Annotated in this window: 56 protein-coding genes and 1 pseudogene; 29 read left to right on the top strand and 28 right to left on the bottom strand. The window is 63.4% G+C overall.

Going from position 1 to position 55438, the window contains the following annotated elements; genetic code table 11:
- The first annotated feature begins 65 nt into the window (after positions 1-65).
- Positions 66-389 (top strand): UrcA family protein, encoded by a 324-nt coding sequence (locus tag U0988_RS11665; protein ID WP_322292790.1) that lies wholly within the window; start codon positions 66-68, stop codon positions 387-389.
- Between the two features lie 120 nt (positions 390-509).
- Here the strand turns inward: U0988_RS11665 and U0988_RS11660 are convergent, their stop codons facing one another.
- The 3 genes and pseudogenes from U0988_RS11660 to U0988_RS11650 form a co-directional block, all read right to left on the bottom strand.
- Complete coding sequence (locus tag U0988_RS11660; RefSeq protein WP_322292789.1) at positions 510-1262, bottom strand: LytTR family DNA-binding domain-containing protein; 753 nt, start codon at positions 1260-1262, stop codon at positions 510-512.
- Positions 1255-2535 (bottom strand): sensor histidine kinase, encoded by a 1281-nt coding sequence (locus U0988_RS11655; protein WP_322292788.1) that lies wholly within the window; start codon positions 2533-2535, stop codon positions 1255-1257. The genes U0988_RS11660 and U0988_RS11655 overlap by 8 nt, the downstream gene beginning before the upstream one ends.
- 112 nt (positions 2536-2647) lie before the next feature.
- Positions 2648-4161: pseudogene (locus U0988_RS11650) on the bottom strand (fumarate hydratase).
- Between the two features lie 184 nt (positions 4162-4345).
- On the opposite strand from U0988_RS11650, the gene U0988_RS11645 reads away from it, so the two are divergent.
- From U0988_RS11645 to U0988_RS11625, 5 genes are all read left to right on the top strand, one after another.
- Positions 4346-4945, top strand: coding sequence for a protein-L-isoaspartate O-methyltransferase (locus tag U0988_RS11645; protein WP_322292787.1), 600 nt, complete (start codon positions 4346-4348; stop codon positions 4943-4945).
- A 2-nt stretch (positions 4946-4947) separates the two neighbouring features.
- Positions 4948-6414 carry a TolC family outer membrane protein gene (locus U0988_RS11640; RefSeq protein ID WP_322292786.1) on the top strand — a complete coding sequence of 489 codons (1467 nt, stop codon included), beginning with the start codon at positions 4948-4950 and terminating at the stop codon, positions 6412-6414.
- Positions 6415-6469: 55 nt separating this feature from the next.
- Complete coding sequence (locus U0988_RS11635; RefSeq protein ID WP_322292823.1) at positions 6470-7039, top strand: DUF2497 domain-containing protein; 570 nt, start codon at positions 6470-6472, stop codon at positions 7037-7039.
- Positions 7040-7108: 69 nt separating this feature from the next.
- Positions 7109-9274, top strand: coding sequence for a S9 family peptidase (locus tag U0988_RS11630; RefSeq protein ID WP_322292822.1), 2166 nt, complete (start codon positions 7109-7111; stop codon positions 9272-9274).
- Positions 9275-9288: 14 nt separating this feature from the next.
- Entirely contained in the window at positions 9289-9675 is a 387-nt protein-coding gene (locus U0988_RS11625) for a (2Fe-2S) ferredoxin domain-containing protein (protein ID WP_322292821.1), read from the top strand.
- Between the two features lie 9 nt (positions 9676-9684).
- Here the strand turns inward: U0988_RS11625 and U0988_RS11620 are convergent, their stop codons facing one another.
- The gene (locus U0988_RS11620; protein ID WP_322292785.1) at positions 9685-9978 is read right to left on the bottom strand and encodes a hypothetical protein; all 294 of its coding nucleotides are present in this window, start codon (positions 9976-9978) and stop codon (positions 9685-9687) included.
- Between the two features lie 153 nt (positions 9979-10131).
- Between U0988_RS11620 and U0988_RS11615 the strand changes: the two genes are divergently transcribed.
- The 3 genes from U0988_RS11615 (at position 10132) to xth (ending at position 11806) form a co-directional block, all read left to right on the top strand.
- Positions 10132-10563 carry a CBS domain-containing protein gene (locus U0988_RS11615; protein ID WP_322292820.1) on the top strand — a complete coding sequence of 144 codons (432 nt, stop codon included), beginning with the start codon at positions 10132-10134 and terminating at the stop codon, positions 10561-10563.
- 75 nt (positions 10564-10638) lie between these two features.
- Positions 10639-10968 (top strand): HesB/IscA family protein, encoded by a 330-nt coding sequence (locus U0988_RS11610; protein ID WP_322292784.1) that lies wholly within the window; start codon positions 10639-10641, stop codon positions 10966-10968.
- A 52-nt stretch (positions 10969-11020) separates the two neighbouring features.
- A complete protein-coding gene (xth, locus tag U0988_RS11605; RefSeq protein ID WP_322292783.1) occupies positions 11021-11806 on the top strand; it encodes an exodeoxyribonuclease III in 786 nt (261 codons plus the stop codon).
- Between the two features lie 7 nt (positions 11807-11813).
- Here the strand turns inward: xth and U0988_RS11600 are convergent, their stop codons facing one another.
- The 10 genes from U0988_RS11600 to U0988_RS11555 all read right to left on the bottom strand — a co-directional run bounded on the left by U0988_RS11600 (position 11814) and on the right by U0988_RS11555 (position 18459).
- Positions 11814-12455, bottom strand: coding sequence for a cell wall hydrolase (locus U0988_RS11600; RefSeq protein WP_322292782.1), 642 nt, complete (start codon positions 12453-12455; stop codon positions 11814-11816).
- 192 nt (positions 12456-12647) lie between these two features.
- Positions 12648-12983, bottom strand: a complete 336-nt coding sequence (locus U0988_RS11595; RefSeq protein ID WP_322292819.1) for a DUF1491 family protein — start codon at positions 12981-12983, stop codon at positions 12648-12650.
- Positions 12984-12988: 5 nt separating this feature from the next.
- Entirely contained in the window at positions 12989-13480 is a 492-nt protein-coding gene (locus U0988_RS11590; protein WP_322292781.1) for a PaaI family thioesterase, read from the bottom strand.
- Positions 13467-13964, bottom strand: coding sequence for a PTS sugar transporter subunit IIA (locus U0988_RS11585; protein WP_322292780.1), 498 nt, complete (start codon positions 13962-13964; stop codon positions 13467-13469). The genes U0988_RS11590 and U0988_RS11585 overlap by 14 nt, the downstream gene beginning before the upstream one ends.
- Before the next feature lie 193 nt (positions 13965-14157).
- Positions 14158-14724 (bottom strand): ribosome hibernation-promoting factor, HPF/YfiA family, encoded by a 567-nt coding sequence (gene hpf / locus U0988_RS11580; RefSeq protein WP_322292779.1) that lies wholly within the window; start codon positions 14722-14724, stop codon positions 14158-14160.
- Between the two features lie 68 nt (positions 14725-14792).
- Positions 14793-15482 (bottom strand): DNA polymerase III subunit epsilon, encoded by a 690-nt coding sequence (gene dnaQ, locus U0988_RS11575; RefSeq protein WP_322292778.1) that lies wholly within the window; start codon positions 15480-15482, stop codon positions 14793-14795.
- 62 nt (positions 15483-15544) lie between these two features.
- A complete protein-coding gene (gene coaE / locus U0988_RS11570; protein WP_322292777.1) occupies positions 15545-16159 on the bottom strand; it encodes a dephospho-CoA kinase in 615 nt (204 codons plus the stop codon).
- Positions 16156-17022 (bottom strand): shikimate dehydrogenase, encoded by an 867-nt coding sequence (locus U0988_RS11565; protein ID WP_322292776.1) that lies wholly within the window; start codon positions 17020-17022, stop codon positions 16156-16158. Before U0988_RS11565 ends, coaE begins: the two co-directional genes overlap by 4 nt.
- The gene (locus U0988_RS11560; protein ID WP_322292775.1) at positions 17019-17603 is read right to left on the bottom strand and encodes a Maf family protein; all 585 of its coding nucleotides are present in this window, start codon (positions 17601-17603) and stop codon (positions 17019-17021) included. Before U0988_RS11560 ends, U0988_RS11565 begins: the two co-directional genes overlap by 4 nt.
- Before the next feature lie 10 nt (positions 17604-17613).
- On the bottom strand, positions 17614-18459 hold the full coding sequence (locus U0988_RS11555) for a pyruvate, water dikinase regulatory protein (protein WP_322292774.1): 846 nt from the start codon (positions 18457-18459) through the stop codon (positions 17614-17616).
- A gap of 353 nt (positions 18460-18812) precedes the next feature.
- On the opposite strand from U0988_RS11555, the gene hemE reads away from it, so the two are divergent.
- The 3 genes from hemE (at position 18813) to rho (ending at position 21775) form a co-directional block, all read left to right on the top strand.
- The gene (gene hemE / locus U0988_RS11550) at positions 18813-19838 is read left to right on the top strand and encodes a uroporphyrinogen decarboxylase (RefSeq protein ID WP_322292773.1); all 1026 of its coding nucleotides are present in this window, start codon (positions 18813-18815) and stop codon (positions 19836-19838) included.
- Between the two features lie 49 nt (positions 19839-19887).
- Entirely contained in the window at positions 19888-20331 is a 444-nt protein-coding gene (locus tag U0988_RS11545; protein ID WP_322292772.1) for a CopD family protein, read from the top strand.
- A gap of 178 nt (positions 20332-20509) precedes the next feature.
- Positions 20510-21775 (top strand): transcription termination factor Rho, encoded by a 1266-nt coding sequence (gene rho / locus U0988_RS11540; protein ID WP_322292771.1) that lies wholly within the window; start codon positions 20510-20512, stop codon positions 21773-21775.
- 87 nt (positions 21776-21862) lie between these two features.
- Here the strand turns inward: rho and U0988_RS11535 are convergent, their stop codons facing one another.
- On the bottom strand, positions 21863-22570 hold the full coding sequence (locus U0988_RS11535; protein WP_322292770.1) for a dienelactone hydrolase family protein: 708 nt from the start codon (positions 22568-22570) through the stop codon (positions 21863-21865).
- A gap of 183 nt (positions 22571-22753) precedes the next feature.
- Here U0988_RS11535 and U0988_RS11530 point away from each other — a divergent pair, with 183 nt between their 5' ends.
- The 9 genes from U0988_RS11530 (at position 22754) to U0988_RS11490 (ending at position 33376) form a co-directional block, all read left to right on the top strand.
- Positions 22754-23026, top strand: coding sequence for a DUF6489 family protein (locus tag U0988_RS11530; RefSeq protein WP_322292818.1), 273 nt, complete (start codon positions 22754-22756; stop codon positions 23024-23026).
- A 39-nt stretch (positions 23027-23065) separates the two neighbouring features.
- Positions 23066-24343 (top strand): tRNA uridine-5-carboxymethylaminomethyl(34) synthesis GTPase MnmE, encoded by a 1278-nt coding sequence (gene mnmE / locus U0988_RS11525; RefSeq protein WP_322292817.1) that lies wholly within the window; start codon positions 23066-23068, stop codon positions 24341-24343.
- 101 nt (positions 24344-24444) lie between these two features.
- Complete coding sequence (mnmG, locus tag U0988_RS11520) at positions 24445-26301, top strand: tRNA uridine-5-carboxymethylaminomethyl(34) synthesis enzyme MnmG (RefSeq protein WP_322292769.1); 1857 nt, start codon at positions 24445-24447, stop codon at positions 26299-26301.
- 56 nt (positions 26302-26357) lie between these two features.
- Positions 26358-26912: a 16S rRNA (guanine(527)-N(7))-methyltransferase RsmG gene (rsmG, locus tag U0988_RS11515; protein WP_322292768.1), complete on the top strand. Its 555-nt coding sequence runs from the start codon at positions 26358-26360 to the stop codon at positions 26910-26912.
- Between the two features lie 18 nt (positions 26913-26930).
- Positions 26931-27707, top strand: coding sequence for an AAA family ATPase (locus tag U0988_RS11510; protein WP_322292767.1), 777 nt, complete (start codon positions 26931-26933; stop codon positions 27705-27707).
- Positions 27704-28711, top strand: a complete 1008-nt coding sequence (locus U0988_RS11505; protein WP_322292766.1) for a ParB/RepB/Spo0J family partition protein — start codon at positions 27704-27706, stop codon at positions 28709-28711. The genes U0988_RS11510 and U0988_RS11505 overlap by 4 nt, the downstream gene beginning before the upstream one ends.
- 220 nt (positions 28712-28931) lie before the next feature.
- On the top strand, positions 28932-29498 hold the full coding sequence (locus U0988_RS11500; RefSeq protein WP_322292765.1) for a DUF4402 domain-containing protein: 567 nt from the start codon (positions 28932-28934) through the stop codon (positions 29496-29498).
- 218 nt (positions 29499-29716) lie between these two features.
- Positions 29717-30565: a molecular chaperone gene (locus tag U0988_RS11495; protein ID WP_322292764.1), complete on the top strand. Its 849-nt coding sequence runs from the start codon at positions 29717-29719 to the stop codon at positions 30563-30565.
- 30 nt (positions 30566-30595) lie between these two features.
- The gene (locus U0988_RS11490) at positions 30596-33376 is read left to right on the top strand and encodes a carboxypeptidase-like regulatory domain-containing protein (protein ID WP_322292763.1); all 2781 of its coding nucleotides are present in this window, start codon (positions 30596-30598) and stop codon (positions 33374-33376) included.
- A 31-nt stretch (positions 33377-33407) separates the two neighbouring features.
- Here U0988_RS11490 and U0988_RS11485 read toward each other — a convergent pair whose 3' ends face one another.
- Positions 33408-34031 carry a hypothetical protein gene (locus tag U0988_RS11485; RefSeq protein ID WP_322292762.1) on the bottom strand — a complete coding sequence of 208 codons (624 nt, stop codon included), beginning with the start codon at positions 34029-34031 and terminating at the stop codon, positions 33408-33410.
- Positions 34032-34155: 124 nt separating this feature from the next.
- Positions 34156-34638, bottom strand: coding sequence for a GAF domain-containing protein (locus U0988_RS11480; RefSeq protein ID WP_322292761.1), 483 nt, complete (start codon positions 34636-34638; stop codon positions 34156-34158).
- Between the two features lie 102 nt (positions 34639-34740).
- Between U0988_RS11480 and U0988_RS11475 the strand changes: the two genes are divergently transcribed.
- Positions 34741-36198 (top strand): sorbosone dehydrogenase family protein, encoded by a 1458-nt coding sequence (locus U0988_RS11475; protein WP_322292760.1) that lies wholly within the window; start codon positions 34741-34743, stop codon positions 36196-36198.
- 21 nt (positions 36199-36219) lie between these two features.
- Here U0988_RS11475 and U0988_RS11470 read toward each other — a convergent pair whose 3' ends face one another.
- Positions 36220-37959, bottom strand: coding sequence for an acyl-CoA dehydrogenase (locus tag U0988_RS11470; RefSeq protein ID WP_322292816.1), 1740 nt, complete (start codon positions 37957-37959; stop codon positions 36220-36222).
- Between the two features lie 85 nt (positions 37960-38044).
- Here U0988_RS11470 and U0988_RS11465 point away from each other — a divergent pair, with 85 nt between their 5' ends.
- On the top strand, positions 38045-38992 hold the full coding sequence (locus tag U0988_RS11465) for an L-threonylcarbamoyladenylate synthase (protein ID WP_322292759.1): 948 nt from the start codon (positions 38045-38047) through the stop codon (positions 38990-38992).
- A 3-nt stretch (positions 38993-38995) separates the two neighbouring features.
- Here U0988_RS11465 and U0988_RS11460 read toward each other — a convergent pair whose 3' ends face one another.
- The 6 genes from U0988_RS11460 to U0988_RS11435 form a co-directional block, all read right to left on the bottom strand.
- Positions 38996-39328 (bottom strand): hypothetical protein, encoded by a 333-nt coding sequence (locus U0988_RS11460; protein WP_322292758.1) that lies wholly within the window; start codon positions 39326-39328, stop codon positions 38996-38998.
- A 48-nt stretch (positions 39329-39376) separates the two neighbouring features.
- Positions 39377-40129, bottom strand: coding sequence for a head GIN domain-containing protein (locus tag U0988_RS11455; RefSeq protein ID WP_322292757.1), 753 nt, complete (start codon positions 40127-40129; stop codon positions 39377-39379).
- Between the two features lie 158 nt (positions 40130-40287).
- Positions 40288-40821, bottom strand: a complete 534-nt coding sequence (locus tag U0988_RS11450) for a CarD family transcriptional regulator (protein WP_322292756.1) — start codon at positions 40819-40821, stop codon at positions 40288-40290.
- 301 nt (positions 40822-41122) lie between these two features.
- A complete protein-coding gene (fdxA, locus tag U0988_RS11445) occupies positions 41123-41461 on the bottom strand; it encodes a ferredoxin FdxA (protein ID WP_322292755.1) in 339 nt (112 codons plus the stop codon).
- Between the two features lie 15 nt (positions 41462-41476).
- Positions 41477-41785 carry an RNA-binding S4 domain-containing protein gene (locus U0988_RS11440; protein ID WP_322292754.1) on the bottom strand — a complete coding sequence of 103 codons (309 nt, stop codon included), beginning with the start codon at positions 41783-41785 and terminating at the stop codon, positions 41477-41479.
- Positions 41785-44421 (bottom strand): helicase-related protein, encoded by a 2637-nt coding sequence (locus U0988_RS11435; RefSeq protein ID WP_416172392.1) that lies wholly within the window; start codon positions 44419-44421, stop codon positions 41785-41787. The genes U0988_RS11440 and U0988_RS11435 overlap by 1 nt, the downstream gene beginning before the upstream one ends.
- A 182-nt stretch (positions 44422-44603) precedes the next feature.
- On the opposite strand from U0988_RS11435, the gene U0988_RS11430 reads away from it, so the two are divergent.
- Genes U0988_RS11430 through U0988_RS11410 form a run of 5 tightly spaced genes read left to right on the top strand, consistent with a single transcriptional unit; the run spans position 44604 to position 48772 of the window.
- The gene (locus U0988_RS11430) at positions 44604-46295 is read left to right on the top strand and encodes a M23 family metallopeptidase (RefSeq protein ID WP_322292753.1); all 1692 of its coding nucleotides are present in this window, start codon (positions 44604-44606) and stop codon (positions 46293-46295) included.
- A 58-nt stretch (positions 46296-46353) separates the two neighbouring features.
- Positions 46354-47364 carry a porphobilinogen synthase gene (gene hemB / locus U0988_RS11425; protein ID WP_322292752.1) on the top strand — a complete coding sequence of 337 codons (1011 nt, stop codon included), beginning with the start codon at positions 46354-46356 and terminating at the stop codon, positions 47362-47364.
- Positions 47357-47932, top strand: a complete 576-nt coding sequence (locus U0988_RS11420; protein ID WP_322292814.1) for a GNAT family N-acetyltransferase — start codon at positions 47357-47359, stop codon at positions 47930-47932. The genes hemB and U0988_RS11420 overlap by 8 nt, the downstream gene beginning before the upstream one ends.
- Positions 47929-48510 (top strand): gamma carbonic anhydrase family protein, encoded by a 582-nt coding sequence (locus U0988_RS11415; RefSeq protein WP_322292751.1) that lies wholly within the window; start codon positions 47929-47931, stop codon positions 48508-48510. The genes U0988_RS11420 and U0988_RS11415 overlap by 4 nt, the downstream gene beginning before the upstream one ends.
- On the top strand, positions 48491-48772 hold the full coding sequence (locus U0988_RS11410; protein ID WP_322292750.1) for a DUF167 domain-containing protein: 282 nt from the start codon (positions 48491-48493) through the stop codon (positions 48770-48772). Before U0988_RS11415 ends, U0988_RS11410 begins: the two co-directional genes overlap by 20 nt.
- Before the next feature lie 20 nt (positions 48773-48792).
- On the opposite strand, the gene U0988_RS11405 is transcribed toward U0988_RS11410, so the two are convergent.
- Both U0988_RS11405 and U0988_RS11400 read right to left on the bottom strand, forming a co-directional pair.
- Positions 48793-50055: a SulP family inorganic anion transporter gene (locus U0988_RS11405; RefSeq protein ID WP_322292749.1), complete on the bottom strand. Its 1263-nt coding sequence runs from the start codon at positions 50053-50055 to the stop codon at positions 48793-48795.
- Positions 50056-50093: 38 nt separating this feature from the next.
- On the bottom strand, positions 50094-51689 hold the full coding sequence (locus U0988_RS11400) for a cisplatin damage response ATP-dependent DNA ligase (protein WP_322292748.1): 1596 nt from the start codon (positions 51687-51689) through the stop codon (positions 50094-50096).
- A 100-nt stretch (positions 51690-51789) separates the two neighbouring features.
- Here U0988_RS11400 and U0988_RS11395 point away from each other — a divergent pair, with 100 nt between their 5' ends.
- The gene (locus U0988_RS11395) at positions 51790-52098 is read left to right on the top strand and encodes a hypothetical protein (protein WP_322292747.1); all 309 of its coding nucleotides are present in this window, start codon (positions 51790-51792) and stop codon (positions 52096-52098) included.
- A 10-nt stretch (positions 52099-52108) separates the two neighbouring features.
- Here the strand turns inward: U0988_RS11395 and U0988_RS11390 are convergent, their stop codons facing one another.
- Both U0988_RS11390 and clpA read right to left on the bottom strand, forming a co-directional pair.
- Positions 52109-53113: a ligase-associated DNA damage response exonuclease gene (locus U0988_RS11390; protein ID WP_322292746.1), complete on the bottom strand. Its 1005-nt coding sequence runs from the start codon at positions 53111-53113 to the stop codon at positions 52109-52111.
- A 70-nt stretch (positions 53114-53183) separates the two neighbouring features.
- Positions 53184-55438 (bottom strand): ATP-dependent Clp protease ATP-binding subunit ClpA (clpA, locus tag U0988_RS11385; protein WP_322292745.1); only part of this gene is annotated, 2255 nt, incomplete at its 5' end.

The raw sequence follows: 55438 nt of genomic DNA, 5'->3' as shown, positions 1-55438 counted from the left end.
ACCAAGAATGCGAATGGCCTCCACCCCCCCCCTTGAACGGATGGCCCGCAGCTGGAGGAAATATCATGAAAAGCGCACTTATTGCCCTTGCCGCGGCAGGCTCCGCCCTCACCCTGATGGGCACTGCCGCACCCGCACTGGCCGCCCAGTCGAATGACGATCTGGTCATCGCCTATTCCGACCTCAACTTGGAAACCGCCGCGGGTCAGAAGGCCCTGACCCACCGGATTGACAAGGCGGCAAAGGATTTTTGTGGCTTGAACAACACGGTGACCGGTTCACGGATCAGCCGCCGGAGCAACGAGGCCAAGGAATGCTACCGTCAGGCGAAGGCTCTTGCCACGAAGCAAATGGCCAGGCTCCTCGACGACAAACGACTTGGCGGCTGATCACCCTCAGCTGTCGAAGCCCGGATCGGACCAGTCCCCCGGTCCGGGCTTCAATTTTCTCCGGTCATAAACTGGTCATCCGGGGCAATTACGCATTATCCGCCCGCGCGGCTTCCCCGCTCAGCGTCCGGCCATGGCCTTGACCCGGCCGAGATAGGTTCGCCCGATCCGCAGGGCTTCCCCATCATCGAGTTCTGCCGACCACACACCCAGCCCATCATGACGCAATCCGCGAATATTCTCGCGGCGCAGGATGGTGGAGCGATGAATGCGAATGAATTCCGCCGGGTTGAGGCGTCCCTCCAGCCCGGCGATGGTTTGCAGCAGCAGGTAAGTGGCCCCGCCGACATGCAGGCGGACGTAGTCGCGCTCGGCATCGATCCGCGAAACCTGCGCCATTTCGATGCGCACCAGTTCCGAACGATGCGGCACCCACAATTCGGTCAGCCATTCGCCTTCTTTGGGCGCGGCTTCGCTACGCCGGGTCAGGGCGCGTTCGATGGCGCGGCCGAGACGTTCGGGCGCGACCGGCTTGAGGACATAATCGACCGCGTCGAGATCGAAGGCTTCGACCGCAAAATTGTCGTGCGCGGTGACAAAGATGATCGCCGGTCGCTTTTGCCTGGCCGGGTCCATTGCGGCCACCTTGCGCGCCACCGACAGGCCGTCGGCTTCGGGCATGGTCATGTCGAGCAGGACCAGGTCCGGCCCCAGCGCCTCGATCAGCCGCAGCGCCGCAGCGCCGTCGCTTGCCGTCCCGACAACCTGAAGATCGTTCAGCCTGGCGCAGATTACCTGCATCCGTTCGACCGCCAGCGGTTCGTCGTCCACGATCAGGGTACGCAATGGTGCGTTTTCGTTATGATCAGCCATGTGTCACCAGGGGCAGCCTCAGTTCGGTAAGATATCCCTGCGGAGTCGCGGTGGAGGTAACGCTCGCTTCCTTGCCGAAGCGTGCTTCGAGCCGGTCCCGCACATTGGCGAGCCCGATGCCGAATCCCGATGTGCCGTTCCTGCCCGCATCGCCCGGCGCGGACCTGCCATTGTGGCCGGGTCCATCATCGCTCACCGAAAGCACCAGCCGGCCATATTCGAGGCGCGCCGCCAGCGTTATGGTCACCGGCTGGTTGAACGGGGCGACCGCATACTTCACCGAATTTTCTATGAGTGGCTGCAGGATCATGCCCGGAACGCGCGCCTGCGCCAGATCGGGCGGTAGATCGAACCGGGTTTGCAGACGCTCGGGGAACCGGACCTGTTCAATCTGCAGATAATGCCGCTGCAATTCGAATTCTTCCGCCAGTTCCACATCCGAAGTCGGATCGTCGGCCAGACTGTAACGATAGAAATTGGAGATCGACTGGATCATCTCTTCGGCCTTCTCGGCCTTGCCCGTCATGACCATCGCCGACAGCGAATTGAGCGTGTTGAACAGGAAGTGCGGATTGACCTGATAGCGCAGCGACCGCAATTCTGCGGCCTTGGCCGCGCGCCGGAATTCCCCTTCGCGCCGTTCCGACGATTTGGCCTGCGCGCCGGCGAGTAGGGCAAGATAGAGCGAGGCCCACGCCAGCAGCAGGAAATAGCGGCCGAGCGCAATGTCCGACAATTGCCGCCACCGGTCGAGCCCCGTCGGGGCCGGTGCCAGCGTTACCGTGGCCGCTACCGAGGGTTCGGGCGCGTCCGGCCCTTGTGTCCCGGCGGCACCGGGTGTGTCGTATTGCCCCGGCAATCCGGGCACATCGACGAGCACATTGCCCGCTTCGTCGCGCCGGATGCGGATGCCCTGACGCTCACCCATTTTCTCGATCACCCGGGTTTCGACATCGGCGAAGATCATCTGGTTTGCCTGGGCGATCAACACGGCGGCGGGCAGGGCGAGGACCAGCGCCGCCGCAATCTTGGCCCACAGCGCGCGTTCGTCGAACAGCCGCAGGACCAGCCACATGATAAAGGTGATGGCGACTCCGGCCAGGCTCACCAGCGCACGCCGCCACATCAGCTCATAGGGCATTTCCAGCCCGACAATCGAACCGCGCAGCGTTGTCAGCAGGAAGTAGCACAGCCAAAGTCCGACCATCGAGGCCAGCACGGCGCGGACAGGCAGGCGTACCGGTGCAGCCCGGGCCGATTCGGAAAAATTCATCACCCCGTCACCTAGGCCGGATGCGGCAGTGCAGGCCAGCGCCGTCGTCGAGTAGGCAGCGCCCTTCGTCGAGCATGTGTCCCTTCCCCCTGCTTAAACCCGACAATGACCATCAACCGACCGGAAGCAAGCCTTCCCGCGCGATCTTTTCCTTCCAATAGGCGGGGGCAAGCGTGTGGACATTGTTGCCTTCGCTATCGACCGCCACCGTCACCGGCATGTTTTCGACCGTGAATTCATAAATCGCTTCCATCCCGAGGTCCTCGAAAGCGACGACCCTGGCTTCCTTGATCGCGCGGGCCACCAGATAGGCCGCGCCGCCGGTGGCCATCAGATAGGCGACCTTGTTCGCCGCAATGGCATCAACCGCACCCTGCCCGCGTTCGGCCTTGCCGATCATCAGCAGCAGCCCGAGATCGAGCATCATCTTGGTGAACTTGTCCATCCGGGTTGCGGTTGTGGGTCCCGCCGGGCCGACCGCTTCGCCCATGATCGGATCAACCGGACCGACATAATAGATCGCCCTTCCGGCAAAGCTGACCGGCAGTTCCTCGCCCGCAGCCATCATGTCCGCAATCCGCTTGTGCGCCGCGTCGCGTCCGGTCAGCATTTTGCCCGACAGCAGCAAGCGGTCGCCGTTCTTCCAGCTGCGCACCTGCTCAGGCGTTACGGTATCAAGATCGACCCTCAGCGCCGCCGCGTCGGGCTGCCAGTCCACATCCGGCCATTCGTCCAGCCTGGGCACTTCGAGAAACGAGGGGCCGGAGCCGTCGAGCATGAAATGCGCGTGGCGGGTCGCGGCGCAATTGGGGATCATCGCCACTGGCTTGCCCGCCGCATGACACGGCGCGTCGTAGATCTTGACGTCGAGCACGGTCGACAGCCCGCCCAGCCCCTGCGCCCCGATACCGAGCGCGTTGACCTTGTCGAAAATTTCGATCCGCAGCCGTTCGATGTCGTTCTGCGCCCCGCGCGCCTTCAACTGCCCCATGTCGATCGGGTCCATCAGGCTCTGTTTCGCCAGCTTCATGCAATGTTCCGCAGTGCCGCCGATGCCGATGCCGAGCATTCCCGGCGGGCACCAGCCCGCGCCCATCTGCGGCAGCATTTCAAGCACCCAGTCGGTAATGCTGTCCGACGGGTTCATCATCTTGAACTTGGACTTGTTCTCGCTGCCGCCTTGGCCGCGACATCGATCGTGACCGTGTTGCCCGGCACCATCTCCACCGACAGGACACAGGGGGTGTTGTCGCGGGTGTTGCGGCGGGTGAAGGCCGGATCCGCCAGGATCGAGGCACGCAGCTTGTTGTCCGAATTGGTATAGGCGCGGCGCACCCCTTCATCGACCACATCCTGCAGGCTCATGTCCGAACCGAGGCGGCAACTCTGGCCCCACTTCACGAACACGTTCACGATGCCGGTGTCCTGGCAGATCGGGCGGTGGCCTTCGGCGCACATCCGGCTGTTGGTCAGGATCTGGGCGATCGCGTCCTTCGCCGCCGGACCCTGCTCCGCCTCATAGGCCTCGCCCAGCGCGCGGATGTAATCCATCGGGTGATAATAGGAGATATATTGCAGCGCATCGGCGACACTTTCGACCAGGTCCGCTTCGCGGATGGTTACCATTTCGCTCATCGGATCGTATCTCCATTCGGTCGATTGGACCGCTTCATAGTCGCAGGCAGCGGCTAGCGTCAAAGGGCTTGGCGAGGGATTGCTTGCACCGTAAAGCCGCCGCTGATCCGGAGAGGGCGACCGTCCCTCTCCGACACCGATTGACCAACTGTGTTGTTGGTGTAATACAGTAGAGATGTCCATGACGAAAACCCTTGCCAGCACCGAAGCCGCACGCCGCGCGATGATCGACAGCCAGCTGCGTACCAGCGGCGTCAACGAACCCTTCGTGCTCGCCCGCATGGCCGCCGTGCCGCGGGAGGACTTCGTGCCTGCCGCTGCGCGCGACACCGCCTATATCGACCGCTCCATTCCGCTGGAAAACGGCCGCCGCCTGGCCGCCCCGCTGTTCTACGGCATGATGCTGGCCGAAGCCCAGCCGCTCGCCACCGAAGCCGCTTTGGTAGTGGACAGTGGCAGCGGCTATCTGCCCGAATTGCTGCGCCCGCTGGTAAAATCGGTGGATGTCATCACGCCGGAGGACGCGCTGGTCAAAAGCCGCAAGTCCGCGGCCTATTCGCTGCTGCTGATCGACGGCGCGGTGGAGGAACTGCCCGACAGCCTGACCCGGCGGCTGGAAGATGGCGGCCGAGTTCTGACCGGTCTGGTGGTCAAGGGTGTGACCCGGCTGGCCGTGGGCCGCAAGACCGCGGGCGGCGTGGCCTTGCTGCCGCTGGCCGAAATCGGCATTCCGCGCCTGTCCGAATTCGACAAAGCCGCCGGTTGGAGCTTCTGATCATGCGCCGCAGCGTGAACCGCCTCGCGCTGCTCGCCGCGGCGTCCAGTCTGATTGCCAGCCCGGCCGCGGCGGATACCTTGCGCGAGGCGCTGAGCGAAGCCTATCGCACCAATCCGACATTGCAGGCAGCGCGCGCCAACCAGCGCGCGACCGATGAATTCGTTCCGCTGGAAAAATCCGCCGGACGCCCGAACATCGGTGCCACCGCAACCCATGTGGAATTTCTGAAGCGTTCCTCAAACAGCTTCACCGCGCCGGAACGGACCCTGAGCGTGAGCGCCGATCTCGGCGTTCCGATCTATTCCGGCGGTGCGGTGAAAAACGGCGTCCGCGCCGCAAAGGTGCGGGTCGACGCCGGGCAGGCCAATCTCAGGGCGACCGAATCGGCCATATTCAGCCAGGTCGTCGCCGCCTATATGGATGTAATCCGCAACCAGGCGATCGTCGGGCTGACCGCAAATCAGGTCAATGTCCTGTCGGTCAACCTCCAGGCGACCAGCGACCGGTTCGAAATCGGGGACCTGACGCGGACGGACATTGCCCAGTCACAGTCGCGTCTGGCGCTGGCCGAAAGCGATCTGCGCACCGCCCAGTCCAATCTGATCGGGGCGCGGGAATTCTATATCCAGCTGGTCGGGGAGGCACCCGACAATCTGCAGCCGCCGCCGCCCCTGCCCGCTCTGCCGGCAACGGCTGCCGAAGCGGTCGATACGGCCCTGGAATACAATCCGGACCTGATCGCGGCGCGTGAAAACGCCAAGGCCGCGGACATCGATATCAAGGTCACCAGGGCGAACCGCCTGCCCACCGTCTCGCTGTTTGCCGGAACCGACTATAACAATTTTTACGGAACGCTTGGCGGACCTTCGGCCGTGCAATTCTCGCAAAGCGAGACGACCGGCAGCGCGGGCGTCCAGATCAGCATTCCCATCTTCCAGGGCGGCCGCCCCGCCGCGCTGGAGCGGCAGGCGCAAGCCATCGCCAGCGCGGCGCTGGAACAGGAAATCGCGGCCGAGCGCGACGCCATTGCGCAGGTCCGCGCCGCCTATGCCAGTTGGCAGGCCTCCAGCGCGATCATCGAATCCTCGCAGTCCGCCGTGGCCGCCGCCGAACTCAGTCTCGAGGGGACGCGCGCGGAAAATACTGTCGGCAGCCGCACGATCCTGGATATCCTGAACGCAGAGCAGGAATTGCTCAACGCCCGGGTCCAACTGGTCACCGCACGGCGCAACGCCTATGTCGCTGGCTTCAGCCTGCTGGCTGCAATGGGCCGCGCGGAGGCCCGTGACCTCGGCCTGGGCGACGAGACCTTGCTGTACGACCCACAGGTCAATTTCGACCGCGTCAAAGGCAAATGGTCCGATTGGGACAACGATCCGGCACCCGTCGCCGTCTCGACACGCACGATCGACGTGCCTGCTCCCGATGCGGCGATTGAGCAAACAGAGGACTCGCCAAACCGGTGAATTCCGGTAATCTGGCACTCTGACGTCGGTTCACGAATACGGGGATGATTGCATGATGCGCCAGCAAGGCGAAGCTTCGGTCGAGGAGATCCTCGCCTCCATCAAGCAGGTCATCGCGCGCGACAACCGCGCCGGGGCTCTCGAAGTCCGCCGTCGCCGCGAATCGGAAGGTTTGAAAGATGTTTTCGATGACGGTGCCGATGCGGCAGCGTCCGGGCCGCCCGACGAGCAGCCGGGTGATCCGCAGGAAAGCCTGGCGGACGAGCCGGCGGAAAGCGAAGCCCTCGAAAGCGATACTATCCTCGACCTCAGCGAGGCCGACTTCGTCGAACAGGACGATGATTTCAACGATAGTGAGCCAGACAGCACCGACGACGATGGCGACACACCGCTGACCGCCGACCCGCTGCGCGAATCGATCCGCGAGAATTTCGCAGCGCTGGCGATGCTGTCCAAACCGGGTGCCCAGCCGCAAATCGTGCGGTCGGGCGAAACTTCTCTCGAGGGGCTGGTGCGCGAATTGCTTCGCCCGATGCTGTCCGAATGGATCGAAAGGAACTTGCCGGGCATGGTTGAAAAGATGGTTCAGGCCGAAATCGCCCGCATTGCCGGAAAGCGCGGATAACGCGGACAGCGCGTGCGCGAAATCCGCTTGCACGCATTGGCAGAGCGTCTAACTCTCTCCCGCATGACAATGAAATCCGGGCTGAAGCCCCTGTTCGCACCCATTGCCCTGGCACTTTCGCTTGCGGCTGCGCCGACCTCCGCTACCGGCCAGGCCGCCGGTATGAGCGCGCAGGATCTGGTGACCATGCCGCGTGTTGGCGGCCCTTCGACCAGCCCCGATGGCCGGTTCGCGGTCTATCCGGTGACCCTGACCGATCCGGATACCTACGAACGCAGCACCAGCCATTTCATCCTGGACCTGGCAGACCCTGCGGCCAGTCCGATGCCGCTCGACCTTGGCGGCGAGGCCTCCGATGTCCGTTTCGGCGCGGGCGGGTATCTCTATTTCCTCTCCTCCCGCGCAGCGCCGGGCAGCGCCGCGGATGCCGGGGACAGCAAAAGCCAGATCTGGCGCGTTGCGGTGCAAAACGGACGGCCCACGGGCGCGCCGTCTCAGGTCAGCACCTTGGAAGCGGACATCGCCGGCTATTCGGTTTCCCCCGATGGCACCAAACTGTTGGTGTTCGGCGATGTGCTGCGCAGCTGCCCGACATTCGGCTGCGCCGATGCGAAGGGAAGCCATTTGCCCGGACCCGGCACTGGCCGGCTGTATGAAGGCGATGTCGGCTTTGTCCGCCACTGGGACCAATGGGAGACGCCCGGCATCTACAGCCGCGCCTTCGTATTTCCGATCGTCGAGGGGCGGCTCTACGGTGACGGCGCTGCCGTGGACGGCCCGGCGGGCGAAGGTGCGCTGATTGGCGACACCCCGACCAAACCGTTCGGCGGGACGGAGGATCTGGCCTGGGCACCGGACAGTTCCGCCGTCTATTTCGCCGCACGCAAAGCGAATGCGGACGAGCCGGTATCGACCAATGTCGATATCTACCGCTCCGACCTGTCAGGACAGGCGCCGGTCAATTTGACCGCAGCCAACACCGCGTTCGACACCTTGCCTGCGCCGTCTCCGGACGGGAAATATCTCGCCTATGCCGCGATGGAACGGCCCGGTTACGAAGCGGACCGGCTGGTGGTCCAGCTGCGCGATCTCGATACCGGCGAGACACGTGCGGTGACCTCCGCATGGGACCGCTCGGCCGGTTCGATCGCCTGGACCCCCGATTCGCGCTATCTGGTGGTGACGGCGCAGGATGTGCTCGACACGCCCGCCTTCCGGATTGATCCGCGTGACGGCACCGTCACCCGCCTGACCCTGTCGCCGGGCCGCGAAGGGCATATCGGCAATGTCGCGCCGCTGCCGGACGGCGCTTTGCTGTTCACCCGCGACACGATTGAAAGTCCCGCCGAGATCTATCTTGCGCCAGACGATGCGCCGGGCCGTCAACTGACCAGCCATACCGCAGTTGCGCTGGCGGAATTGCAGCCGGTGACCACCCGCCGGTTCAGTTTTGCGGGTGCGAATGGCGATACGGTCTGGGGCCAGATCACCAAGCCTGCCGGAACGGACGAAAAACTTCCCGCGATCCTTTACGTCCACGGCGGGCCGCAGGGCAGTTTCAACGACAGCTGGTCCAGCCGGTGGAACCCGCGCGTGGTCGCCAGCCAGGGCTACGCGGTGGTGTCGGTCGATTTCCACGGCAGCACCGGATACGGCCAGGCCTTCACCGGTGCGATCACCCGCGACTGGGGCGGCAAGCCGCTGGAGGACCTGCAGAAAGGCCTCGCCGCGGCGGTGGAACTCGACCGCCAGATCGACGGCGGCAACGCCTGCGCGATGGGGGCATCCTATGGCGGATACATGATGAACTGGATCGCCGGGAAGTGGCCCGACCGGTTCAAATGCCTGATCCAGCACGACGGCGTGTTCGATCAGCGGGCGATGTATTACGAGACCGAGGAATTGTGGTTCATCGAATGGGAGCACGGCGGCAAGGCCTATTTCGAAGCGCCCGAGGAATTCGAGAAATGGAACCCGGTCAATTACGTGAACAATTGGCAGACCCCGATGCTGGTCATCACCGGCGAGAAGGATTTCCGCATTCCCTATACCCAGGGCATTGCGTCCTTCACGGCCCTGCAGCGCAAAGGCATACCTTCACAACTGCTGGTGTTTCCGGACGAAAACCACTGGGTGCTGAAACCGAAGAACTCGCTCCAATGGCATAGCACCGTTTTCGGCTGGCTGGACCGCTGGCTGAAGGACGATGCGGCCCCCGGCGCTGCGATTCCGTAAGCGCAGAGAAGGAACTGCTCAAGGCGCGCCAGGCGCTGACCAAGATCGGCGGCGAAAGCATCGAGCGGCAGATTTTCCTGTGCGCGATGTCGGAGAAGCAGAAATGCTGCAGCCTGGACGAAGGCAAGGCGGCGTGGCATTACCTCAAGAAACGGCTGAAAGAGCTGGATCTGGTTGGTCCCAAACGAACGGGCAAGGACGGCGCCACCATCGGCGGGGTCCAGCGGGCCAAGGCCGACTGCCTGCAGATTTGCGCCGCCGGGCCGATCGCGGTCGTCTGGCCTGACCGCGTGTGGTATCATTCGTGCAACGAGGAGGTGCTGGAACAAATCATCCAGCGCCATCTGATCGGCGGCGAAGTGGTCGAGGAATTCCGCCTGACCGGCGCTCCGCCCGCCTGAACGCCGGGATCAATCGCGATTGCGGGGTTCGCTCAGATCTTCGACTGATTCGTCGTGCCCTGTCCCGCTGGACAGGAACACCAGCCCCATCAACGCCGACATCAGCAGCATCGCAAAACCGATGCCGAGCGCGGTCGCGATGTAGAAATGCACCGACACCATGCCGTTGAATTTATACAGCACTGCGATGGCGATGATCACCGTGCCGGTGGTCAGCAGGAACATGAACCGCATGAGCCGCCGGTAACGATCCCACGCAAAGGCAGCTTTTTCGGGATCGTCGAGGGGGGATTTCTTGGTCATGGTCCAACAGTAAGGCGCGCAAGGCGTGCTTTCAACGCCTGCTTTGACCTCCGCGCCGCCATCATCACGCGCGGATTCGCCATGAACGGCTTTTCGTGGCATATTTCCTCCGGGCCGGAAAACATGCCGGCCGCTGCGGAAAGGGGAGTTGCGATGCAGATTGCCACATTGATTGCGAGCCGCGATCCGGCAGACATTATCCATTGCACGATCGACATGCCGGTGCGCGAAGTCGTCGCCCTGCTCGCCGGAAAGCGGATCGGCGCGCTGCCGGTGATGAACGGATCGATGGTCGCCGGGATCTTTTCCGAGCGCGACCTGATCTACCGGGTCGCGGAAATGGGCGAAAAATGCCTCGATTGCGCGGTTGGCGAAGTGATGACCGCGCCTGCGATTACGGTCGGTGCGCAGGAAACGGTGCTCGATGCCCTCGCCCTGATGACCCGGCGAAGGATTCGCCATTTGCCGGTGCTGGAAAACGGGGCGCTGCGCGGCTTCATTTCCATCGGCGACCTGGTGAAATCGCGGCTTGATGAGGTGCGCCATGAAGCCGAAGCTTTGCGGACTTATATCCAGACCGCATGACCCGCCCGGCCGGTTGCTGGCGAATCTTGGCTGCCGCGCCTTGAGCGGGCGGCCTGCGCGTCCTACATAAGGCCCATGTCCGACACTCTCACCCTGACACCTTCTGCCGCCAAACGGGTGGCGTGGATCGCTGAAAAGCAGGCCAAGCCAGCGATCCTGCGGCTGTCGGTCGAGGGCGGAGGCTGTTCCGGCTTCCAGTATAAATTCGACCTGGCCGACGGCGCGGACGCCGATGATATGGTGAGCGAAACCGAAGGCGTGAAGCTGATCGTCGATCCGGTCAGCCTCGACCTGGTTTCGGGCAGCGTGGTCGATTTCGTCGAATCGCTGGGCGGTGCGGCTTTCAAGGTCGAAAATCCGCAAGCGGCGGCGGGCTGCGGATGCGGGTCCAGCTTCGGCATCTGAGATTTTATCCGGCAATGGACGGGACCCGGAATTTCGGGCTAATGCCGGACCCATGAAAATCGCCAGCTTCAACATCAACGGCGTCAAGGCGCGCCTGCCCCGCCTGCTCGAATGGCTTGAGGAAACCCGGCCGAGCGTGGCTTGCCTGCAGGAGGTCAAGAGCCAGGACGAGGGCTTTCCCGCCGAGGAATTCGAGAAGATCGGCTATCAGGCGATCTGGCACGGCCAGAAAAGCTTCAACGGTGTCGCCATCCTGGCGGACGGGGTGAAACCGGTCGAAACCCTGCGCGGCCTGCCGCATCTGTCGCCGGCCGATACAGAGGACGATCACGCCCGCTATCTCGAGGCCGAGGTCGGCGGGGTCCGGATTGCGTGCATCTATCTGCCCAACGGCAATCCGCAGCCGGGGCCCAAATTCGATTACAAGCTGGCGTGGATGAAACGGCTGCGCGCGCGGATGCAGGATCTGTGGGCGCTGGAAATACCCTGCGCGGTGATCGGCGATTTCAACGTCATTCCGCATGACGACGATGTCTGGTCACCCAAGGCGATGGAAGATGACGCGCTGATGCAGCCTCAATCCCGCGACGCCTATGCGCAGCTGCTGGGCGACGGCTGGACCGACGCGCTGCGCACCCTAAACCCGCGGGGCGGGGTGTGGACCTATTGGGATTATCAGGCGGGCGCGTGGCAGCGCGATCACGGATTCCGGATCGACCACATGCTGCTGTCGCCCGAACTGGCGGACCGGCTGGTCGCCGCAGGCGTGGACAAGGACCACCGCGGGCGCGAAAAGGCCAGCGATCACGCCCCGGTGTGGTTCGAAATCCGGTCCTGATCCGCGATCAGCGGTAAAAGATATGGCTGTCGATCGTCGCGCGGGCGATTTTCGTGCGGCTCCATTTCGGCCGCACGTAGTTCGCATGGAAATAGAGCGAATCGCCGACCTCGCTGTCCCACATCCCCTCGTGGGCAATGCGGGCAATGGTCTTGGCGCGGGTCCATGCGGCCGAACTGCGCTTGATGTGCGGCATGGCGCCGCCCTTGATGAAGGAAAACTGCGAGCGCTGGTACACTACGCCGCAATAGCTCGAAGGGAACTGGCGGGATTCGGCCCGGTTCACTACCACCTGGGCCACGGCTAGCTGCCCGTCCACGGGTTCGCCGCGCGATTCGAAATAGACGGCCCCGGCGAGGCATTCCATTTCGGGAGACAGCGCATCCGGTGCGTGAACGGCGGAAATAAGCTGCTTCAACGACGATGCCTGCGGCGCGCCCTCGGACGCTGGTTCTGCCGGAAGCGGTTGGACCACTTCCTCGGACACGAACACCGGCACGGTTTCGTCGGTAAGAGGGAGTGCGGAAATTTCCGCGGATTCGCCCTGTTGGGCAATAGCGCTTGAACTCGCGGCGCTGGCGCTGGCAAAAACTACGGTCCCGGTCGCGGCAATCGCGATCAGGCCGGCAAACTGGGCCTTACGACTCATCTACTCATTCGTTAGGGCGGTTGACGCGCTCAGACGCAGGCTGGGACCGTGGGAAGAAATTCGTAGTACGGTCCGCTATTGGCCTGCCGGCCGCCACCCGTCTGCGTGCAAACCAGATAACCGGGTGTTATCGTGGCCGCCCTCGCTTTCGGAAGCTCGGCGCCAAATAGGTTCATTTGAAACTAAGTCAACTCAGGGATTGAGGGCTGCGATGAACCGTTCTGGATTTGCGATGTCTACTTCCACAATCCAGAGATCGCCGTCCTGCCGCTTGCGACGGGCCAGATATTCATCGAATTCCTCCACATTATCCATATCGTGCTCTTTGACCGGCACGAACTTGCGGGACCCATCGAGCTGCGGCATACGTTCGTACAGCACCCGGTTCCGGCCCTTTTCCATGGTCAGGACCAGTATGGTTCCCGCATCGCGCTCCCCTTTGGCGAGCACTGCCGCAAAGCCGCCATCTGCTTCCGCCATCCGGAGCAGACCGGAAACTTCGAGGTGAGCCGGGAGCCGGGCATCCATCCCGGTCATTCCCGCGCCGCGCTGTAGCCGGGCAAGCTGGAGAGCAAGATGCGCGAACGCATGAAGGTGCCGGTACCGCGTCCGATTTCGTCCCCTTCTTCGTCGATCAACCGCGATTCGGCGACATAGACACGGCGGCGGCCGCTGATCCAGCGGCCTTCGGCGATTACCTGGCCGTTCCGGACGGGCTTGGTGAAGTGAAGGTTGAACGAGGTGGTCAGCAGAAAACGATCGGTAACGAGAGTGTTGGCGGCATAGAAGGCGGCATCGTCGAGCATCTTGAAATAGATCGTGCCATGCGCAGCGCCTGCGGCATGATAGCAGCTTTCGGTGACCTGGAAGATCAACCGCGCGCTGCCCTCGCCTTCGATATGGAGGCTGGAATCGAACAGGGCATTGACCGGGGCAGACCGGTACAGCCGTTCCAGCGCCCGGTAATGCAGGTCCGCACCGGAACCGGCTGCGGGGTCAGAAACGGGTGCGTCAGGCGCTTTCACGGGCCGCTCCGCCTGGATTATCGTTCGCAATGACGCTGTCGGGCAGATTGGTGAGAGTGGCAAACAGCGCATCCGCATCCTCGGCGCGCTGCAGAGCATCGTAGATTTTCTCATCGCGGATCATGCGGGAGATCGCGGCGAGCGCGTGCAGATGGCCCGCACCGGCGTTAGGCGGGGACAACAGACCGAAGACCAAATCGACCGGTATGCCGTCAGCGGCTTTGAAATCCACCGGGGCATCGAGCTTGATCAAGGCAACGACCGGGAATTCGATACCACCGACCCGCGCGTGCGGAATGGCGACCCGGCGGCCGAATCCGGTACTCCCGAGGCGCTCGCGTTCCTCCAGCCCTTCCAGAACCGTTGCCCGGTCCAGGTCGTAGGCATCGGCAAAACAGGCAGACAGCGCCGCCAGGACAGCCGCCTTGCTGTCGGCACCGCAGGTCGCCACGGCAGCTCGCGAAAGTTTCAGGTTTGCGTACATGGTTCCGATCTTTGCAGGGGAGGGGGGGATCCATCCTCTAGGGCTATGCCACAACTGGGCGCGACGATTCGCGTTCCGCGCATAGCTATCTCCGAAGCACTACCGGGTTTCGCACGTTCGATCTGCGAAACCATCCAGCGAATTCAGGGCAGCGTGCCCTAATCGCGGACTGTCTGGATCCCGATGTCAGACATCAGTGCGGTTCGACCCAGCCGATCGATCCATCGTTGCGGCGATACACCATATTATGGCGTCCGGTTCCAGCATTTTTGAAGAACATGGCGTTGGTGTGCCGCAAATCGAGCATCATGACCGCGTCGGCCACGCTGGATTCGGGAATATCGACCTTGGTTTCCGCCACGATCAGCGGTGCATCGGCCATTTCTTCGAATTCATCGGGCTCGGGAGCCGCAAAGATGCGGTAAGCCGCTTCTTCTTCCTGGACCGAATGGGCGGCCTGTTCGTGGCGATCGTTCAGCCGCCGCTTGTACCGCCGCAGCTGGGTATCGATCTTGTTAACCGCCTGATCCAGCGCCTGGTGGGCATCCTGCGCCACGCCGTGGCTCTTCACGATCATCCCCTGCATTACGTGGGTAACGATGTCGCAGCTGAACGCCCCGGCAGGCGCCTTGCCGAAGGTAACCTGGGAGGACAGCGCCCGGTTGAAATATTTCTCGACGATGGCGTTCAAGCGGTCCGCCGCATGATCCTGGAGCGCGGCTCCGGTATCCAACTGGTGGCCTGAAACACGAATATCCATCGCTACTACCCTTTCGTTATCGCGCGCCGCCAAGCAAAATGATGGCGGCTCGCGGGTTGAGGATCGCTTCATCGCCCCCAAAGCGGGGACTGAATTTTCTGGAGAAATTCCAGATGTCGGCCGAGTTCTGCCGCGCTCGCCGCATGGGCCCGCGGCGCACGGCGGTCGGACCGCGGCGGCGCGTCGGACAGCACGCCGGCGGGGACCTCGATCTGCACCGTCTCGGCGGCCAGCTCCAGCCCGATCTGGCGGCCGCCGGTCAGTTCGACATAGACCTGGGCGAGCAATTCGGCATCGAGCAGAGCGCCGTGCTTGACCCGGTGGCTGCGATCGACCCCGTAGCGGCTGCACAGCGCATCGAGCGACAGCTTTGCCCCCGGATGCTTCTTGCGCGCAATCGCAACGGTATCGACCATCCGGCTGGTGCACACCGGTTCCCGCGACACGATGGTCAGCTCCGCATTGAGAAATCCGAAATCGAATCCGGCATTATGCGCGACGAGCGGCGCGTCCTCGAGGAAATCCAGCAATTCCTCGACCGTGTGGGAAAAAAGCGGCTTGTCCGACAGGAAGGCCGACGAGAGGCCGTGGACCGCCTCGGCCCCGGCGGGCATATCCCGCTCAGGATTGAAATAGGCGTGGTAAGTGCGCCCGGTGGCGACCTTGTTGATCATTTCGACGCAGCCGATTTCGACCATGCGGTCCCCGCTACGGGGGTCGAGACCGGTGGTTTCTGTATCGAAGACTATCTCGCGCATCAGCTATAGTATCGGCGCGCGGGTGGCGGTGCGCAAGGGTCAATCGATCCAAAATACGCCGGTCAGTCGGCGGCGCGGGACCGTTTGAGCTGCGCGACAAGTTCGCGCACCGCCTGGCGCGTCTCGTCGAGGCTGCCCGAAGTATCGATCACATGATCGGCGCGGGCGCGCTTGTCCGCATCGGGCACCTGCAGGCTGAGGATATGGGCGAATTTTTCGGCCGTCATGCCGGGGCGGCCAAGCACCCGCTGGCGTTGGATTTCAGCCGGGGCCGAAACGACCACAATTTGGTCCACCCGCTTTTCGCCGCCCTTTTCGAACAGCAGCGGGATGTCGAACAGCAGGATCGGCGCACCGGCGTGTTCGAGCAGGAATTCCGAGCGCAGTTCGGCGACCGCGGGATGCACGATCCCCTCCAGCCGGGCGAGCGCCTCGGGATCCTTGAACACCTGTTCCCCCAATCTCACCCGGTCGACCCCGCCGGGACCGGTCGATTCGGGGAATTCTGCTTCGATCGCATCGAGCAAGGCGCCGCCAGGCCCTTGCAGAACATGGACCGCGGCGTCGGCATCGAACACGGGAACGCCTTCATCCTCGAACATCCGCGCCACGGTCGATTTGCCCATGCCGATGGATCCGGTAAGCCCCAGAATCAGATGATGGCCGAATGTGCTCATTGCATCAGCGCCGCGCGCAGTTCGGCATCGCATTCTCGCGGCGGTGCAACGCCGAAAAACAGTTCAAACGCTGCCGCGGCCTGCCCGATCAGCATCGACAATCCGTCCACCGTGCGAAAACCGGCGGCCCTGGCTCCAATCAGAAACTCAGTTTCCACCGGGTCTGTCACTATATCATAGACGATACTGCCCGGCGGGGCATGGCTGAAGTCGAATCGCAAGGGCGGCGATCCGTGCATTCCCAATGGGCTGGCATTGATCACCAGATCGCAGCATCCCTCGCGGGCATCGAAGGCAAAGTCGGTGGGATTGGCAAAATGGGACAGGCTGGCGGCATGGTGATCGCTTCCGGCGGCAAGCTCGTCCAGCAGGGCGCGCGCCTTGGCGGGATCACGTGCGGCCACCACCAGCGTGAAGCCCCGGCTGCCAAGCGCGGAAACGATCGCGCGCGCCGCGCCGCCCGCTCCGATGATCCGCGCCATGCGGAAATAATGGCTGTCCCCCAGCTCCGCCGCCAGCGGCTCCAGAAATCCGGCGGCGTCGGTGTTGGTGCCGGCCAGCAGGCGGCCCAAGCCCGGGTAAATTGTGTTCACCGCGCCGATTGTACGCGCGGCCTCGTCGAGAGAGTCCAGCAGCGGCATGACGGCAAGCTTGAGCGGCATGGTCACATTGCAGCCGCGCCAGGCGGGATCGTTTCGCCGCTCGGCGAGATAATCTGCAAGTCCGTCTGCGGTTACCCGCACCGCGCGGTATTCCGCCTCGATACCAAGCCTTTCGAGCCAGAAATTATGGATCGCGGGCGATTTCGACTGGGCGATCGGATCGCCGATCACTTCGGCATAGGGGATACCGGCACGGCTCATGACGGCAGCTCCCCCAGATCGCGCAGCGCCGCAAGCAGCGGCAACAGCGGCATACCCAGGACGGTAAACTGGTCGCCGACAATCGATTCGAACAATTGCACGCCGCGCGCCTCGATCCGGAATACGCCGACGCAGTGCGACACTTCGGGCCATTCGGCGGCGAGATAGAGCTCGATGAATTCGTCCGACAAAGCGCGCACCTTCAGCTGCGCCCGGTCTGCATGATGCCACAGGATCTCGCCGTCGCGGACGAGCGCCGCCGCGCTGTGAAGATCCATCGTCTTGCCCGAGAAATACCGCAGATGCTGCGCCGCCGCGGCGCGGTCCGCGGGCTTGTCGAACCGTTTGCCCTCTACTGAGACCAGCGAATCGCTGCCGAGGATGATCCGGCCCGGATATTGGCCCGACAGCGCAGCCGCCTTGGCGCGGGCCAGAGCGAGGGCAATTTCCGCCGATGGCTGGCCGTCCAGCTCCGCCTCCAGCGCGCGCTCGTCCAGATCGGCGGTCACGGCTTCATAGGCTACCCCGGCCGCGTTCAGCATCGCCCTGCGCGAAGAGCTTTTGGAAGCAAGGACGATCATCGCTTCCCGCTCATATCGGTTTCGGCCCGCGGTGCGAAGGGGTCTCCAGCTTGCCGCGTTCGTTGAGCAGCTTGATGACTGCGGCGGCGGTTTCCTCGATCGAGCGGCGGGTCACGTCGATCACCGGCCAGCCATTGTCGGCAAACATCCGCCGGGCGTACTGGATTTCCTCGCGCACCCGGTCGCTGTCGACATAGGAGGTTTCGGCGGTTTCGTTCATGCTGAGGAGCCGGTTACGGCGGATCTGGACCAGCCGGTCCGGCGCGGTGGTCAGACCTACCACCAAGGGGTGCTGCAACCCGAACAGCGCGGCGGGCGGGGGGCTTTCGATCACCAGCGGAATATTGGCGGTCTTGTATCCGCGGTTAGCGAGATAAATGCTGGTCGGCGTCTTGGAACACCGCGAAACCCCGGCGAGCACGATATCGGCATCTTCCCAATCCTCCGATCCCACCCCGTCATCATGCGCGATGGTAAAGTGGATCGCGTCGACCCGGCCGAAATAGGCGGCGTCCATGATATGCTGACGGCCCGGACGTCCGTGCGCTTCCTGGCCGAGCTGGGTTTCCAGGGCGGCGGTGACCGCGTCGAGAGCCGGAACCGCCGGCAGCCCGAGCTGGCGGCAATGTTCCTCCAGCCGGTCGCGGGTCTCGGGATTGACGAGCGTGAACAGCACCAGACCGGGATTATCCGCCAAATCGGGGACGATGCGGTCGAGATGCTGGCGCGAACGCACCATCGGCCAGAAATGGCGGACAATCTTGGCATTCTCGAATTGCGCGAGGGCGGCATTGGCGACCATTTCCAGCGTTTCCCCGGTTGAATCGGACACCAGATGCAAGTGCAATTGACTCATGTTCGGCCTGCTGCTGGAGGACGCGCCTATCGGCTCCTCGCGGGGAAAGGGGCGTGTGGACAAGTTCCGGCATAAACCACGGGACAAGTGCGGCGACAAGTTCCGACGGGAATTCGCTCCCCGCTGACAGGTCATTGGACCCGGACTTGCGGCCGGGATAAGTCTGTTATCGACAGGCTGGGGACAGTGGGGACAGCTATCGCTTGACGCGCAACCGTGCGGATTCGACAAGGGCCGCGATATCGCCAGGCAGGGACAAGTCGGGCAAAGCCGGCTTGTCCCCGAAATCCACAGGACCAACAGACTCCTACAATCCTTATTATATACTTTATTATTTTGATTGGACTCACTCGATGCCTGGTCTTTTGCTGGAAACCTTGCGCGGACATCGCGGCACGCAGACGCCCATGTGGCTGATGCGTCAGGCCGGACGCTACCTGCCCGAATACCGCGCATTGCGCAGCGAAAAGGGCGGATTTCTGGACCTGGTCTACGATGCCGATGCCGCGGCGGAAGTAACGATCCAGCCAGTGCGCCGGTTCGGCTTCGACGGCGCAATCCTGTTTTCCGACATCCTCATCGTACCACACGCCATGGGCCAGAAGCTCGAATTCCTGGCCGGTGAAGGTCCGCGCCTGTCGCCCCGGCTGCTGGATGCCGCGCTGGAGGGCCTGGAAGCGGCACCACAGCACCTCGAAGCGATTTACCGGACCGTGGCCAGGGTCAAGGCGCAATTGGGGCCTGAGACCACCTTGCTGGGCTTTGCCGGAAGTCCGTGGACTGTCGCGACCTATATGGTGGCCGGTGAAGGCAGCCGCGATCAGCATGAAACGCGCGCCCTGGCCTACCGCGATCCGCAGGCGTTCCAGGCGATCATCGATGCGATCGTGTCGGTTACTGTGGAATATCTCGCCGGACAGATCGAAGCCGGCGCGGAAGCGGTGCAATTGTTCGACAGCTGGGCGGGCAGCCTGGCTCCGGCCGAATTCGAACGTTGGGTAATCGCGCCCAACGCCGCCATCACAGCGGCGGTAAAGGCGCGGTATCCCGATGTGCCTATCATCGGGTTTCCCAAGGGGGCGGGTGAGAAACTGCCGGCCTATGCGCGGGAAACCGGCGTCGACGCGCTCGGGATCGACGAAACCATCGACCCGGTCTGGGCAGCGCGGGTATTGCCCGCGGGAATGCCGGTCCAGGGCAATATCGATCCGCTGCTGCTGCTCGCCGGGGGGGAAGCGCTGGACGAGGAAGCAGTGCGCATCCTCGAATGTTTTGCGGACCGCCCGCATGTGTTCAACCTCGGCCACGGAATCGGCCAGTTCACCCCGATCACCCATGTCGAGCAGCTGATTTCCACCGTGCGCGGCTGGCGCGGCTAAATTCATTACGAGGGGTGCTTTTGACGGCACCCTTCGCTACATCCCTCCCATGCAGGACGTGCTTTCGATGGTCTATCTCTGGCTCAAGGCTGGCCATGTCATTTTCGTGATTTTCTGGATGGCGGGGCTGTTCATGTTGCCGCGGTTCTTCGTCTATCATCAGGAAGCCGAAGCGGGTTCGCCCGAAGAAGCGCGCTGGGTGGACCGCGAACAAAAGCTGCTGAAGATCATCCTTCGGCCCTCGATGATCCTCGTGTGGCTGTTCGGGCTGGCACTGGCGGGATCGATCGGCGCCTTTGCGCAGGGCTGGTTCCACGCCAAGCTGCTGCTGGTGCTTTTGCTGTCGGGTTATCATGGCTATCTGTCCGCCTATGCCCGCAAGCTGGCCCGCGGCGAGCGTCCGCTGACCGGCAGAAAACTGCGCCTGCTCAACGAAGTGCCCGGTGTGGCCGCCGCGATCATTGTCGTGCTGGTGATCGTCAAGCCGTTCTGAAGAGGCCAATTGACGCGCGCGCCGTGTCGGCGTATTTGCAAGGCCTGTTCGGCTGAGGCTTCGCCGTTAATCGAAGCCGGGTCTGCTTTCTCCAAGCCCTGACGACCTGCCGCCTATCTTGAAAATTCCCGGGTTTCCGCGTGCGGATATTCGGGCCAGACTTATCGGATTTACTCCCATGCATCTCAGAGAACTCAAAGCCAAGCCCCCCGCCGAACTGGTCAGTATGGCGGAAGAACTGGGGGTCGAAGGCGCGTCCACCATGCGCCGCCAGGACCTGATGTTCTGCATCCTGCGCGAATTGGCCGAGGACGAGGAATATACCGACCAGATCATGGGTATCGGCACGATCGAAGTGCTGCAGGACGGCTTCGGCTTCCTGCGCAGCCCCGAAGCGAATTACCTCGCCGGGCCGGACGATATCTATGTTTCGCCCAACCAGATCCGCAAATGGGGCCTGCGCACCGGCGATACGGTGGAAGGCGAAATCCGGGCGCCCAAGGATGGCGAACGCTATTTCGCGATGACCAGCCTGGCGAGCGTTAATTTCGAAGATCCCGACCAAGTTCGGCTGCGGACCAATTTCGACAACCTCACCCCACTCTATCCCGACGAAAAGCTCAATCTCGATACGCTCGATCCCACCGTGGTCGACAAATCCGCGCGGGTGATCGACATCATCTCGCCGCAGGGCAAGGGCCAGCGCGCGCTGATCGTGGCCCCGCCCCGCACCGGCAAGACCGTGCTGCTGCAGAACATCGCCAAGGCGATCACGGACAATCACCCCGAGGTGTTCCTGCTGGTGCTGCTGGTGGATGAGCGGCCCGAAGAAGTCACCGACATGCAGCGCAGCGTGAAGGGCGAGGTAATCTCCTCCACCTTCGACGAACCCGCGACACGCCATGTGCAGGTTGCCGAAATGGTTATCGAGAAGGCCAAGCGCCTGGTCGAGCACAAGCGCGACGTGGTGATCCTGCTCGATTCCATCACCCGTCTGGGCCGCGCTTACAACACGGTGGTTCCCAGCAGCGGCAAGGTACTGACCGGCGGCGTCGACGCCAACGCCTTGCAGCGTCCCAAGCGGTTCTTCGGCGCGGCGCGGAATATCGAGGAAGGCGGGTCGCTGTCGATCATTGCCACCGCACTGATCGATACCGGCAGCCGGATGGACGAAGTTATCTTCGAGGAATTCAAGGGCACCGGCAATTCGGAAATCGTCCTCGACCGGAAAGTCGCCGACAAGCGCATCTTCCCTGCGCTGGATGTCGGAAAATCCGGCACCCGCAAGGAAGAATTGCTGGTCGAGAAGGACAAGCTCTCCAAAATGTGGGTCCTGCGCCGCATCCTGATGCAGATGGGCACAATCGATTCCATGGAATTCCTGCTCGACAAGATGAAGGATTCCAAGACCAACGAAGATTTCTTCGCGACGATGAACCAGTAATCCCGCGGGAGAGAAGAAGCCCTGATTGGCACCTTCTCTCAGGTTTCCAGCTTCGGGTTCGCTGCCGCCGCCGCGCGGGCGCGCAGATCAGCCCTGCTGCAACAGGTGTCTCGCGAAAAACTCCGCCGTCCGGCTATCGGCGAGCTGCGCGCCTGCCTCGTCCCGGCGCTGACCGCTTTCGGTGGCGAAGCCGTGATCGAGCCCTTCGTAATCGTGCAGCGTCACCTTGGGATGGCTATCCAGCCCGCCGTGCATCGCCTTTTGTGCCTCGGCGCTGACGAAGTGATCGGCGGTGGGGATGTGCAGCATCAGCGGATGGGCGATGGCCTTCGCCTCGTGCAGCATCTGGTCGATCATCACCCCGTAATATCCGACGCTCGCATCCACATCTGTCCGAGTCGCCGCCATATAGGCGAGTTTCCCTCCCAGGCAGTAGCCGACGCAGCCCACCTTGGGCACGCCCGCTTCGCGCCGGATCCAGTGGATGGTCGCCTCGATGTCCTTCACCCCGTCGTCTGGGTCGTATTTGCCAAACAGGCTTAGCGCGCGGTTGAATTCTTCCTCGACGTCGGGATCGAGCTGGATGTTCGGTTCCATCCGCCAGAACAGGTCGGGGGCAACCGCGAGATAGCCGGCCTCGGCCCATTTATCGCACTTTGCCCGGATACCCGGATTCACGCCGAAGATTTCCTGGATCACCAGGATGGCCGCTTTCGGACTGCCGGCCGGCCGCGCAACATAGGCTTCGAAGCTGGATTCGCCGGAGAGGGTGGGAATGGTGGCGGTATCGTTCATGGTGGATCCTCGTTGTTTCGCGGAGATGCTTCGGGTTGATCGGCTTCGGACAATTATAGCCAGCCTCTTGCGTGCAGGCTTTACCAAACTCACCTAATGGTCAACACTCTGCACCGTGAAGTGCGCCGTGAAGTGCAGTGCGGGACAGGGCTGCCATTATACAAGCCCAACGGAGGAAACGCGATGAAGGTCCATGTGGAAATTGAATGCACACCGGAGGAGGCGCGGACCTTCATGGGGCTGCCCGATGTGGGTAAGGCCAACGACATCTATGTCGACACCATCACCAAGGCGATGAAGGGCGTCTCCAATCCCGAGCAGCTGCAGGATTACGCCAAGCAACTCGCTCCGATGGGCCAGGTTGGACTCAAACTGTTCCAGAACTTCGTCGAGGGCGGCCTGAACGCAGCCAGCGGCGGGATGATGGGCAAGGGTACCGCCAAGAAGGGTGACTGATCTGCAATTGCGTGCGCAGTTCGCTCGTATGATACTGTAATCATGGACACTATTTTCGCCCTTTCCAGCGGATCTGCGCCCGCCGGGATCGGGGTGATCCGGATCAGCGGTCCCGGCGCGGCGGACGCGTTACAGCGTCTCGCGGGCAAACTACCTCCGCCCCGGCGGGCCGTGGCGCGGTATCTGAAGGATAGCGACGGCGGTGTGCTGGACCATGCGTTGGTGCTGTTCCTGCCTGGGCCGCACAATGCCACCGGGGAAGATACCGCAGAGCTTCACCTCCACGGGGGCCGGGCGGTTATCGCTGCGGTGGAAGGCGTGCTGGCGGGCATGGATGGCCTCCGCCGCGCGGAGCCCGGCGAATTTACCCGCCGCGCATTTATCAACGGCAGGCTCGATCTGGCCGAATCGGAAGGTCTCGCCGATCTGCTTGAGGCGGAAACCGAACTGCAGCGCCGGTCGGCAATGGCGCTGCTGGGAGGGGGGCTGTCGCGGGTGGTCGAGGAATGGCGAGGCCAGGTCCTGACGCTGTCCGCGCAAATTGAGGCAGTCCTCGATTTCTCCGACGAGGAAGACTCTGCCGATCTTCCTCCGTCCTTCGCCGAAGGGCTCGGCGCGCTTCAGTCCGTTATTGGTGAGTGGCTGGCGCGGCCCCGGGCTCGGGCCTTGAAAGAAGGCTTCCGGGTCGTCCTCGCAGGGCCGCCAAATTCAGGGAAATCAACTCTATTCAATGCGTTAGTCGAGGATGAGGCCGCCATTACCGCGCCCACGGCCGGCACTACGCGCGATGTCTTGCAGCGAACCTGCGCGATTGCGGGCATACCCTTCACCTTTCTCGATACCGCAGGCCTGCACGAAGTCAGCACGGACCCCATCGAGCTCATCGGGATCGAACGCGCCAGAGCCGCGCTCGGCAAGGCAGACCTCGTCCTGTGGCTGGGAGACGAAGGGCAGGGACCGCCCGATGCCTGGGAGATCGAGACCAAGATCGACCTTGGCAACCGAAATCGCACATCATCACCCGAAATGCGGATTTCCGCAGCTACCGGGGAGGGAATGGATGAGTTGCGCCGCCGCCTGATCGCCCATGCGGCAGCTGCTCTGCCGAATCCTGGGCAGGTCGCGCTGAGTGACCGGCAGCACACGCTGCTTGCCGAAGCTCTCGCAAGCCTGAGCGAGATCTCGCCCGCCGGGGATCTGTTGCTGATCGGCGAAAGCCTGCGCAGCGCGCGGTCGGCCTTCGACCGGTTGATTGGCCGCAGCGCGACCGAGGATATGCTTAATACGCTGTTCAGCAGGTTCTGCATCGGCAAGTAGCGTTTCAGCGCGGAACGACGGGCGGGTGTTTCACGTGAAACACAGGGCAGTCCGCCGCGAGACCCTTTGACCGGCGGGGGCGGCTCGACTATCGGGCGATCATGCATAATTTCCAGATCCTGATTGTCGGCGGCGGGCACGCCGGGGTCGAGGCCGCTGCCGTGGCCGCGCGGATGGGTATGCGCACCGGGCTGGTGAACTTCGAACTGGACACGATTGGCGCAATGAGCTGCAATCCGGCCATTGGCGGGTTGGGCAAGGGCCATCTGGTCCGCGAGGTCGACGCTCTTGATGGGGTGATCGGCAAGGCCGCTGATGCCGCGGCGATCCATTACCGGATGCTCAACCGGTCGAAGGGCAGTGCCGTCTGGGGTCCGCGTGTCCAGGCGGACCGGAGGCTGTTCAAGGCCTCTGTTCAGCGCCAGATACGGATGCAGGGCAATCTGCAGCTGATCGCGGGCGAGGCGGCCGAATTGCTGTTCCGTTCGGGCAAGGTGGCTGGTCTGATCCTCGCCGATGGCACGGTCCTGATGGCCGAAACGGTTGTCCTGTGCACCGGTACTTTCCTTGGTGGAACGCTTTTTCGCGGAGAGGAGCGGCTGACTGGCGGGCGGATCGGAGAGGCTTCGGCCAGCAAGCTTGCGGCACAGATGCGCGAAGCGAAGCTGCCGATGGCGCGGCTCAAGACGGGCACTCCGCCGCGCATCGACGGCCGCACGATCGATTGGGCGCGGCTCGCGGAGCAAACTTCCGACAGCGAACCATGGACGATGTCGCCGATGACGCCGCGGCGCCTGAACCCGCAGGTGTTTTGCGCGATCACCCGCACCAACGCGCGAAGCCACGATATCATTCGCGCCAATCTTGACCGCTCGCCGCTGTTTTCGGGCGCGATCGGTGCGGAAGGGCCGCGCTATTGCCCTTCGATCGAAGACAAGATCCACCGCTTCGGTGATCGGGACGGGCACCAGGTCTTTCTCGAACCGGAAGGGTTGTCGACGCATCTGGTCTATCCCAACGGGATCAGCACCTCGCTGCCGACCGATGTCCAGATCGCCATGGTGCAAAGCATGGAAGGGCTGGAACGGGCCGAGATCGCCGTGCCCGGTTACGCGGTTGAATATGATCACATCGATCCGCGCTGCCTCACCAGCGGGCTGGAAGTGGCCGATATTCCTGGTCTCTATTGCGCCGGACAGATCAACGGCACCACCGGCTACGAGGAAGCAGCCGCGCAGGGACTGGTCGCAGGCATGAACGCGGCTGCTGCGGTTTCCGGGCGTGAGCCGGCGAAGCTCGACCGGGCAAATTCCTATATCGCCGTCATGGTCGATGATCTGACGTTGCACGGCGTGACCGAACCCTATCGGATGCTGACCTCGCGCGCCGAGTACCGCCTCAGATTGCGGGCAAATAACGCCGTCACCCGCCTCACACCGCTCGGTCTGGAGGCGGGATGTATCGGTCCGGAACGCCAGGCCTGGTTTGCCGCGCGGTGTGAGCGCAGCGACGCCTGGGCTGCGGCCATGACCACAGTGGTTTCTGCAGCCGAGCTCGAATCGGCGGGTCTTCCTGTGCGCCGTGACAATGGGACCAAGCCGCTTAGTGACTGGCTGCGGTTCGGCGGGATCAGCCTGAAGACTGTATCGCCTTGGCTTCCTGCCGGACTGGAACCCGACGACGAGGTGGGGCAGGAAATTGCCGAGGACGCCGCTTACGCACCCTATCTGGCGCGGCAGGAAAGCGAGCTGCGCGAATTGCGCGCCAGTGAAGCAGTCCTCCTCGGTGCCGACTTCCCGTATGGTTCGGTTCCAGGGCTCTCGAATGAGATGACCGAGCGGCTGGCCAAGGCACGGCCTGAAAACCTGGCGGCAGCCGGCAGAGTCGCCGGGATCACGCCCGCCGCGCTGTCGGCGGTTCTGGTGTTCGCGCGCCGCCGCGAGCGGCAGGCGGCGTGATTACGGGGGAATCCTCAGCCCGAGCCTACGTTGCCAGGCTATGCGATGCCGCAGCGATGGAAAAGCTGGACCGCTTCGTGGCGATGTTGACAGCGGAGAGCGCACTGCAGAATCTGGTGGCGAAGCCGTCGCTGGAAGTTGTCTGGCAGCGGCATATTGCGGACAGCGCGCAGCTTCTGGAGTATTTTCCACGTGAAACAGGGCGGTGGCTTGATCTGGGCACCGGAGCAGGGCTCCCCGGCGTTATCATTGCCATCATGCGGCCTGAATGGCCGGTCATGCTCGTGGAATCCCGCAGGCGCAGGATCGAGTGGTTGCTACGCGTGACGGGCGAGCTGGAACTTCCCTATTGCCAGGTAATCGGAAAGCGGCTCGAGCAGGTGGAAACTGTCCCGGTTTCGGTCATATCGGCTCGAGCCTTTGCGCCGCTGGCTACGATTCTCGATTTGTCCGCTCGATTTTCCACAAGCGAAACCGTCTGGCTGTTGCCGAAAGGGCGGTCTGCGGCGCAAGAATTGAATGCACTGGATACGAAGCAAAAACAGCTGTTCCACGTGAAACAGTCGGTCACCGACCGGGAATCGGGCATAATTGTCGGAAAATTAAGCTAAATCAACAAGGTATATTCCATGATAACCATCGCGATAGCCAATCAGAAGGGCGGAGTGGGCAAGACCACCACTGCCATCAACATTGCAACCGCGATGGCCGCAACGGGATGGAAGACGCTGCTGCTCGACCTCGATCCCCAAGGTAACGCGTCCACCGGACTGGGTATCGAGGTCGAGGCCCGCGTCCGCTCGAGCTACGACATACTGGTCGATCAGGTCGCCCTGCACGAGTGCATTCTGCCGACCAATATTCCCAATCTCGACATTATTCCCGCAACGGTCGATCTCAGCGGTGCCGAGGTGGAGTTGGTCAGCGTCGAAGACCGCACGGCGCGCCTGCGCGATGCGCTCGCCGGACATACGGCGCATGATATCTGTTTCATCGATTGCCCGCCATCGCTCGGCTTGCTGACCCTGAATGCGCTTGGGGCCGCCGATACATTGATGGTTCCGCTGCAATGCGAATTCTTCGCGCTGGAGGGTCTGAGCCAATTGTTGCTGACGGTCGAACGGGTCCAGCAGCGCTTCAATCCGGATCTCGGCATTATCGGGATTGTCCTGACAATGTTCGACCGGCGCAACCGGCTGACCGACCAGGTGGCGGACGATGTGCGTGACTGCCTCGCCGGACTGGTCTTCGAATCGGTCATTCCGCGCAATGTCCGGCTGTCGGAAGCGCCCAGTCACGGCCTGCCCGCGCTGGTTTACGACCATTCCTGCGCGGGCAGCCGCGCCTATATCGCTCTCGCCCGCGAATTGATCGGACGTTTGCCCGAACAGAGGAAAGCCGCATGAGCAACCCCCACGCCGATCCGATTCGCTTTTCCGTACCGGCCCGCGCGGCTGCGGAAGGAAAAAAGAAGCTGGGCAAGGGATTGAGCGCCCTGATGGGCGAAACCCGCCGCGAGGAACCGCTGGTGCGCGGTGCTGTCACCGATCAGGATGTGCCGTCGGGCAGTGCCCAGTCCGGGGCTGCAGGCGGCGCGGCCCGGTCCGGACTGGCATCGCTCGCAATCGCCTCGATCGAACCCCTGCCAGGTCAACCGCGCCGCCATTTCGACGAAGCCGCGCTGGCCGAGCTGTCGGCCTCGATTGCCGCGCGCGGGGTAATCCAGCCGATCATCGTTCGCCCGCTCGCCGGCGGGCGCTATCAACTTGTGGCTGGCGAAAGGCGGTGGCGGGCGGCGCAGAAGGCGCAATTGCACGAAATACCGGCGCTGGTGCGCGATCTCGACCCGCGCGAGGTGATGGCGCTGGCGCTGATCGAGAACATCCAGCGGGAAGACCTCAATCCCGTCGAGGAAGCGCGCGCCTACCAGCAGCTGGCCGACGAGGAAGGGATGAGCCAGGGCGAGATCGCCAAACTGGTCGACAAATCGCGTAGCCATGTCGCCAATCTCCAGCGGTTACTGGGCCTGCCGGTTGAGATCCTGACCTTGGTGGAACAAGGCGCGCTGTCCATGGGCCATGCACGGGCGCTGATCGGCTATGATAACGCCGCCGCGCTTGCACGGCAGGCGGTGGACCAGAAACTGTCGGTGCGGGATGTCGAACGGCTGGTAAAGGCCGGCACCTCACCCGCGCATTCCGAATCGGAACGTCGCAAGGCAAGGACTTCCCGCGACCCGGCAAAGGATGCCGATATTGCGGCGGTGCAAGGGCATCTCGAAGAGTTTCTCGGGCTGGCCGTGAAGATCAAGACGGATGTCGATCCGAGGTCCGGAACGGTCACGATCCGCTATCGTACCCTCGACCAGCTGGACCTGGTCTGCCAGCGTCTGACGGGCGGCGATATCTGATAAATAACTGATTTACAGCCAGATACTCTTTCGGAGAGCCAGGCTGGTTGCCCGTAAAGGTTAACCGCAAAGGGTTTATCCGTTAACCATAACCAGAAGCAAAGATTGAACGCAGTGGTTCTACTTAGGGCTTCTCGGATGGACAGGGGCGTTCATTCGGCGGGGAGCCGGAATGGTCTTCCCCGACGGGATCGAAGACCATCAATAAGGACCACATCATATGAAGAAGTTTCTCCGTTTCGGCGCTGCAAGCGCAGTCGTCGCCGCATCGCTCGGCATGTCTACTGTCGCGCACGCTCAGGATAGCGCTCAGGCTGACGCATTTGCCGAAATCCTGACCGCGCTTACCTTGGAACTCGACACCGGCAGTTCGCTTGATTTCGGTGCGATGGTCATAACCGGCGCGGGCACCGTATCGCTCGATGCCGCGACCGGCACTCTCGATTGCTCCGCTGCCGCCATCGTGTGCAGCGGAACCACCGAACTGGCGGCCTTCAGCATCACTACAGGCACCGCTCTGAAGAACGTCACTATCGTGTTCGATACGCCGACAGCCACTCTGCTGCGCGCTGGCGGGACCATTGGCGACGCCGCTGACGAACTCGAGCTCAGCAACCTCAATTCCGATGCGGCCCTGGTGGCCGACCCTCTGGGCGATTTCTATCAGGTCGCGCTTGACGGCGTAGGTACCGCAGGCTTCCTGGTTGGCGGCGACCTGGCGTTCGACGGCTCCGAAGTTGCCGGCGTTTACCAAGGCACCTTCACGGTATCCGTCGAATACACGTAAGATAACAAACGCTTCAGGTATGCCGAACGACGGCATTCCCCGCGCGTAATGAATTGGGAGGGCCGTGTCCGCAAGGACGCGGCCCTCGCTGTTTTGGATCTCGAATATCCGGCGCTTCTCATGTTTAACCGATCTTAACCCTATTCGACTACTCCCTCAGGATAAGTACTGAGCCGCCGTGTAACGCGGCCGATATCCTCCAGGGATCGACACCGAATATGACACCGAATATAACCAACAAAGTTTCCCGTTCACTCGGCTCGGCGGTTGCCGCAATTGCCGCGTTCGGCAGCCTCCTGTCCGCCGCGCCGGTCTCCGCGCAAGGCGATCTGCTGGTGGCTCCGACACGGATCATCCTCGACGGACGCCGCGGCACCGAAGTCATTCTCAGCAATATCGGGTCCGAAGAAGCGACCTACCGCATCGGGCTGGAACTGCGCCGGATGACAGCGACCGGGCAATTGGTCGAGGTTGAAACCGAAGCCGCCAACGAGCTCGAACAAGCCGCGCTGTCGATGGTTCGCTATGCTCCGCGCCGGATTACCCTGCCGCCGGGCCAGCCGCAGGCTGTCCGTATATCCGCGCGGCCGGGGGCGGAGCTGCCCGACGGCGAATACCGCGTCCATATGTCGTTCCGCGCTATTCCGCAGCAGCGCCCGATCACCGCAACACCCGAAGAAAGCCAGGGAATCAGTATCAAGCTGATCCCGATGTACGGCGTTACCATTCCGGTCATCATCCGTCACGGCCGGTTGGAATCCACGGTGGCGATCAGCAACCCGCAAGTCGCCGAGGGTCCGCGAGGGCCTGAACTGCGTCTCGCCATAACCCGCAGCGGAGCCAAATCCACTTACGGAGAGCTGCGGGTAACCCGGCCCGGCAGTGACGATCCGATATTCCTTGCGCGCGGCATCGCTATCTACAGCGAAGTGTCCGAACGAATTATGCAGTTCGAGCTTACCCCGGAACAGACCGCGGCGATGAAGGGCCAGTTGCGCTTCGAATACCGCGAAATGCCCGAAGCGGGCGGGGCCGTGATCGCCGTGGTCGACACGGTTCTCGGCTGAGCAGGCCGGATCAGGCCGAAAGTCCTTACGGTGTCACCGCATTACCCCTGGGCCCTTGCCGCCGCCGCAGTTGCGGCGGCGCTCGGCGTTGCGGGTCCGGTGAATGCGCAGACCCAGACAAGCCAACAGACCTGGCAGCCCAGCGAAGACGATCTCCTTCTGCTGCAAATGAATGTCGGCTCCTACAAGCTGGCGAACGAAATCCGCGGTTATCAGACGGATAGAGGCGTGTGCCTGGATCTCGCTGACGTCATTCAGGCACTCGACCTGCCCATCCGGCTCGACAAGAAGTCGCGCCGCGCAACTGGCTGGTTGTTCTCGGAGGACCAGACATTCACACTCGATCGTGCCGCTAATAGGGTACAAAACGTGAACAATGGTTCGGTACCCGTCAATGGAGATATTTTCGACACACCCGAAGGCTGGTGTGTTGACACCAAGGCGCTGTCACGGTGGTTTGGCGTCACCCTCAAGCCGGACCTGTTCAATTCGGCAATCCGGCTCGAAAGCGACACGAAATTGCCGTTCATCGAAGCGATCGAGCGCCGAAGTCGCGCCGCGCGACTTCGGCCCAAGCGCGAAGCGTTCGATCTGTCCGCCTATCCGCACGCCAGGAACGAATACAAGATGTGGCGGACACCCTCGGTCGATGCGGTCGTTCGGGTGGGATACGATTCGTCCGCCGCCTCGAAGACCTCAGGCCGGTTCGAGTTTTACGCGGCCGGCGAAGTCGCCGGTGCCAGTGTCGATGCGCGGCTCAGTTCAGACAACCAGTTCAAGCCCAATTCGCTGCGGGTCAGCGCGTTTCGCAACGATGCTGCGGGCGGAATGCTCGGCCCGCTGGCCGCAACCCAGATCGCGGTTGGTGACGTCGAGACGCAAAGCAGTCAATTGACCGCGCAGAGCGCCGTGGGCCGGGGTGCCTATATCAGCAATCAGCCGCTTGGCCGGCAGTCACGCTTCTCCAGCACGACAATTCGCGGAACGATGCCCTCGGGCTGGGATGCCGAACTTTATCGCAACGGTCAGCTGATCGCGTCCCAGACGGATAGCGACGACGGCCGCTACGAATTTCTCGATGTCGATCTCTTCTACGGCCAGAACGACCTCGAGGTCGTACTCTACGGGCCCCAAGGCCAGGTCCGCAGGGAGCGGTTCGCACAGCCCGTGGGCGTGAACAATGTCGAACCGGGCAAGACCTTTTACTGGGCCGGCATCCTCCAGGATGACCGGGACCTGATCGACCTGCGCAAGACCAATGTGGGTACGGTCCATGCCTGGCGGGGCGGGGTCGGGGTGGAGCGCGGGCTGGACAAACGGACCAGCGCCGCGCTTGGCCTGCAAAGCCTGGTGGTCAACACAAGGCGGCGAAATTATCTCGAGGGTAGCCTATACCGTACGCTCGGCTCCATGCAGTTGGAGCTGGCGGCGGCGCATCAGCTGGGCGCGGGCGCTGTGCTGCAGACCAGCGCGCTGGGCCGGCTCGGGACCTTCAACCTCGGCGCCAATGTCACATGGGTCGAGGGCGATTTCGCGAGCGAATTCGTCAGTGAGGGCCTGGAGCACCGCTATGGGTTCAATTTCGACACCTCGCTGCGCCTCGGCAAATTCATTCTGCCTGTCCAGGGCGTAATCGACCGCTCCGTACTGCGCGACGGTTCGAAGGTTACCAAAGCGTCTCTGCAGACGGCGGTCGGGCTGAGGGGCATTGCGCTGACGGCGCAGCTCCAGCACGAGCGGATCGAGGACCGTACGCCCGGCGCGAACAGCTCCACCACGCGCCTGCGCCTGCTGGCGAACACGCGGCAATTCGGGCTGCGCCTGCGCGGCGCGGCCAGTTTCGATCTGTCAGGCAAGAATAACCAATTGGAAACAATACGAATTTCAGCCGACAAGTCGATCGACGATCGGCGCGACATCACTGCCGAAGTCGAATATGAAGGCACCCGGCGCGATACCACTTTTGGACTGGGCTACACGCACCGGTTCGATCGATTCGCCCTGCGAACCAACGCCAATTATTCGACCAGCGGTTCGGTTGGTGCCAATCTCGCATTGTCCTTCAGCTTCGGACCGGACCCGGTAAACGGCGGTATCCGCTTCTCGGAGAAGAAACTTGCCCGCAGCGGCCAGGCCGCCGTCACCGTCTTCCGCGACGAGGATGGCGACGGACGCCGCGGTCCCGGCGAAGACCTGCTCAAGGACGTCTATGTGGAAGCGGGCCTGCGCACGACCGATGCGATCACCGACGAGACCGGGCGGACGATCGTGGACGGGCTGCGACCCTACATTCCGATCCTGGTCGGAGTGGACGAATCCTCGCTCGGCGATCCCTTTCTTGCTCCGGCCACCAAGGGTATCGTCGTGGTGCCCCGGCCGGGGGTCGCGGCAATCATCGAATTGCCGGTAGCTCCTTCCGGCGAAGTCGAAGGTACGCTCCAGACGCCCTCGGGCACCGATTTGGCAGGAGTCGTGCTCGAGCTGCTGAACGCCCGCGGCGCTGTGGTGGCGGCGACCATGAGCGAATACGACGGCTTCTTCCTGTTCGAGCGTGTTCCTTACGGTAAATACCGGCTGCGCGTGGCCGTCGAGTCTGCTCGTGCCCTGCCGATACCCGCCGGGATCGATGTCCCTGTCGAATTGGCCCGGGGCAAGGACATAGCCCGGATGGGCATCGTCCGTCTGGTTTACGGGAAATCCACCGTCGCGCAGAATTCGGACGGTAATGCGGCGGTGACGATAGCCGCAGCAGCGCCGATCGCTGGCCCGGGTACCGGATCGAGTGGCGGAATGGGCGGAACCACTCCCTGACGGTGACTATCGAGGGCCGCTCAGGCGGGTTCTAACGCCCGTGGGTGGTTCTGTCTCGTCTGGGCTTTACCGGAGGGATCTTTCCCCGCTTTGGGGCAGCCGCGGTGCCAGACACTGACTTTCCGACTATCACCTCTTCCTCGATCCATTCCTCGGTCACATACTCCCGGACCACCGCCCGCTGTTCGACCGGGATCATGATCGGCACGAGCATGACCGGACCGTAGCAGCAGCCCATGTGCCGCCACGGCGCTGCGTGCTGCGGCAGATAGGCTTCGCACCCGTCGCGCTCTTCGCGGCAATCGGACGTTTCGCCCGGCCAACCGCCCGCATGCCCGGGGTAAGCGAAATAGACCGGCACGCCCAGCGGGTCGCCGCGATATTCCAGAGGTGGGTGGCCGACCGCGTGATGCATCGGTGCAAGGGCATGTTCGCGCCTGTATTCGACGCGGCGCTCCAGCTCTTCGAATTCCGGCTCCGCTTCCCGCTCGATCGAGACGGGCGCGGATCCTGGCAGTGGCTGTATCACCGCCTCTTCCTCGTAGATAATTTCCGGATCGCCGGTCTCGGCCCATGCGGGTCCTGCGGCGGCCAACGCGGCAGATAATAAAGCAACCCGGGCAACCGGGCGCACAATCATTTTGCGGGTTCGCATCGCTGTTCCCCTTACTGCCTGCGGGGCGATTCCCGGACATTACCGGAATTCTAGCAGCAGTTTGCGCCGAGAACGACGTCTTCATGCCCCATGTCCCGAATCGGACCATTAGCTCCCGGCGCGATCAGATACGGTCGGCGAGCAAATCCGCGAGCCGTTCGATACCGGCCGCATCCTGCGCGTCGAACCGGGCGAGGTCGGGGCTGTCGAGGTCGATCACTGCCACCACCTGGCCCCCGCGGATCACGGGAACCACCAGTTCGGACCGGCTGACCGCGTCGCAGGCGATATGCCCGGGAAAGGCGTGCACGTCCTCGACCAGTTGGGTCTGCGCGTCGCCCGCCGCGGTTCCGCAGACGCCCTGGCCCAGCGGAATACGGATACAGGCGGGGCGGCCAACGAAGGGGCCGAGAACCAGTTCGCCGCCGACCAGACGGTAGAACCCCGCCCAGTTCAGCGCCGGCAGAAACTCCGCCATCAGCGCGGCAACATTGGCCATGTTCGCCACCGCGTCGGGCTCGCCGCCGGTGATCGCGTCGCAGGCATCGACCAGCTGGCGATAGAGTTCGGGCTTGGGCAGATCCGCATCGGGGGTAAAATCGAACATGGCGCAATCCAATAGGCCCGCTGCGCCCAGATGCAAGGCCGCGAAGGGGCATACGCTACCACCCCATTGCCGCGGGCCGCCGCCTGTCTTATCGGGGAAGCCATGAGCACAAAACGCAAGATATTCGCCTGGATCATCGGTCTGATAGTCCTGATCCTGCTGGTCTTCTGGTGGCTGTCCCGCGGCGACTGGGCGGGCCTTTCGGTGGACGAGGTGTCGGGGGAAGGGCCGACCCTGGAAGAACCCAAGGCGGAAACGATCCCGACGATCAACATCGCCGAACCGGTCGGCTGGCCCGCCGGAGAGGCTCCTGACGCCGCGGACGGGCTGGTGGTGAACCGTTTTGCCGAGGGACTCGATCATCCCCGGGTCATTCACACACTGCCCAATGGCGATGTTCTGGTGACGCTGACCCGCGCGCCTGCCTCTGGCGACGGCGGCGGGATTACGGCATGGATCGAGGACCTGCTCATGACGCGCGCCGGAGCCAAGGGCGAATCGGCCAACGAACTCGTCCTGCTGCGCGACCAGGATGGTGACGGCCGTTCCGACCAGCGGCTGACAGTGCTTGACGATCTCGACTCGCCCTCCGGCATCGCATGGCGCGATAACCGGCTGTATATCGCGAACCACGACGAGCTGCTGGCCTATGATTACGAGCTGGGCGCTGCCACCACCACGGGCGATCCTGAAAAGCTGATGGATCTGCCGCCAGCGGGAAACCACTGGATGCGCAACATCGCTCTCAGCCCTGATGGAGAGAAGATCTTTGTCGCCGTCGGTTCCGCTTCGAACATCGGCGAGAACGGCATGGACGTGGAAAAAGGCCGGGCGGCGATCTGGGAATATGATCTGGAGGCAGGGCGCCAGCGTCTGTTCGCGACCGGTCTGCGCAATCCCAACGGCCTCGATTTCAGCCCGTGGAGCGGCGAATTATGGACCACGGTCAACGAACGCGACATGCTCGGCTCGGATCTCGTGCCCGATTATTTGACCAATGTGCCGGTGGGCGCGAATTACGGCTGGCCCTGGGTCTATTACAAGGACACGATCGATCTGCGCGTCGAGGCACCGATGCCCGCCTTTACCACCGAATATGCCCGCTATCCCGAATTCGCTCTGGGGCCGCATGTCGCCGCGCTGGGCCTGGTCTTCAGCGAGGAAGGCAGCACCATGGGCGAGAAATTCGGCAACGGTGCGTTCATTGCGCGCCACGGTTCGTGGAATCGCAAGCCCGCCTCCGGATATGACGTGGTCTATGTCGCGTTCGACGATCGGGGCAATCCGCTGGGCAAGCCGGTCCCGGTACTGACCGGATTTCTCAACGACAACGGCACGACCAAGGGGCGGCCTACATGGGTCGATTTTGCGGGCGATGGGTCACTGCTGGTCAGCGACGATACGGCAGGGATCATCTGGCGGGTCACCGCGCCGGGAGCAGAGCCGCGGGCGGCAATCGTACAGCCGGTTCGCCGGTCGCTTCCCCCGCAGCGCCAGCTGCAGGGTGACCCGCGGGCCCGCTTCATCGAGGATTACGCGCGCGAACAGATTGCCGAATAGCCCGCGCCCGTTGCTGCGGTGCTATCCGACGAGCTGCGCGGCGCTGAGTTCGTAAAGCCCGCTCGCGCCCGCGACAGCCGAGGCTTTCAGCCCGGCGGCTTCCGGCACGATGTGGTCGAGGAAGAAGCGCGCCGTAGCCGGTTTGATTGCAGCAAGCGGCGCCGCCGCACCCGCTTCGACCGCGCGTTTCTGGCGGAGCATTTGCCACCCGGCAACTGCGACCGCGCACATTTCGCAGAACGGCACGCTGCCGGCGAGCCGGTCATCGAGGCTGGCCTCCTCGCGCATCCAGACGCCGATGGCGGCGCAGTCGCTCGCCAAGGCGAACAGCGCGGGCTCGTCCGCTGAATCGCGCGCGATGTCCGCCATTAGCGAGGCGAACACGTCGCCGTTCTCGAAGCCGAGTTTCCGCGTCACCAGATCGGCCGCCTGGATGCCGTTGGTGCCTTCGTAGATAGGCGCGATCCGGGCGTCGCGATAATGTTGGGCCGCGCCGGTCTCCTCGACGAAACCCATCCCTCCATGCACCTGCACACCGATACTGGCGACTTCGACCCCGGTGTCGGTGCCCCAGGCCTTGATCAGCGGGACCAGCACTTCGGCCCGCAGCGCGGCGGCTTCGTGCCCCAGCGTGCCCCGGTCGACCTGTCCGGCCGTATAATAAAGCAGCGCCCGCATCCCTTCGGTGAGCGCCTTCATCCGCATCAGCATCCGGCGCACGTCCGGGTGTTCGATAATCGCTACCGCAGTGCGGTCCGGCGAACCGGCGCGCGCGGATTGCACCCGGTCGGCGGCATAGTGGACGGCCTGCTGCAGGGCGCGTTCGGCAATCTGCACGCCCTGGCTGCCGACGTTGATGCGCGCCGAATTCATCATCGTGAACATCGCCGCCAGCCCCCGGTTCTCCGCCCCGACCAGCTCCCCGACACATTCGCCATTGTCGCCATAGGACATGACGCAGGTGGGCGAGGCGTTGATGCCCAGCTTGTGCTCCAGACTGACGCAGCGAAGATCGTTCCTTTGCCCGAGCGACCCGTCGGCATTGACCAGATATTTCGGTACGACAAACAGGGAAATGCCGCGCGATCCTTCGGGCGCGCCCGGGGTCCGGGCCAGCACCAGATGGATGATGTTCTTCGCCAGTTCGTGTTCGCCCCAGGTGATGTAGATCTTCTGCCCGGTGATGCGGTATTTTCCGGCGTGCTCCCCGTCCTCGATCGGAATGGCGGTGGTGCGCAGGGCCCCGACATCGCTGCCTGCCTGCGGTTCAGTCAAATTCATCGTGCCCGACCATTCCCCGCTCACCAGCCTTGGCAGATAAAGCGCCTTCTGGGCCGCGCTGCCGTGATGCTCCAGCGCTTCGACCGCGCCGATCGACAGCATCGGCAGCAGGTTGAAGGCGAAATTGGCGGTGCCGAGGTTTTCCAGCACGTTGCAGCCCAGCACGCTCGGCAAGCCCTGCCCGCCGAATTCCGGCGCCGCGGAAATCGCGTTCCAGCCCTGTTCGACATAGGCTTCGTAAGCCTCCGCAAACCCATCCGGCAGGTGTACGACCCCGTTCTGCAGCTGCGCGCCTTCGGTATCGCCAATCCGGTTGAGCGGAGCCCATTCACCTGCCGCAAACGCTCCGATGCCCTCGACGATCGCTTCGACCATGTCCGGCTCCGCCGCGGCAAACCTATCCGATGCGGCAAGCTCCTCGATCCCGCCGCAAATCCTGATGGCGAGCAGCTGGTCCTGGGTGGCGGCGGTGTAAGGGATCACGGGTCTATCCTTGCGGTCTCGGTCAGCCAAAACGGCACGGGAACTTCTTGGCTTTTCAGCGCCCCCACTATAGCGGACCGGCATGACGGGCAAGAACGCTACGGAAATGCTGCAGGCGGACCGCGCCGGGATCGCCCGTGCTGCGCGAATCCTGCAGTCCGGGGGCCTCGTCGCCGTCCCGACCGAGACGGTTTACGGGCTGGCGGCGCGAGCGGACGATGCTTCGGCAGTGGCCGGTATTTACGCCGCCAAGGGCCGTCCCGGCTTCAACCCGCTGATTGTCCACGTCGATACGCTGGAACAGGCGGAGGCGCTGGCCGAGTTTTCCCCGCAGGCGCGCCGGATTGCGCAGGCGGTCTGGCCCGGGCCGGTAACGCTGGTCCTGCCGCGGCGGGACGGGGCTCCGCTCGCGGCAGGGGTTTCCGCGGGACTGCCGACAATTGCCCTGCGGATGCCGGCGCATCCGGTGATGCGGGCGCTGATCCGAGAAAGCGGCTGCGTTCTCGCGGCTCCCTCGGCAAATCCGAGCAACGCCGTCAGCCCGACAACGGCGGCGCATGTCGCCGCTTCGCTCGGCGGCCGAATCGACGCGATACTCGACGGGGGCGCGTGCGAAGCGGGTCTCGAATCGACGATTCTTGCGATACGTCATGACGCCAGCCTGGAAGTTCTGCGTCCGGGGCCGTTTGATCTTCGCCGATTGAGCGAGTTCGGGCCGGTGGGCGCGAATATTGCGGCGGGGATCGAGGCGCCCGGCCAACTCAGGTCGCATTATTCTCCGGGCAAACCGGTGCGGCTCGCTGCCGGAATGCCGGAGGCCGACGAATTCATGATCGGCTTCGGCGGGATTGCTGGCGATGTCACCTTGTCGGCAGGCGGTGATCTGACCGAGGCGGCCGCAAATCTCTACGCGGCGCTGCACAGCGGAGGAGCTTCATCGCAGCCGCGGATTGCCGTCGCCCCGATCCCCGAAACAGGCGTGGGCGCGGCGATCAACGATCGCCTTCGCCGCGCATCGGCGTCCCGCTAGGCCTCACCTGCGGCCGGGTTCGGCAGGGATCCCGGGACTGATCGCGCGCATTTCGGCCTCGACTTCCTGGAGTTCGCGGCAGGCGGCACCATCGCCATCGTCGCATTCCTCGGCCAGCTTCTCGCGCTTGCGGTCGAGCTTACCCAGACGTTCCTCGCGCTTGCGAATCTCTCGCCCGCGCTTTTCATCCGATTCCGACTGGCTGGTGGTGGCAAGATCGGCGGCCTTGCCGACCACTTTGACCGGCGCAGTGACCACATCCAGCGCCGTCCGCGCAATGCAGCCGGGAAGCAGTATCAGTGAACCCAGAGCCAAACCGGAGAGCAGCGCGCGCATGGAAATTCCTTTCCTGCGCCCCATAGCTATCGGCGGCGAGCCCGTCGATTACTTGTCGGCCTGTTGCACCGAATTGCAGGTGAGCTTGCCGGAACCCAGCGAACTCAGCGTACAGGTCGCGCGGCCATTCACCGTGACGTCGCCGGATCCCATGATGTTGGCGGCAACTTTTCCGTCGGAGGCGAATTCGGTGCTGCCCGATCCCATGATCGAGACTTCGGCTTGGTCGGCTTTCAACGCGGGCATGGCAGCACTGCCCGATCCGGCCATCGACACTTCCAGCCTCTCCGCTGTGCCCGTAGCTTCGTAACTGCCCGAACCGGCAATGTTGACTTTCAGCACGTCGGCTGTGACCCGGGCGGCGGTGACCTTCCCCGATCCGAGGAGCTGCACCGAGGCATCTCCGGACAGGGACGCCGCTTCGATGGTCCCGGAGGCAAGCAGAGTCAGGCTGTTCGGCGGCGGCATGGTGACCTTCACCTCCGCCTTGCCGGTGTTCTTCCAGCTGCCATCCATACGCGTAATTGCCAGGGTGCCGTTCTCGAGCGAGAAACGGAGCGCATCGATCGCCGCCTGGTCGCCTTCCACCGAAATCGCCAGCGTTTCACCGTCGCTGATCCGGACGCTGTCCGGCCCGGCCAGCACCACTTCAGTGGGCGGAGCGCCCGTCAGGTCGAGATCGGCGAGGGGCACGCCTTCCTTCCCGTTGATCTTGATATCCGGCCCGTCGCAAGCGGCCAAGCCCGCGGCCAAGACCACCGCGGCCAAAGGGCCCCACATCCGTGAAATTCCGCGCAGCATCCGATTCTCCTGCCACAAACTGCCTCTATCTGTATTGCTAGACTAATACAGTAAAGGGGCAATGGCAAGCATACCTTATGCAGGAATGAAAAAGGGCCGCCCTTGGGGGCAGCCCTTTTTCATGGATTCGGCGCGTTGGCCGAACAGTGGCGGCGCGCTTACGCCTGCTCGGCATTCTCGTAATATTGCGGTGCGTGTTCGCGCAACACGTCGAGAATCTTCAGAAGAGCGGCGGGTTCGTCGGTCTTTTCCATGGCCGCGAGTTCGCGGGCAAGGCGGCTCGACGCCGCTTCGAAAATCTGCCGTTCGGAATAGCTCTGTTCGGGCTGGTCTTCCGGGCGGAACAGATCGCGCGTAACCTCGGCGATCGAAACCAGGTCGCCGGAATTGATTTTCGCTTCGTATTCCTGCGCCCGGCGCGACCACATGGTCCGCTTGACCTTGGGTTTGCCCTTGAGCGTTTCCATCGCTTCCTTCAGCGTCTTGTCGCTCGACAATTTGCGCATCCCGATCGCGTCGACCTTGTTGGTCGGCACGCGCAGGGTCATGCGTTCCTTTTCAAACCGCAGGACATACAGTTCGAGCTGCATCCCGGCGATTTCTTCATTCTGAAGCTCGATCACCCGGCCTACCCCGTGCTTGGGATACACCACGTAATCGCCGACATCGAAGGCGTTTGCCTTGGTTGCCATATAAAATCCTTTCGTGTGGGCAATACCCCGAACGCCAGTCAAATGTCCTGCGGACCGCGCGCTTGCACGGCCAAATTTGGAATTACTGCTGAGGTTGGGTGGTCTGCGCCTTTCCAGATACTACGCCTGCCGGACCGCGGCCGAAATGCGGCTGGCCCTTACAGTTGCGCATTATATAACATATGTAGCGGCGAATTTCCAGCCCGCATGCAAATTGCCGCCGCGGCGCGACCCAAGGGCCGATTCGCAGCGGCCGAACTACAAAATTTACCTCGGCGCCGATGGCGGCGCGGCAGGTTCTCTAGTCGCCTTCACCCGGTTCGGGGGTGAAGTATTTGTCGAACTTGTCCTCTTCGCCCTTGTGCTCGTCCGCATCGGCAGGCGGCTGTTTCTGGCTGGTTATATTGGGCCATTCCGCGGAGAACTTGGTGTTGAGCTCAAGCCATTTTTCGAGATTGTCTTCGGTATCGGGCAGGATTGCTTCGGCCGGACATTCCGGTTCGCACACACCGCAGTCGATGCATTCGCTGGGATTGATCACCAGCATATTCTCGCCTTCGTAGAAACAGTCCACCGGACAGACTTCGACGCAGTCGGTGTATTTGCATTTGATGCACGCCTCGGTGACGACATAGGTCATGGCTGCGCGTTCCCCTTAGGTCCGGTGGTTTGAAAACGAGTGGTCGGCGGATTTCGCTATGGCGGATTGGTCTTGCGGGTCAAGCGGCAGATAACACATTTGCGCCTCCGCAGGGGGCCCTCGCCGCTTAGGCAGGGCGCGAATCTGGGCTACCATTACCCGCGAGCCAAGTGGGAGTGTCAGGACATCGCCCTGCCCGACGGGCTGGCTCGCACGGCACACCCGCTGACCGTTGCGGCGGACGTGCCCTTCACCGATCAACCGCTGCGCGCCGCCCCGCGTTTTCACGAAGCGCAAATAGCACAGCAGCCGATCGATTCGCATTACCGCAGCAGATCCGCAAGGCCGGCGAAGGCGCTGTTGGGGTTGACCGCTGGACGGGTGACCGCCGGTTTGGCTGGCTTTCTGGGTGGGGGTCCGGTCCTCTCATGTGGTTTCGCGGGGGCGCTTCGAGGCTTCTTGTTCCGGGGGTTTGAACTTTCTTGCGGACGACGCGCAACCTGGCCGCGCGAGGGGTGCCATTCCCACTGATCCGGTGCCGGTGGTCCCATCGCGCCCTCTGCCAGCGCCCGGCCGGGGTTCCGGCGAAACCCTGCCTGGCCGAGCAGATGGACATAGCTGTCCGCCGTCAACCCGGTGGAAACCGCCAGTGCGGGATCGAGGATAAACCTGCGCCGGGTGCTCCTGCTGCGCGCGTCATGGGCCGCGCGGATGATCTTTTCAGCAATATCGATCCGCACCGCCTGCTTCCCCGCGTGGCGGTACCCCGTGGGCAATCCGCCCGCACTGTCGATCACCGGGATCATGGACTGGTTGAGCGGCCTCGGATCCGCGCCGAGTTGGTTGAGCAATTGCCGCGGGGCAGGCTTCAGCAGGGCAGCGGCAAATATGTCGAGCGCGCCGAACGTCACCCCGATGCGCCGCAGGAACGGCCGGGTCTCCTTGGGCAGATGTTCCAGCCCCGCTGCCTGCCGGGTCAGATGACCGTGACCGGCGATCAGCGACAGCAGCAGCGCGCGGGCCTCCGATCCCGCCGCGGGGTCGCGGGATGCCTCTTCCAGCTTTGCCAGCGGAGCGAGCGGGGCCATCCGGGCCGCGAGCCAGGCCTCCAGGGCGGCGACCAGTTTCAAACGCGCGCCATCGGGCAGCTGGTTCAGCTGGCGGTCCGGCACCAGCCGGGCGCTTGCCGCGCTTGGTCCCGCCGAGAGCTCGGCGATCCGCTGGCCTTCCCACCAGATCGCGCCATCCTTCAGCTCCACGCCTGCCAGATCGGCGGCCAACAAGGCATCGACCTTGTCCGAAAGAATGCGCGGCATGGCTTTCTCGCCCGCGGCAAGTAGCATCTTGCGGTCGGCGTGGCTGGTCCCATGATCGACGGAGAAGCGCAGGCCCTCCACCCGGCCGATCGGTTCGTCCTCCACCGAAAGGACACCGTCATCCGAGAGGCTCACGGCAAGCAGCGATGCATCCTGGCCCATTGATTTCATCAGGATCGCAGTCCTCCGGTTGACAAATCTTTCCGTCAGACGCCCGTGCAGCGCATCCGACAGTTTGGCTTCGACCGCATGCGCCCGCGCAGCCATTTCGTCGCGGGCGAGCACCCAGTCGGGCCGCTGGCAGATATACGCCCAACTGCGGATTGCGGCAATCCGGCCTTGCAGCGCGTGAATGTCGCCCTGCATATTGTCGAGCTCGGAAATCCGCGAGGCGGCGTAATCGGCACCGATATGGCCCTGCTGGAGATCCTGCCACAGCCGCGCCACGAACCGGCTGTGCGTTTCGGTACCATGCTGGCGGAAATCGGGCAGACTGCAGGCCTCCCAAAACCGGCGGACGTTGCCGGGGCCCTTGATCTGGTCCGCCCAGGGTTCATCGACGAGCCGCTTGAGGACTGCGAGGTCGATGGCTTCGGGCGCGAGCGTCAGCGCCGGGTTTTCGGGCGGGCTTTCGAGGTCGCCGATCAAACCGGCCAGCGTGTCGAACCGCGGCTGCGAATCGCGCCAGTAAAGCTGCGTCAGCGGCGCGAAACGGTGTTCCTCGATCGCGTAGATTTCTTCTTCGGTGAATTCGACCGGTTCGCCGTCATGACGTCCATCCCGGCCGATGCCCGAGAGCGCGCCGAAGGTGCCGTCGCGCTGATGGCGCCCTGCGCGCCCGGCAATCTGGGCCATTTCGGCGGGCATCAGGCGGCGTTTGCGAACCCCGTCGTATTTGGTCAGCGACGCGAAGGCGACATGGTTGATGTCGAGATTCAGACCCATGCCGATGGCATCGGTGGCGACGATGTAATCGACCTCGCCCGACTGGAACAATTCGACCTGGCGGTTGCGCGTTTCCGGGCTCAGTGCGCCCATCACTACCGCCGAACCGCCGCGAAACCGGCGCAGCATTTCCGCCACCGCGTAAACCTGTTCGGCAGAAAAGGCGACGATTGCACTGCGCGGCGGCAGGCGCGACAGTTTGCGCGGGCCGATGTGCGTAAGCGTGGAAAACCGCGGGCGCCTGATGATCTCAGCATCGGGGTGCAGCGCGCGCACCATCGGCTCCAGCGTCGCCGCACCCAGCAGCATGGTTTCGTCCCGCCCGCGCGCATTGAGCAGCCGGTCGGTGAAGATATGCCCGCGTTCGCGGTTCGCGCCCAATTGTGCCTCGTCCAGCGCCAGAAAGCTGTGGGTGCCGCCGTCATGCGTGCGCTGGGCCGGCATCGCTTCGGCGGTGCAGCAGTAATAGCGCGCGCCGGGGGGTTCGATCCGTTCCTCGCCGGTAATCAGCGCTACTTGCGCTGCGCCCTTGATCCGGACGACCCGGTCATAGACTTCGCGCGCCAGCAGCCGCAGCGGGAAGCCGATTGCGCCGCTCGAATGGCCGCACATCCGCTCGATTGCCAGATGGGTCTTGCCGGTATTCGTCGGACCGAGGACCGCCTTGATCCGGGAAGCGTCGAGAGGGGGACGGGTCACATGAGCCAATGTGGCACCCCGCCCGAGAATTCACAACCTCGCCGTTCCCGCCATTAACAGCCGCAAATGCACGGCTTGCCTCAAACTTGACGCAGGTCACCGCACTTTAAATCGGTATTAACTTTAAATGTGCAGGGAAACAGTCAAAGACCATCAGCAACGGCCCTGGCACGATTATCGCCATGGGGCCGAATAGGGAGGTCGCGCTGTACACTTCGCGCGAAATGGACGGGATCACAGGCGGCGGGTCGGAAGCTTCCGACCCGGTCGAGCTGTGCCCCAGCCAGATCCTGTCCGGCGAACCCGCTCTTGCACTGTCGATCCCGGCCGCCATCAAATCTGCAAATTGCGTAAACGATGACCGGATTGTGATCCAGCGCACCCACAGTCTTGCCGACCGGTTCGAAGAATGGCGGCTCTCTCTGTCGGCCAGGCTGGAGACGGTGGACCTTGCACCGGATCTCGCCGAGAAAATCGGCAGCCGCCGGTGGTTCCGCGGATTTGGCACCTTCCTTGGCCTGTCCGCCCTGTCGCTGGCGTTCTGGCCCGATTTTTCCCCGGTCGAAGCCGCCCCGGCGATGGCGATCAACGACAGCGCGCGCGATGAATTCCGCAGCCAGATGATTATGCCGCTGGCGCTTGGCGCCGACAGCGGCCGCCACATGGGTGCGACGCAGGCGGTTGTGCCGCTGAAGTCGGTGCCCGAACGGCCGCAGATCGAAATGCTGGCGACGCTGGTGCGGGGCGACAGTTTCGGCCGGATGCTGCAGCGCGCGGGGGTCGGTTCGGGGGATGCCGCCCGGGTCAGCGACCTCGTCGCGCGCACCATGCCGCTGCAGGATATCGAATCTGGCACGACCGTTGACATCACCCTGGGACGGCGCCCCGCTCCGGGTGAGGCGCGTCCGCTCGATGCGCTCAATTTCCGCGCCCGCTTCGACCTCGAACTGTCGATCGAGCGGGTCGGCGGAAATCTGGCCCTGCTGCGCAAGCCGATCGAAGTGGACGAAACCCCGCTGCGCATTCGCGGAACCGTAGGGCAGAGCCTGTACCGATCCGCCCGCGCCGCCGGCGCGCCCGCCAGCGCGGTGCAGCAATATCTCAAGACGCTGGGCGAGCAGGTCGATATGGACCGTTCCGTCCGCGCCACCGACACCTTCGACATCATCATCGCGCATAAACGCGCCGCCACGGGCGAGCGTCAGGCGGGTCAGCTGCTGTTTGCCGGCATCGAACGCAGCGGCAAGCCGGCCACGCAATTGATGCGCTGGGGCCGTGACGGGCGCTTTTTCGAAGCGTCGGGCGTGGGTGAACAGCGCAGCGGGATGGTGTCACCGGTCCCGGGCGGCGTCTCCTCCCGCTTCGGTATGCGCCGCCACCCGATCCTGGGTTACCGGCGGATGCATTCGGGGCTGGATTTCCGCGCCGGCCACGGCACCCCGATCGTTGCGGTCTCCGATGGAAGGGTCAGCGGCGCCGGCCGGATGGGCGGCTGCGGCAACGCGATGCGGCTGGATCATGGCGGCGGCCTGCAGACCCGCTATTGCCACATGAGCCGGATGGCGGTCCGCAGCGGCCAGTCGGTCCGGCGCGGGCAGGTGATCGGCTATGTCGGTTCGACCGGCCTGTCGACCGGCGCGCATCTCCATTATGAAATGTACCGGTCCGGCCGGGCGGTCGATCCCGCGACGGTCAATTTCGTCACCCGGGCGGAACTGTCCGGGGCGGAGCTGAGAGAATTCCGCGCATCGCTGGCGAAGCTGAAGACGGTCGAAGCGGGCGCTGCGCTGGCAAACATGACGCCGGTATCGAGCGAACCCGAAGCTCCCGTGCGCGAAATCGACAAGATCGTGGCACCGAAGAAAGTCGGCTGAACCGGCAGATCGGTGCACTGCCGATTGAACTTCTGCGCAAATCGGGCAACAGGGGCGCATGACTGCTTCCTATCCCGCACTCCGTCTCCGCCGCAGCCGTGCCACTGAATGGAGCCGCGCGCTCCACCGTGAAACCGTGTTGACCCCGGCGGATCTGATCTGGCCGATGTTCGTGACCGAAGGCACGGGAGTGGAACATCCGGTTGCATCGCTCCCCGGCGTCTCCCGCTGGTCGGTCGACGGGATCGTGGCGCGCGCGCAGGAAGCGATCGACCTCGGCGTTCCGTGCATCGCGCTGTTTCCCAACACGCAAGCAGACCGGCGCAGCGATGACGCCGCCGAAGCGATCAACCCGGACAATCTGATGTGCCGCGCAATCCGCGCCGTGCGCGCGGAATGCGGCGAGGGCATCGGAATTCTCACCGATGTCGCGCTCGACCCCTACACCGCGCACGGGCAGGACGGGTTGGTCGATGATGGCGGCTATGTCCTCAACGATGACACGGTGGCGGTGCTGGTCGACCAGGCGATCAACCAGGCCGAGGCCGGCGCGGACATCATCGCTCCGTCCGACATGATGGACGGGCGGGTGAAGGCGATCCGGATGGCGCTGGAGATGGGCGGGTACCACAATGTCCAGATCATGGCCTATGCCGCGAAATACGCCTCCGCCTTCTACGGCCCGTTCCGCGATGCTGTGGGATCGGGCGGATTGCTGAAAGGCGACAAGAAAAGCTACCAGATGGACCCGGCGAACAGCGAAGAGGCCTTGCGCGAAGTGGCGCTGGATATTGCCGAGGGTGCCGACAGTGTCATGGTCAAGCCGGGCCTGCCCTATCTCGACATCGTGGCGAAGGTGAAAGCGCGCTTCGAGGTGCCGGTGTTCGCCTATCAGGTGAGCGGCGAATACGCGATGATCGAAGCCGCCGCTGCGGCGGGCGCGGGGGACCGCGATGCGCTGGTGCTGGAAACGCTGATGGCGTTCAAGCGCGCCGGCTGCACCGGCATATTGACCTATCACGCGGCCCATGCTGCCCGGCTGCTGAATGCCCGGCTCCAGAATGGCTGATTTCCGCCTCGAAACCGAACGGTTGATCCTTCGCGATTTTACCAGCGAGGGGGATTGGGAGGCGTTCTTCCGCGTGACCAATACGCCAGCCGTGATGGAATGGCTTGGCGGATTGCTCGACGACGCAGGGCTGGCGATGCAGCGCGCGCGAGTCGAGCAATGTGCCGCCGCCCATGGGCATTGCTTCTGGCTGGTGGAACGCAAGCCCGATGGCGGGCATCTGGCGGGCGAGGCACTCGGTTTCTGCGGCCTCAAACGTGCCGATGCGCCCGGCAGCACGGCAACCGGCGAGATGGAAATCGGATGGCGGCTGCGTGAAGATGCCTGGGGAGCAGGCTATGCGCGCGAAGCTGCGGAGGCATCGCTCCGGGCCGGTTTCGACGATTTTGGCGCGGCACAGATCATTGCCATAACCGTGGTCGACAACCGCCCGAGCTGGGGGCTGATGATCCGGTTGGGAATGCGGCGGCGCGAAGACCTCGACTATCCCGACACGCGCTTCGACCCGCCGTGGCGCGATCATATCGTCTATTCGATTTCGCGCGAGGAATGGGAGATGCAGCGATGACCGCAAGGCCCGATGTCACGATCATTTCGATCCATGGCAAAACCCCGCAGATCCATGACAGCGCCTTCATCGCCCCGGGGTGCCGGATCATCGGCGATGTCGAAATCGGGGCGGATTCCTCGATCTGGTACAATTGCGTGCTGCGCGCCGATGTCAGCCGGATCGTCATCGGACAGCGCAGCAATGTGCAGGACGGCAGCGTGCTCCACTGCGATCCCCCTCGGCTCGATATCCCTGGGGGCGACCCGGACGGATCGCCGCTGATCATCGGCGACGATGTGCTGATCGGCCACCTCGCCATGGTGCACGGCTGTACCATCCACGACCGCGGCTTCGTCGGGCTCGGTGCGATCGCCATGAACAAGGCAATTATCGGTTCGGATGCGATGCTGGCGGCGGGTGCGATGCTGACCGAAGGCAAGGTGATGGAACCACGCAGCCTGTGGGGCGGACGCCCGGCCCGCTTCATGCGCGCGTTGGATGATGCCGCGATCATGGGCATGCGCGCAGGGGTGATGCATTACGCCCACAACGCGCGCGATCATCGGGCGGCCGTCGATGGCGCGGCCCAAGGCTGATCTACCGCCTGCCGACGCCATTCGCGTGCTGGCCGATGCTCAGGGGCGGCTGGCCGTGCGGGTCACGCCGGGGGCGCGGTCGGAAGGAATTTCGATCGAAGGACTGCGCGTGATGGTCAAGGTGCGCGCGGTGCCGGACGGCGGCGCAGCGAACGATGCCGTTCTGAAACTTCTGGCCAAAGCGCTCGGTCTGCCGCCGTCCCGGCTGCGCTTGTTGCGCGGCGCGACTAGTCGGGAGAAAGTGTTTCAGGTGGAACCGTGATGTTCCTTCCACCCAATCGCTTATCGGTCGGGCCCGGCCCAGCCTTCCGGACGCAGCTTGCTGTCGCGCAGGCGTAGCGCCAACCCCAACGCAACCCCCACTCCGATGGCGACGGTCAAGTCCGAAACGACAGTCAGCACCAATGTCAGCAGCAGCAGCCCGCGTTGTTCCAGCGGCTGCGCCCAATATTCGCGCCATTTATGCGGTTCGCTCATATTCCATGCCGTCACCAGCAGCAGCGCGGCCAGTGCGGGCATCACCATATAGCCTGCCAGCGGCGCGGCGACCAACATGATGATCAGGATGAACACCGCATGCAGCACGCCCGCCACGGGCGTCTTGCCCCCGGCGCGAACATTGGTGGCGGTGCGGGCAATCGCCCCGGTGGCGGGCATTCCGCCAAACAGCGAAGATCCGAGATTGGCCCAGCCTTGCGCAGAAACCTCTGCATTGGGGCGATGCTGGCTGCCGATCATCCGGTCTGCAACCATCGCCGAAAGCAGCGATTCCACGGAGGCCAGAAAGGCGATCACCATGGCCGACGGCAACAGCTCTGCCATGCGGGCGGCAGTTATCGATGGCAGGCTGGGCATTGGCAAGCCTCGGGGCAATTCGCCATAACGCGATGCGATGCTGTCCACCGGCAGCCCGGCAATCGCGACCACCGCCGAAATCGCGCCGACCGCCACAATCAGGCCGGGCAGGCGCGGAAACAGCCTCCGTAGCAGCAGGATCAGCGCCAATCCGCCAGCGCCAGCGGCAAGGGCATACAGATTCAGATCGCCGCGCCCGGCCCATAATGCGGGGATCTTCTCGATAAAATCGGCCGGAACCTTGGCGATCCCAAGTCCGAAAAAATCGTTGAGCTGGCTGGTGGCAATAATGATCGCGATGCCGATGGTGAACCCGTTCACCACCGCTTCGGGGACATAGGCAATCAGATTGCCGATCCTTAGCCAACCCGCAACGATCATCAGGATTCCGGCCATCATGGTGGCCAGGACTAACCCGTCATAACCGTGATCCGCGATGACGCTGAACACTACGACGATGAAGGCGCCGGTCGGCCCTCCGATCTGTACGCGGCTGCCGCCCAGAAGCGAGATGAGCAAGCCGCCGACAATCGCGGTTATGAGGCCCTTGGCCGGATCGGCGCCCGATGCAATGGCAATGGCAATGCTCAGCGGGAGGGCGACCATCGCCACCGTCAGCCCGGCGAGGGCGTCGGCAAGGAACAACGAAAGATTGTAATCCTTCATCGTGGTAAGGATTTTGGGCTGCATGAAAATGCCCGTTAGGCGCACGAAAGCCCTGAGGCAATCTAATCCCGAATCAGCTTCTCCAGTGCCTCGATCCGGTCCGCTTCATGCGCCGGCTTGTCCCAGCGGATACGATGGATCCGCGGGAACCGCATTGCCAAGCCCGATTTATGGCGCTTGCTCGGATGCACCGAATCGAATGCGACTTCGAACACCAGGCTGCGCTCGACTTCGCGCACCGGGCCGAACCGGTTTAGCGTATTCTGCCGCACGTGCCGGTCGATCTTCTTCAGTTCCTCGTCAGTGAATCCGGAATAAGATTTGCCGACCGGGAGCAATTCCGCGCCTTCATCGGGATCGCCGTTCCAGCAGCCGAAAGTGTAGTCGGAATAGAAGCTCGACCGTTTGCCGCTGCCGCGCTGCGCATACATCAGCACGGCATCGATCAGCAGCGGATCGCGTTTCCATTTGTACCACAGCCCGGTTCTGCGCCCGGCGACATAAGGGCTGTCGCGCCGTTTCAGCATCAGCCCTTCGATCGCGTCGTCGCGGGCGCTTTCCCGGATCTGCGCGAGCTGCGCGAAATCCTCGGCTTCGACGATCTGCGACAGGTCGAAATGTTCGTCCGGCAAGCGCAGGACGAATTGCTCGAGCCGCTCCCGCCGCTCGGACCATGGCAAAGCGCGCAGATCCTCGCCCTCGATCACCAACGCATCGTACAGCCGCACGAACGCGGGCGCTTCGGCGAGCATTTTCTTGCTTACCGTCTTGCGCCCCAGCCGCTGTTGCAGCGCGTTGAAGCTGGCCGCCCCGCCGCTTTCCCCGCCTTGATGGCTGCCCCGGACCAACAATTCCCCGTCCAGAACCGAGGAGATCGAGAGCGCGGGCAGCAATTCGGGAAAAGTCGCCGAAATGTCGTCACCCGAACGCGAGAAGAGCCTGGTTTCGCCAGCAACATGAACCAGCTGCACGCGGATCCCGTCCCATTTCCACTCCGCCGCATAGTCTTCCAGCGACACTTCGGTTTCCTCGAGCGGATGGGCCAGCATGAAAGGCCGGAACAGCGGCAGGCTTCCGGTGTCCGGCGGGGCGGCGCCGTCTGCTGCCCAGGCGAACAATTCGGCATAGGGCGGCTGCAGGCCGTGCCAATATTCCTCGACTTCCTCCACCGGGACCTCGAACGCCTGCGCGAACGCGACCTTGCCCAGCCGCGCGGAAATGCCGATCCGCATCGCGCCGGTTGCCATCTTCAACAGCGCGTAGCGGCCCGCGGGATCGAGCCGGTCGAGCAGACCGGCAAGTTCGGTGCGGGCGCTCGCGCGGGTCATCCCGCCAAGCAATTCAATAGCTTGGGCCACGGTCGGTGGCGGCATGACGTCAGATAGGGGCTCCGGCCACAGCAGGCTGGCGGTCTCCGCCGTGTCGCCGACAAAGTCCCGGCTGAGCGCCCACAGCACCGGATCGACACGGTCCGCCATCAGATTGCGGATGGTCGATCCCTTGACCGCCGCGAAATCCAGCCCGTCGGTCAGTGCGGCCAGCGCCCAACCGCGGTCCGGATCGGGCGTTTCCTGCAGATAGCGCGCAATCAGCGCCAGCTTGGCATTGCGGCTGCCGGTATAGACCAGGCGGTCGAGCAGGGCGGCGAAGGCTTCCATGTCAGCGCCGCTCCGGCAGCGCTGACGATTTTGCATAGGCGCGCCCGAAATCTTTCATTATCGCCCATCGGGTTACAGTTTCACACAAGGACCGACTGTTATGAAGATTGCGTTGTTTGCCGCCGCCGCCTTGCTGCCGTTTGCCCCGATTGTCGCGCAGGATGCGCCGCCCGTAGAAGCCGGGGAAGCGCTCGCCGCGAAATATACGCTCGACACCCCGATCGAAGCCCTGGCTGCGGACCCGGCTGCCAAGGCGGTGCTGGACAAACATCTGCCCGGCACCACGACGCACGCATCCTATGACATGTTCAAGAGCATGAGCCTGCGGGCAGTCCAGCCGTTCTCGGGCGGCGCGATCACCGATGACATCCTCGCCAGGGTTGAGCAGGATTTGGCGGCGATCAAGTAAGCGCCCCACCTCAGTCGTCCTCGTCATCATAGCCGACCAGCGCCAGCGCCCGTGCGCGGCGCTGGTTGAGCTGGCACCAACGTAGCAGTGCTTCCTCGCGCCCGTGGGTGATCCAGCTTTCCTGCGGGTTCACTTCCTCGATAGTGCGGGTCAACTCGTGCCAGTCGGCATGGTCGGAAATGATCAGGGGCAGTTCGACATTGCGCTGCCGGGCGCGCTGGCGCACGCGCATCCACCCGCTGGCCATGGCGGTGATCGGGTCGGGTAGCCGGCGGCTCCACCGGTCATTCAGCGCGGACGGAGGGCACACCACGATGGCACCGCGCATATCGTCCTTCGAATGATCCGCCACCAGGCGCAATTCGCCCAGTTCGACGCCCCATTCCTCGTAGAGCCGGCACATCCTTTCCATCGCGCCGTGGAGATAGATCGGGGCCCAATGTCCGGCCGCGCGCAATTCCGCGATCACCCGCTGCGCCTTGCCCAGCGCATAGGCTCCGACCAGCACGCAGGCGTCCGGATTATCCGCCAGCGCCTGCAGCAGCTTGCCTATCTCGTCCTCGATCGGCGGGTGGATGAACAGCGGCAAACCGAAAGTCGCCTCGGTGATCAAGATGTCGCATGGGGTGACTTGGAACTGCGGACAGGTGGGGTCCGCCCGCCGCTTGTAATCGCCGGTCACGATCACCCGCTCGCCTGCGCGGTCGAGCAATATCTGCGCAGATCCCAGCACATGGCCGGCCGGCAGAAAGGTCGCATCGACGCCGCCCGGCAGGCGCAATGTTTCGCCATAGGAGACCGGGACCGCTCCCGCATCGGTGGCATAGCGCAGCTTCATGATCGCAAGCGTTTCCGGGGTGGCCGCCGTCTTCCCGTGCCCGCCGCGCGCGTGATCGGCATGGCCATGGGTCACCAGCGCCTTGTCCACCGCGCGCGAGGGATCGATCCAGCAATCGGCAGGCGGAATGTAGATCCCGTGCGGCTCGGGCTGGATCCAGGAAAAGTCGGCGCTCATCCTTCAAGGAATGTTCGGCAAGCGTCCTGCGTTCCGGCAACTGCGCGCGCGAACGCAGGACGCAGCCCGATTATTCCTCGTTCTTGTCGCCCACTCCGTCCTCTGCCGAAGTTTCGGGCTTGGACCGGACCGGTTTTTTCGCAGCCGGTTTGGCCCTGGCCTTGCGCTTTGGCGCGGTTTTCGGCGGGGCGGGGGTCATTTCGAAGGCTGGTTTGTTGTCCTTCACCCCGACATGGACTTCGCCGCCGCCGGACAATTTGCCGAACAGCAGTTCTTCCGCCAGCGGCTGCTTGATCTCGTTCTGGATCAACCGGCCCATCGGACGGGCGCCGTACAGACGGTCGTAACCCTTTTCGCCCAGCCAACTGCGCGCGTCGCTGTCGAACTGGATATGGACGTTCTGTTCGGCCAGCTGCAATTCCAGCTGGAGGATGAACTTGTCCACCACCCGGGCGATGGTTTCCTTGCCGAGGTAGGAGAACGGCACGATGGCATCCAGGCGGTTGCGAAACTCGGGGGTGAACATCTTCTTCACCGCTTCTTCGCTGGCATCCTCCTTGGAAACATCGCCGAAGCCGATGCCCTGGCTGGCCATGTCCGCCGCGCCGGCGTTGGTGGTCATCACCAGCACGACATTGCGGAAATCGACCGTTTTGCCGTGGTGGTCGGTCAGACGGCCGTTATCCATCACCTGCAGCAGGATGTTGAACAGATCGGGGTGCGCTTTTTCGATTTCGTCGAGCAGCAACACGCAATGCGGCTGCTGATCGATCGCATCGGTCAGCAATCCGCCCTGATCGTAGCCGACATAGCCCGGAGGCGCACCGATCAGGCGCGAAACGCTGTGGCGTTCCATGTATTCGGACATGTCGAAGCGCTGCAGCGGAATGCCCATGATGCTGGCGAGCTGGCGTGCAACCTCGGTCTTGCCGACGCCGGTGGGGCCGGAAAACAGGAAGCTGCCGATCGGTTTGTCCGCATCGCGCAGGCCCGCACGGCTGAGCTTCATCGCCGTCGACAGCACCGCGATCGCCTTGTCCTGGCCGAACACGACATGCTTCAGGTCGCGGCTGAGATGTTGCAGCGCGGCCTTGTCGTCCTTGCTGACGGATTTGGGCGGAATGCGCGCCATGGTCGCAATGACCTGCTCGATTTCCTTGGAGGTGATTTTCTTCTTGCGGCGGCTGGGCGGCACCAGCATCTGCATCGCGCCGACCTCGTCGATCACATCGATCGCCTTGTCGGGCAATTTGCGGTCGTTGATGTAGCGCGCGCTAAGTTCGACCGCGGTCTTGATCGCATCGGGGGTGTATTTCACCTTGTGATGGTCTTCGAAGGCAGAGCGAAGGCCTTTGAGGATCTTGATCGTGTCTTCGACGGTCGGTTCGTTGACGTCGATCTTCTGGAACCGGCGCAGCAAGGCGCGGTCCTTCTCGAAATGGTTGCGGAATTCCTTGTAGGTGGTCGATCCGATGCAGCGGATGGTTCCGCCGGACAGGGCCGGTTTCAATAGATTGGACGCGTCCATCGCCCCGCCGCTGGTCGCACCTGCGCCGATAACCGTATGGATTTCATCGATAAACAGGACCGCGTGAGGCATTTTTTCGAGCTCGGACACGACCTGCTTCAGCCGCTCCTCGAAATCGCCGCGATAGCGAGTGCCCGCCAGCAGGCTGCCCATGTCGAGCGAATAGATCACCGCTTCTTCGAGCACTTCGGGCACGTCGCCCTCCACGATCTTGCGGGCAAGACCCTCAGCGATCGCGGTCTTGCCGACGCCGGGATCGCCCACATAGAGCGGATTGTTCTTGGAGCGCCGACACAGGATCTGCACCGTCCGGTCGACTTCGGGGCCGCGCCCGATCAGCGGATCGATCTTGCCGGCCAGCGCCTTGGCATTCAGATCCACGCAGAACTGGTCGAGCGCGGAATCCTTCTTGTTGCCGGTGTCGCTCGATTTTTCTTCCGCCTGGGCAGGGTCGTCCACGCCCTGCGGCGCGATGCTGCTGCCGGCCGGCTTGCCGCCCTTGCCGATCCCGTGGCTGATGAAGCTGACCGCATCGAGGCGCGACATGTCCTGCTGCTGCAGGAAATAGACCGCATAGGAATCGCGCTCGGAAAACAGCGCAACCAACACGTTCGCGCCGGTTACCGTGTCCTTGCCGGAGGACTGGACATGCAGGATCGCGCGCTGGACCACGCGCTGGAAGCCGGAGGTCGGCGCCGGATCGGTCTTTTCGGCGACCTTGAGCGAGTCGAGCTCGTTGTCGAGATAATGCGTCACCGCATCGCCCAGTTCGCCAAGGTCGACGCCGCAGGCCTGCA

This window comes from Allopontixanthobacter sp. (assembly GCF_034376665.1).
Taxonomy (GTDB): domain Bacteria; phylum Pseudomonadota; class Alphaproteobacteria; order Sphingomonadales; family Sphingomonadaceae; genus Allopontixanthobacter.
This window is presented reverse-complemented; position numbering and strand designations above follow the sequence as displayed.

Coding starts and splice junctions, on each gene's coding strand:
- U0988_RS11400 (WP_322292748.1), bottom strand. CDS start 51,689: ATGGAAGCCTTCGCCGCCCTGCTCGACCGCCTGGTCTATACCGGCAGC.
- U0988_RS11450 (WP_322292756.1), bottom strand. CDS start 40,821: ATGGCAACCAAGGCAAACGCCTTCGATGTCGGCGATTACGTGGTGTAT.
- U0988_RS11620 (WP_322292785.1), bottom strand. CDS start 9,978: ATGACCAAGAAATCCCCCCTCGACGATCCCGAAAAAGCTGCCTTTGCG.
- U0988_RS11630 (WP_322292822.1), top strand. CDS start 7,109: ATGAAATCCGGGCTGAAGCCCCTGTTCGCACCCATTGCCCTGGCACTT.
- U0988_RS11645 (WP_322292787.1), top strand. CDS start 4,346: ATGTCCATGACGAAAACCCTTGCCAGCACCGAAGCCGCACGCCGCGCG.
- U0988_RS11475 (WP_322292760.1), top strand. CDS start 34,741: ATGAGCACAAAACGCAAGATATTCGCCTGGATCATCGGTCTGATAGTC.
- U0988_RS11560 (WP_322292775.1), bottom strand. CDS start 17,603: ATGATCGTCCTTGCTTCCAAAAGCTCTTCGCGCAGGGCGATGCTGAAC.
- U0988_RS11530 (WP_322292818.1), top strand. CDS start 22,754: ATGAAGGTCCATGTGGAAATTGAATGCACACCGGAGGAGGCGCGGACC.
- hemE (WP_322292773.1), top strand. CDS start 18,813: ATGCCTGGTCTTTTGCTGGAAACCTTGCGCGGACATCGCGGCACGCAG.
- U0988_RS11535 (WP_322292770.1), bottom strand. CDS start 22,570: ATGAACGATACCGCCACCATTCCCACCCTCTCCGGCGAATCCAGCTTC.
- U0988_RS11510 (WP_322292767.1), top strand. CDS start 26,931: ATGATAACCATCGCGATAGCCAATCAGAAGGGCGGAGTGGGCAAGACC.
- fdxA (WP_322292755.1), bottom strand. CDS start 41,461: ATGACCTATGTCGTCACCGAGGCGTGCATCAAATGCAAATACACCGAC.
- hemB (WP_322292752.1), top strand. CDS start 46,354: ATGACTGCTTCCTATCCCGCACTCCGTCTCCGCCGCAGCCGTGCCACT.
- U0988_RS11555 (WP_322292774.1), bottom strand. CDS start 18,459: ATGAGTCAATTGCACTTGCATCTGGTGTCCGATTCAACCGGGGAAACG.
- U0988_RS11465 (WP_322292759.1), top strand. CDS start 38,045: ATGACGGGCAAGAACGCTACGGAAATGCTGCAGGCGGACCGCGCCGGG.
- U0988_RS11615 (WP_322292820.1), top strand. CDS start 10,132: ATGCAGATTGCCACATTGATTGCGAGCCGCGATCCGGCAGACATTATC.
- U0988_RS11485 (WP_322292762.1), bottom strand. CDS start 34,031: ATGCGAACCCGCAAAATGATTGTGCGCCCGGTTGCCCGGGTTGCTTTA.
- U0988_RS11440 (WP_322292754.1), bottom strand. CDS start 41,785: ATGCGAATCGATCGGCTGCTGTGCTATTTGCGCTTCGTGAAAACGCGG.
- U0988_RS11455 (WP_322292757.1), bottom strand. CDS start 40,129: ATGCTGCGCGGAATTTCACGGATGTGGGGCCCTTTGGCCGCGGTGGTC.
- U0988_RS11410 (WP_322292750.1), top strand. CDS start 48,491: ATGGCGCGGCCCAAGGCTGATCTACCGCCTGCCGACGCCATTCGCGTG.
- U0988_RS11600 (WP_322292782.1), bottom strand. CDS start 12,455: ATGAGTCGTAAGGCCCAGTTTGCCGGCCTGATCGCGATTGCCGCGACC.
- U0988_RS11430 (WP_322292753.1), top strand. CDS start 44,604: ATGGGGCCGAATAGGGAGGTCGCGCTGTACACTTCGCGCGAAATGGAC.
- U0988_RS11395 (WP_322292747.1), top strand. CDS start 51,790: ATGAAGATTGCGTTGTTTGCCGCCGCCGCCTTGCTGCCGTTTGCCCCG.
- U0988_RS11545 (WP_322292772.1), top strand. CDS start 19,888: ATGCAGGACGTGCTTTCGATGGTCTATCTCTGGCTCAAGGCTGGCCAT.
- U0988_RS11505 (WP_322292766.1), top strand. CDS start 27,704: ATGAGCAACCCCCACGCCGATCCGATTCGCTTTTCCGTACCGGCCCGC.
- U0988_RS11405 (WP_322292749.1), bottom strand. CDS start 50,055: ATGCAGCCCAAAATCCTTACCACGATGAAGGATTACAATCTTTCGTTG.
- U0988_RS11500 (WP_322292765.1), top strand. CDS start 28,932: ATGAAGAAGTTTCTCCGTTTCGGCGCTGCAAGCGCAGTCGTCGCCGCA.
- U0988_RS11595 (WP_322292819.1), bottom strand. CDS start 12,983: ATGGATGCCCGGCTCCCGGCTCACCTCGAAGTTTCCGGTCTGCTCCGG.
- U0988_RS11415 (WP_322292751.1), top strand. CDS start 47,929: ATGACCGCAAGGCCCGATGTCACGATCATTTCGATCCATGGCAAAACC.
- dnaQ (WP_322292778.1), bottom strand. CDS start 15,482: ATGCGCGAGATAGTCTTCGATACAGAAACCACCGGTCTCGACCCCCGT.
- U0988_RS11480 (WP_322292761.1), bottom strand. CDS start 34,638: ATGTTCGATTTTACCCCCGATGCGGATCTGCCCAAGCCCGAACTCTAT.
- U0988_RS11665 (WP_322292790.1), top strand. CDS start 66: ATGAAAAGCGCACTTATTGCCCTTGCCGCGGCAGGCTCCGCCCTCACC.
- coaE (WP_322292777.1), bottom strand. CDS start 16,159: ATGAGCACATTCGGCCATCATCTGATTCTGGGGCTTACCGGATCCATC.
- mnmG (WP_322292769.1), top strand. CDS start 24,445: ATGCATAATTTCCAGATCCTGATTGTCGGCGGCGGGCACGCCGGGGTC.
- U0988_RS11390 (WP_322292746.1), bottom strand. CDS start 53,113: ATGAGCGCCGACTTTTCCTGGATCCAGCCCGAGCCGCACGGGATCTAC.
- rsmG (WP_322292768.1), top strand. CDS start 26,358: ATGGAAAAGCTGGACCGCTTCGTGGCGATGTTGACAGCGGAGAGCGCA.
- U0988_RS11565 (WP_322292776.1), bottom strand. CDS start 17,022: ATGAGCCGTGCCGGTATCCCCTATGCCGAAGTGATCGGCGATCCGATC.
- U0988_RS11610 (WP_322292784.1), top strand. CDS start 10,639: ATGTCCGACACTCTCACCCTGACACCTTCTGCCGCCAAACGGGTGGCG.
- U0988_RS11640 (WP_322292786.1), top strand. CDS start 4,948: ATGCGCCGCAGCGTGAACCGCCTCGCGCTGCTCGCCGCGGCGTCCAGT.
- U0988_RS11655 (WP_322292788.1), bottom strand. CDS start 2,535: ATGAATTTTTCCGAATCGGCCCGGGCTGCACCGGTACGCCTGCCTGTC.
- U0988_RS11495 (WP_322292764.1), top strand. CDS start 29,717: ATGACACCGAATATAACCAACAAAGTTTCCCGTTCACTCGGCTCGGCG.
- xth (WP_322292783.1), top strand. CDS start 11,021: ATGAAAATCGCCAGCTTCAACATCAACGGCGTCAAGGCGCGCCTGCCC.
- U0988_RS11585 (WP_322292780.1), bottom strand. CDS start 13,964: ATGTACGCAAACCTGAAACTTTCGCGAGCTGCCGTGGCGACCTGCGGT.
- U0988_RS11460 (WP_322292758.1), bottom strand. CDS start 39,328: ATGCGCGCGCTGCTCTCCGGTTTGGCTCTGGGTTCACTGATACTGCTT.
- U0988_RS11635 (WP_322292823.1), top strand. CDS start 6,470: ATGCGCCAGCAAGGCGAAGCTTCGGTCGAGGAGATCCTCGCCTCCATC.
- rho (WP_322292771.1), top strand. CDS start 20,510: ATGCATCTCAGAGAACTCAAAGCCAAGCCCCCCGCCGAACTGGTCAGT.
- U0988_RS11660 (WP_322292789.1), bottom strand. CDS start 1,262: ATGGCTGATCATAACGAAAACGCACCATTGCGTACCCTGATCGTGGAC.
- hpf (WP_322292779.1), bottom strand. CDS start 14,724: ATGGATATTCGTGTTTCAGGCCACCAGTTGGATACCGGAGCCGCGCTC.
- U0988_RS11420 (WP_322292814.1), top strand. CDS start 47,357: ATGGCTGATTTCCGCCTCGAAACCGAACGGTTGATCCTTCGCGATTTT.